Origin of the sequence: Streptosporangium sp. NPDC000239, assembly GCF_040300765.1 — a bacterium.
Classification (GTDB): Bacteria; Actinomycetota; Actinomycetes; order Streptosporangiales; family Streptosporangiaceae; genus Streptosporangium.
The window spans coordinates 1-55,666 of the sequence record NZ_JBEPEI010000019.1 but is presented as its reverse complement, the minus strand read 5'-3'; the positions used below and the strand labels follow the sequence as shown (position 1 = coordinate 55,666).

General features: G+C 69.1%; 55 protein-coding genes and 2 pseudogenes (1 of these 57 cut by a window edge). 32 read left to right on the top strand and 25 right to left on the bottom strand.

All coding sequences use genetic code 11. The features are described 5' to 3' along the window. The 7 genes from ABT340_RS33940 to ABT340_RS33910 all read left to right on the top strand — a co-directional run. Positions 1-188, top strand: partial view of an ABC transporter ATP-binding protein gene (locus tag ABT340_RS33940; RefSeq protein WP_352014979.1) — the end only. 577 nt of this gene lie to the left of the window's left edge; only the last 188 of its 765 coding nucleotides appear in the window; its start codon lies off the left edge, out of view; it ends in the stop codon at positions 186-188. A 9-nt stretch (positions 189-197) separates the two neighbouring features. After that, the gene (locus ABT340_RS33935) at positions 198-959 is read left to right on the top strand and encodes an ABC transporter permease (RefSeq protein ID WP_352014978.1); all 762 of its coding nucleotides are present in this window, start codon (positions 198-200) and stop codon (positions 957-959) included. Between the two features lie 366 nt (positions 960-1,325). Then, on the top strand, positions 1,326-2,531 hold the full coding sequence (locus ABT340_RS33930; protein WP_352014977.1) for a cytochrome P450: 1,206 nt from the start codon (positions 1,326-1,328) through the stop codon (positions 2,529-2,531). 62 nt (positions 2,532-2,593) lie between these two features. Further along, entirely contained in the window at positions 2,594-3,100 is a 507-nt protein-coding gene (locus ABT340_RS33925; protein ID WP_352014976.1) for a methylated-DNA--[protein]-cysteine S-methyltransferase, read from the top strand. Between the two features lie 10 nt (positions 3,101-3,110). After that, complete coding sequence (locus ABT340_RS33920; protein ID WP_352014975.1) at positions 3,111-3,602, top strand: RNA polymerase sigma factor; 492 nt, start codon at positions 3,111-3,113, stop codon at positions 3,600-3,602. After that, positions 3,599-4,198, top strand: a complete 600-nt coding sequence (locus ABT340_RS33915) for a methylated-DNA--[protein]-cysteine S-methyltransferase (protein WP_352014974.1) — start codon at positions 3,599-3,601, stop codon at positions 4,196-4,198. The genes ABT340_RS33920 and ABT340_RS33915 overlap by 4 nt, the downstream gene beginning before the upstream one ends. Next, the gene (locus ABT340_RS33910; RefSeq protein WP_352014973.1) at positions 4,195-4,917 is read left to right on the top strand and encodes a 2OG-Fe(II) oxygenase; all 723 of its coding nucleotides are present in this window, start codon (positions 4,195-4,197) and stop codon (positions 4,915-4,917) included. The genes ABT340_RS33915 and ABT340_RS33910 overlap by 4 nt, the downstream gene beginning before the upstream one ends. A 598-nt stretch (positions 4,918-5,515) precedes the next feature. Here the strand turns inward: ABT340_RS33910 and ABT340_RS33905 are convergent. After that, positions 5,516-5,845 carry a hypothetical protein gene (locus ABT340_RS33905; protein WP_352014972.1) on the bottom strand — a complete coding sequence of 110 codons (330 nt, stop codon included), beginning with the start codon at positions 5,843-5,845 and terminating at the stop codon, positions 5,516-5,518. A gap of 816 nt (positions 5,846-6,661) precedes the next feature. Here ABT340_RS33905 and ABT340_RS33900 point away from each other — a divergent pair. From ABT340_RS33900 to ABT340_RS33870, 7 genes are all read left to right on the top strand, one after another. After that, a complete protein-coding gene (locus ABT340_RS33900; protein ID WP_352014971.1) occupies positions 6,662-7,834 on the top strand; it encodes a diaminopimelate decarboxylase family protein in 1,173 nt (390 codons plus the stop codon). Beyond that, positions 7,831-8,754 carry a spermine/spermidine synthase domain-containing protein gene (locus ABT340_RS33895; protein ID WP_352014970.1) on the top strand — a complete coding sequence of 308 codons (924 nt, stop codon included), beginning with the start codon at positions 7,831-7,833 and terminating at the stop codon, positions 8,752-8,754. The genes ABT340_RS33900 and ABT340_RS33895 overlap by 4 nt, the downstream gene beginning before the upstream one ends. Next, a complete protein-coding gene (locus tag ABT340_RS33890; RefSeq protein ID WP_352014969.1) occupies positions 8,751-9,569 on the top strand; it encodes a methyltransferase domain-containing protein in 819 nt (272 codons plus the stop codon). Before ABT340_RS33895 ends, ABT340_RS33890 begins: the two co-directional genes overlap by 4 nt. A 36-nt stretch (positions 9,570-9,605) precedes the next feature. Then, a complete protein-coding gene (locus tag ABT340_RS33885) occupies positions 9,606-10,523 on the top strand; it encodes a spermine/spermidine synthase domain-containing protein (RefSeq protein ID WP_352014968.1) in 918 nt (305 codons plus the stop codon). Positions 10,524-10,571: 48 nt separating this feature from the next. Continuing rightward, positions 10,572-11,579, top strand: a complete 1,008-nt coding sequence (locus ABT340_RS33880) for a DMT family transporter (RefSeq protein ID WP_352014967.1) — start codon at positions 10,572-10,574, stop codon at positions 11,577-11,579. Next, a complete protein-coding gene (locus ABT340_RS33875) occupies positions 11,576-12,304 on the top strand; it encodes a YggS family pyridoxal phosphate-dependent enzyme (RefSeq protein ID WP_352014966.1) in 729 nt (242 codons plus the stop codon). The genes ABT340_RS33880 and ABT340_RS33875 overlap by 4 nt, the downstream gene beginning before the upstream one ends. Positions 12,305-12,967: 663 nt before the next feature. Next, positions 12,968-15,619 (top strand): type 1 periplasmic-binding domain-containing protein, encoded by a 2,652-nt coding sequence (locus ABT340_RS33870; protein WP_352014965.1) that lies wholly within the window; start codon positions 12,968-12,970, stop codon positions 15,617-15,619. A 201-nt stretch (positions 15,620-15,820) separates the two neighbouring features. Here the strand turns inward: ABT340_RS33870 and ABT340_RS33865 are convergent, their stop codons facing one another. Then, positions 15,821-17,002, bottom strand: coding sequence for a cytochrome P450 (locus ABT340_RS33865; RefSeq protein ID WP_352014964.1), 1,182 nt, complete (start codon positions 17,000-17,002; stop codon positions 15,821-15,823). 381 nt (positions 17,003-17,383) lie between these two features. Here ABT340_RS33865 and ABT340_RS33860 point away from each other — a divergent pair, with 381 nt between their 5' ends. Next, the gene (locus tag ABT340_RS33860) at positions 17,384-18,511 is read left to right on the top strand and encodes an SGNH/GDSL hydrolase family protein (RefSeq protein ID WP_352014963.1); all 1,128 of its coding nucleotides are present in this window, start codon (positions 17,384-17,386) and stop codon (positions 18,509-18,511) included. An 87-nt stretch (positions 18,512-18,598) separates the two neighbouring features. Here the strand turns inward: ABT340_RS33860 and ABT340_RS33855 are convergent, their stop codons facing one another. The 12 genes from ABT340_RS33855 to ABT340_RS33800 form a co-directional block, all read right to left on the bottom strand. Continuing rightward, complete coding sequence (locus ABT340_RS33855; RefSeq protein ID WP_352014962.1) at positions 18,599-19,072, bottom strand: lasso peptide biosynthesis B2 protein; 474 nt, start codon at positions 19,070-19,072, stop codon at positions 18,599-18,601. After that, positions 19,069-19,326 (bottom strand): lasso peptide biosynthesis PqqD family chaperone, encoded by a 258-nt coding sequence (locus ABT340_RS33850; protein ID WP_352014961.1) that lies wholly within the window; start codon positions 19,324-19,326, stop codon positions 19,069-19,071. The genes ABT340_RS33855 and ABT340_RS33850 overlap by 4 nt, the downstream gene beginning before the upstream one ends. After that, complete coding sequence (locus ABT340_RS33845) at positions 19,304-21,070, bottom strand: asparagine synthase-related protein (RefSeq protein WP_352014960.1); 1,767 nt, start codon at positions 21,068-21,070, stop codon at positions 19,304-19,306. Before ABT340_RS33845 ends, ABT340_RS33850 begins: the two co-directional genes overlap by 23 nt. A 134-nt stretch (positions 21,071-21,204) precedes the next feature. Next, positions 21,205-21,351 carry a lasso RiPP family leader peptide-containing protein gene (locus ABT340_RS33840; protein WP_352015074.1) on the bottom strand — a complete coding sequence of 49 codons (147 nt, stop codon included), beginning with the start codon at positions 21,349-21,351 and terminating at the stop codon, positions 21,205-21,207. Between the two features lie 537 nt (positions 21,352-21,888). After that, positions 21,889-22,176: a hypothetical protein gene (locus ABT340_RS33835; protein WP_352014959.1), complete on the bottom strand. Its 288-nt coding sequence runs from the start codon at positions 22,174-22,176 to the stop codon at positions 21,889-21,891. 427 nt (positions 22,177-22,603) lie between these two features. Next, positions 22,604-22,738, bottom strand: coding sequence for a hypothetical protein (locus ABT340_RS33830; RefSeq protein ID WP_352014958.1), 135 nt, complete (start codon positions 22,736-22,738; stop codon positions 22,604-22,606). A 206-nt stretch (positions 22,739-22,944) separates the two neighbouring features. Next, positions 22,945-23,208 (bottom strand): hypothetical protein, encoded by a 264-nt coding sequence (locus ABT340_RS33825; protein WP_352014957.1) that lies wholly within the window; start codon positions 23,206-23,208, stop codon positions 22,945-22,947. A gap of 576 nt (positions 23,209-23,784) precedes the next feature. After that, the gene (locus ABT340_RS33820; RefSeq protein WP_352014956.1) at positions 23,785-24,021 is read right to left on the bottom strand and encodes a hypothetical protein; all 237 of its coding nucleotides are present in this window, start codon (positions 24,019-24,021) and stop codon (positions 23,785-23,787) included. A gap of 663 nt (positions 24,022-24,684) precedes the next feature. Continuing rightward, complete coding sequence (locus ABT340_RS33815; protein ID WP_352014955.1) at positions 24,685-26,196, bottom strand: tetratricopeptide repeat protein; 1,512 nt, start codon at positions 26,194-26,196, stop codon at positions 24,685-24,687. 496 nt (positions 26,197-26,692) lie between these two features. Further along, positions 26,693-27,292: a choice-of-anchor P family protein gene (locus ABT340_RS33810; protein ID WP_352014954.1), complete on the bottom strand. Its 600-nt coding sequence runs from the start codon at positions 27,290-27,292 to the stop codon at positions 26,693-26,695. 218 nt (positions 27,293-27,510) lie between these two features. Next, complete coding sequence (locus ABT340_RS33805; RefSeq protein ID WP_352014953.1) at positions 27,511-28,767, bottom strand: glycoside hydrolase family 18 protein; 1,257 nt, start codon at positions 28,765-28,767, stop codon at positions 27,511-27,513. Between the two features lie 222 nt (positions 28,768-28,989). Continuing rightward, complete coding sequence (locus ABT340_RS33800) at positions 28,990-29,541, bottom strand: hypothetical protein (protein WP_352014952.1); 552 nt, start codon at positions 29,539-29,541, stop codon at positions 28,990-28,992. A 367-nt stretch (positions 29,542-29,908) separates the two neighbouring features. Here ABT340_RS33800 and ABT340_RS33795 point away from each other — a divergent pair, with 367 nt between their 5' ends. Together ABT340_RS33795 and ABT340_RS33790 are read left to right on the top strand one after the other, a co-directional pair. Beyond that, positions 29,909-30,253, top strand: a complete 345-nt coding sequence (locus ABT340_RS33795) for a hypothetical protein (protein WP_352014951.1) — start codon at positions 29,909-29,911, stop codon at positions 30,251-30,253. A 322-nt stretch (positions 30,254-30,575) separates the two neighbouring features. Continuing rightward, positions 30,576-31,121 carry a DUF4396 domain-containing protein gene (locus ABT340_RS33790; RefSeq protein ID WP_352014950.1) on the top strand — a complete coding sequence of 182 codons (546 nt, stop codon included), beginning with the start codon at positions 30,576-30,578 and terminating at the stop codon, positions 31,119-31,121. 71 nt (positions 31,122-31,192) lie between these two features. On the opposite strand, the gene ABT340_RS33785 is transcribed toward ABT340_RS33790, so the two are convergent. Both ABT340_RS33785 and ABT340_RS33780 read right to left on the bottom strand, forming a co-directional pair. Continuing rightward, complete coding sequence (locus ABT340_RS33785; protein WP_352014949.1) at positions 31,193-31,885, bottom strand: DUF4386 domain-containing protein; 693 nt, start codon at positions 31,883-31,885, stop codon at positions 31,193-31,195. A gap of 108 nt (positions 31,886-31,993) precedes the next feature. Continuing rightward, positions 31,994-32,368: a nitroreductase family deazaflavin-dependent oxidoreductase gene (locus ABT340_RS33780; RefSeq protein WP_352014948.1), complete on the bottom strand. Its 375-nt coding sequence runs from the start codon at positions 32,366-32,368 to the stop codon at positions 31,994-31,996. Between the two features lie 153 nt (positions 32,369-32,521). On the opposite strand from ABT340_RS33780, the gene ABT340_RS33775 reads away from it, so the two are divergent. Next, complete coding sequence (locus ABT340_RS33775) at positions 32,522-33,184, top strand: TetR/AcrR family transcriptional regulator (protein ID WP_352014947.1); 663 nt, start codon at positions 32,522-32,524, stop codon at positions 33,182-33,184. Between the two features lie 244 nt (positions 33,185-33,428). Here ABT340_RS33775 and ABT340_RS33770 read toward each other — a convergent pair. From ABT340_RS33770 to ABT340_RS33760, 3 genes and pseudogenes are all read right to left on the bottom strand, one after another. Next, positions 33,429-34,286 (bottom strand): annotated as a pseudogene (locus tag ABT340_RS33770) (asparagine synthetase B family protein); the annotation flags it as partial. Between the two features lie 174 nt (positions 34,287-34,460). Next, positions 34,461-35,759: an MFS transporter gene (locus ABT340_RS33765; RefSeq protein WP_352014945.1), complete on the bottom strand. Its 1,299-nt coding sequence runs from the start codon at positions 35,757-35,759 to the stop codon at positions 34,461-34,463. A 305-nt stretch (positions 35,760-36,064) separates the two neighbouring features. Continuing rightward, positions 36,065-36,343, bottom strand: a complete 279-nt coding sequence (locus tag ABT340_RS33760) for a ClpX C4-type zinc finger protein (RefSeq protein ID WP_352014944.1) — start codon at positions 36,341-36,343, stop codon at positions 36,065-36,067. A 443-nt stretch (positions 36,344-36,786) separates the two neighbouring features. On the opposite strand from ABT340_RS33760, the gene ABT340_RS33755 reads away from it, so the two are divergent. The 5 genes from ABT340_RS33755 (at position 36,787) to ABT340_RS33735 (ending at position 41,005) form a co-directional block, all read left to right on the top strand. Next, on the top strand, positions 36,787-37,392 hold the full coding sequence (locus tag ABT340_RS33755) for a hypothetical protein (protein ID WP_352014943.1): 606 nt from the start codon (positions 36,787-36,789) through the stop codon (positions 37,390-37,392). Between the two features lie 305 nt (positions 37,393-37,697). Then, entirely contained in the window at positions 37,698-38,981 is a 1,284-nt protein-coding gene (eno, locus tag ABT340_RS33750; RefSeq protein ID WP_352014942.1) for a phosphopyruvate hydratase, read from the top strand. Between the two features lie 72 nt (positions 38,982-39,053). Then, entirely contained in the window at positions 39,054-39,836 is a 783-nt protein-coding gene (locus ABT340_RS33745) for a nucleotidyltransferase domain-containing protein (RefSeq protein WP_352014941.1), read from the top strand. Positions 39,837-40,016: 180 nt separating this feature from the next. Continuing rightward, entirely contained in the window at positions 40,017-40,382 is a 366-nt protein-coding gene (locus ABT340_RS33740; protein WP_352014940.1) for a DUF2809 domain-containing protein, read from the top strand. Positions 40,383-40,633: 251 nt separating this feature from the next. After that, a complete protein-coding gene (locus ABT340_RS33735) occupies positions 40,634-41,005 on the top strand; it encodes an STAS domain-containing protein (protein ID WP_352014939.1) in 372 nt (123 codons plus the stop codon). A 121-nt stretch (positions 41,006-41,126) separates the two neighbouring features. Here the strand turns inward: ABT340_RS33735 and ABT340_RS33730 are convergent, their stop codons facing one another. Next, entirely contained in the window at positions 41,127-41,480 is a 354-nt protein-coding gene (locus ABT340_RS33730; protein ID WP_352014938.1) for a helix-turn-helix transcriptional regulator, read from the bottom strand. A 202-nt stretch (positions 41,481-41,682) separates the two neighbouring features. Here ABT340_RS33730 and ABT340_RS33725 point away from each other — a divergent pair, with 202 nt between their 5' ends. After that, on the top strand, positions 41,683-42,072 hold the full coding sequence (locus tag ABT340_RS33725; RefSeq protein ID WP_352014937.1) for an STAS domain-containing protein: 390 nt from the start codon (positions 41,683-41,685) through the stop codon (positions 42,070-42,072). Between the two features lie 249 nt (positions 42,073-42,321). On the opposite strand, the gene ABT340_RS33720 is transcribed toward ABT340_RS33725, so the two are convergent. Further along, a complete protein-coding gene (locus ABT340_RS33720) occupies positions 42,322-43,671 on the bottom strand; it encodes a carotenoid oxygenase family protein (RefSeq protein WP_352014936.1) in 1,350 nt (449 codons plus the stop codon). Between the two features lie 579 nt (positions 43,672-44,250). On the opposite strand from ABT340_RS33720, the gene ABT340_RS33715 reads away from it, so the two are divergent. The 3 genes from ABT340_RS33715 to arsB all read left to right on the top strand — a co-directional run bounded on the left by ABT340_RS33715 (position 44,251) and on the right by arsB (position 46,488). Further along, entirely contained in the window at positions 44,251-44,919 is a 669-nt protein-coding gene (locus tag ABT340_RS33715; RefSeq protein WP_352014935.1) for an arsenate reductase ArsC, read from the top strand. A 76-nt stretch (positions 44,920-44,995) separates the two neighbouring features. Next, positions 44,996-45,337, top strand: coding sequence for an ArsR/SmtB family transcription factor (locus ABT340_RS33710; protein ID WP_352014934.1), 342 nt, complete (start codon positions 44,996-44,998; stop codon positions 45,335-45,337). A 20-nt stretch (positions 45,338-45,357) separates the two neighbouring features. Beyond that, positions 45,358-46,488: an ACR3 family arsenite efflux transporter gene (arsB, locus tag ABT340_RS33705; RefSeq protein WP_502992565.1), complete on the top strand. Its 1,131-nt coding sequence runs from the start codon at positions 45,358-45,360 to the stop codon at positions 46,486-46,488. A 293-nt stretch (positions 46,489-46,781) separates the two neighbouring features. On the opposite strand, the gene ABT340_RS33700 is transcribed toward arsB, so the two are convergent. From ABT340_RS33700 to ABT340_RS33685, 4 genes are read right to left on the bottom strand one after another with little or no spacing between them, the layout of a single operon-like run. Beyond that, the gene (locus ABT340_RS33700) at positions 46,782-48,002 is read right to left on the bottom strand and encodes an MFS transporter (protein WP_352014932.1); all 1,221 of its coding nucleotides are present in this window, start codon (positions 48,000-48,002) and stop codon (positions 46,782-46,784) included. An 8-nt stretch (positions 48,003-48,010) separates the two neighbouring features. Beyond that, positions 48,011-48,853, bottom strand: coding sequence for an alpha/beta hydrolase (locus ABT340_RS33695; protein WP_352014931.1), 843 nt, complete (start codon positions 48,851-48,853; stop codon positions 48,011-48,013). Continuing rightward, positions 48,850-49,653 carry an alpha/beta fold hydrolase gene (locus ABT340_RS33690; RefSeq protein ID WP_352014930.1) on the bottom strand — a complete coding sequence of 268 codons (804 nt, stop codon included), beginning with the start codon at positions 49,651-49,653 and terminating at the stop codon, positions 48,850-48,852. Before ABT340_RS33690 ends, ABT340_RS33695 begins: the two co-directional genes overlap by 4 nt. 25 nt (positions 49,654-49,678) lie before the next feature. Then, the gene (locus ABT340_RS33685; RefSeq protein WP_352014929.1) at positions 49,679-50,833 is read right to left on the bottom strand and encodes an FAD-dependent oxidoreductase; all 1,155 of its coding nucleotides are present in this window, start codon (positions 50,831-50,833) and stop codon (positions 49,679-49,681) included. Between the two features lie 281 nt (positions 50,834-51,114). Here ABT340_RS33685 and ABT340_RS33680 point away from each other — a divergent pair, with 281 nt between their 5' ends. The 5 genes and pseudogenes from ABT340_RS33680 to ABT340_RS33660 form a co-directional block, all read left to right on the top strand. Continuing rightward, positions 51,115-52,326 (top strand): cytochrome P450, encoded by a 1,212-nt coding sequence (locus ABT340_RS33680; RefSeq protein ID WP_352014928.1) that lies wholly within the window; start codon positions 51,115-51,117, stop codon positions 52,324-52,326. Beyond that, on the top strand, positions 52,323-52,520 hold the full coding sequence (locus tag ABT340_RS33675; protein ID WP_352014927.1) for a ferredoxin: 198 nt from the start codon (positions 52,323-52,325) through the stop codon (positions 52,518-52,520). The genes ABT340_RS33680 and ABT340_RS33675 overlap by 4 nt, the downstream gene beginning before the upstream one ends. Further along, positions 52,517-53,674, top strand: coding sequence for an NAD(P)/FAD-dependent oxidoreductase (locus tag ABT340_RS33670; RefSeq protein ID WP_352014926.1), 1,158 nt, complete (start codon positions 52,517-52,519; stop codon positions 53,672-53,674). The genes ABT340_RS33675 and ABT340_RS33670 overlap by 4 nt, the downstream gene beginning before the upstream one ends. 3 nt (positions 53,675-53,677) lie before the next feature. After that, the gene (locus tag ABT340_RS33665; protein WP_352014925.1) at positions 53,678-55,132 is read left to right on the top strand and encodes an amidohydrolase family protein; all 1,455 of its coding nucleotides are present in this window, start codon (positions 53,678-53,680) and stop codon (positions 55,130-55,132) included. Positions 55,133-55,207: 75 nt separating this feature from the next. Continuing rightward, positions 55,208-55,666: pseudogene (locus ABT340_RS33660) on the top strand (alcohol dehydrogenase catalytic domain-containing protein); the annotation flags it as partial.

Below are 55,666 nucleotides of genomic sequence, written 5' to 3'. Positions count from 1 at the left end.
CCACCCAGTACCTCGACGAGGCCGAACACCTCGCCGACCGGATCGCGATCCTCCACCAGGGCCGCATCATCGTCGACGGCACCCTCGCCGACCTCAAGCGGCTGCTGCCGCCCGCCAAGGTCGAATACGTGGAGAAGCAGCCGTCCCTGGAGGAGATCTTCCTCACCCTCGTTGGCACGAACACCTAGGAACCCCCCATGACCAGGCACTTCCTCGGCGACACCGCCGTTCTGCTGGGACGATCCCTGCGCCACGTCACCCGAAGCGTGGACACCATCATCACCACCGCGATCATGCCGGTCGCCATGATGATCATGTTCGTCTACGTGTTCGGCGGCGCGATCAAGACCGGCACCGACTCCTACGTCAACTACCTGCTGCCCGGCATCCTGCTCATCACGGTAGCCTCGGGCATCGCCTACACCGCCTTCCGGATCTTCATGGACCTCAAGAGCGGCATCTTCGAACGCTTCCAGTCCATGCCCACCGCCCGCTCGGCCGTCCTGTGGGCGCACGTGCTGACCTCCCTGGCCGCCAACATCATCTCCCTGGCCATCGTCATACTCGTCGCCCTGGCCATGGGGTTCCGCTCCAGCGCACCCGTGACGGCCTGGCTCGCCGTCGCCGGGATCCTCATCCTGTTCACCCTGGCCCTGACCTGGATCGCCGTCATCCCCGGACTGTCCGCGAAGACCGTGGAGGGCGCCAGCGCCTTCTCCTACCCGCTGATCTTCCTGCCCTTCCTCAGCTCGGCCTTCGTCCCCACCGCCACCATGCCCGGCCCGCTGCGCTTCTTCGCCGAGCACCAGCCGGTGACCTCCATCGTCAACGCCATCCGCGCCCTGTTCACCGAGCAGCCGGTCGGCACGGACATCTGGACCGCCCTGGGCTGGTGCGTCGGCATCCTCGCCGTGGCCTACCTCTTCGCGATGAACACCTACCGCCGCAAGATCGCCTAGGCCGTGTCAACGACAGGAAGGAGGGTCGCGACGCGGTTCCCCTGAGCGGGAAACAGCACCTCCCCGGCGCGTCTCGCGTCGCCGGCCGGAGAACTTCAGAAGATTCACGCGAGACGAACACCAGGCTGTGAACAGGTCCCCCGGAGCAGGATCCCTGCCCGTGTGAGTGACGAACGGCCTCCCCGCAGAAGGCGTCGATGACTCCGCCGGATGCCGATGTCTCCCTCGATGTCGTTCGCGCACCAGGCCGCCACCGGCCGGGCAGAGCACGCCCTTTCCCGCACCGCGCCCCTGGAACCGCACCGCACCGCGCCCCTGGAACCGCACGCCACCCCTGAGCCGCACCGCACCCTGGAAGGAAAGACCATGTCCGAGTCCCCCCACACCGCCATGACGATGCCGACCGCGCGTCAGTCCGGCTGTCCCTTCGACCCGCCCAAGGAGCTGACCGAGGCCCGCGAGCAGAGCCCCATCAGCCGTCTGACCTTCGCCGACGGGCACCAGGGCTGGCTGGTCACCGGCTACGACCTGACCCGTTCCATCCTGGCCGACCCGCGCTTCAGCTCCCGCAAGGAGCTCATGGTCCACCACCCGATGATCGACTACGGCGACGTCGAGGTTCCCCCGGCGCCTCCCGGCGAGTTCCTCCTCATGGACGAACCGCGGCACGGCCGCTACCGCAAGCCGCTGGTGGGCAAGTTCACCGTACGGCGGATGCGCCAGCTCACCGAGCGCGTCGAGCAGATCACCGCCGACCACCTGGACGCCATGGAACGGGCCGGGACGACGGCCGACCTGGTGACCGCGTTCGCCAAGCCCGTCCCCGCCATGGTGATCTGCGAACTCCTCGGCGTGCCGTACGAGGACCGGGACTTCTTCCAGGAGCACATCGACAACTTCCTCGGCGGAGAGGTCAGTGACGAGGTACTGATCGCCTCCTACCTCGCGGTCCAGCGGTACCTCGCGGAGCTGGTGGCCGCCAAGCGCGCCAACCCCACCGACGACGTGCTCAGCGACCTCCTCGACAGCGACCTGACCGACGAGGAGCTGAAGGGGATGGCCCTGATCCTGCTGTCGGCAGGCTTCGACACCACCGCGAACATGCTGGCGCTCGGCACCTTCGCGCTGCTGCAGAATCCGGAGCAGCTGGCCGCGCTGCGCGCCGACCCCACGCTCGTCGACCAGGCCGTCGAGGAGCTGCTGCGCTACCTCAGCGTCGTCAAGCAGTTCTACCGGGTCGCCCTTGAGGACGTCGAGGTGGGCGGCCGCATCATCACGGCGGGCACCATGGTCATCCTGGGCCTCAACACCGCCAACCGCGACCCCGAGCGTTTCCCCGACCCCCACAGGCTGGACCTCCGGCGACAGGACGGCGGGCACCTGGCCTTCAGCCACGGCATCCACCAGTGCCTGGGACAGCAGCTCGCCCGCGTCGAGATGCGTGTCGCCTTCCCCGCCCTGCTCAACCGCTTCCCCACACTGCGCCTGGCCGTACCGGCCGAGGAGGTCGCCCTGCGCCCGGAGATCGCGGACGTCTACGGGGTGAAGAGCCTCCCGGTCACCTGGTCGTGAAACCGCCGTCTCACGTTCGGGGCGTCCCGTACGTCTGCAGGGTGAGAGCGAAAGGAGCCGGTATGAACACGCGACACACCGTGGTGGACACCACCCTGGGACCGGTCACGATCGTCGCCGAGGGTGACGCGGTCACCGGCCTGTACTTCCAGCACCACACCCGCCGTCCGGCGCAGGAGACGTTCGGCGCAGTGGCCGTCGGCGACGCCCTGCTCACCGAGGCCGCCACGCAGGTGAGGGACTACCTCGCCGGCCGCAGGCAGGCGTTCGCCCTGCCGCTGCGGGCGGCCGGGGACGCCTTCCAGCAGGCGGTGTGGAGCATCCTGAACGAGATCCCGTACGGCGAGACGACGACCTACGGCCGTGTCGCGGAGCGACTCGGCGACCGTGGCCTGGCGTACCGCGTCGGCCAGGCGGTCGGCGCGAACCCGCTGTGCGTTCTCGTGCCCTGCCACCGCGTGCTCGGCGCGAACGGGAACCTCACCGGGTACGCCGGGGGACTGGGACGCAAGCGGGCCCTGCTGGAACTGGAGGAGCCCGCCCAGGTCACAGCGGGACGCCTGTTCTGATGGGATCGAGATGAAGCAGCCGTTCGAGAAGGTGGTCGCGCGGCACGGGGTGACCGTGCTGCGCGTCTGCCGCGCCCTCCTGGGCGTGCACGACGCCGACGACGCGTGGTCGGAGACGTTCCTGTCGGCCCTGCGCGCCTATCCCGACCTGCCGGAGACGGCGAACGTGGAGGCCTGGCTCGTCACCATCGCGCGCCGCAAGGCGATCGACGTCCACCGGGCCACGAGGCGGAACGCGGTCGCCGTCGAAGACCTTCCCGAGACGCCGAGCGGTCTCGGTGTCCCCGGCGGTGACGACATGGACCTGTGGGACGCGGTGGTGAAGCTGCCGGACAAGCAGCGTCAGGCCATCACCTACCGGTACCTCGCCGGGATGTCGCACGCGGAGATCGCGGCGATCCTCGGCGGCACCGCCGAGGCGGCGCGCAGAGCCGCGGCCGACGGGCTGAACACCCTCAGGAAGAGCTACCCGGGCGCTCACGCGAAAGGAGCATCCTCATGAACGACATCCTCGGCGTGCTGTCGGCGCCCGTCGACCCCGAGACGATGGCACGGCTGCACGCCCGGCTCGCGCGTGAGGCGGAGGCCGAAGGACTCGTGGACGTCGCCTACACCGTCGTCGACTCCCCGGTCGGGAGGCTGCTGCTCGCGGCGACCCCGAAGGGTCTCGTCCGGGTGGCCTACCAGAACGAGGACCACGACCGGGTGCTGGAGACGCTGGCGAGCAGGCTCAGCCCCCGCGTCCTGCACGCCCCCCGGCGGCTTGAGGCCGCCGCGCGGGAGATCGAGGAGTACTTCGGCCGCCGCAGGAGGACGTTCGACCTGCCCCTGGACCTGTCGTTGTCACGGGGGTTCCGGCAGCTCGTGCAGGAACACCTGCCGGAGATCGGCTACGGGCGGACCCTCAGCTACCGGCAGGTCGCCGAACTCGTCGGCAGTCCCAAGGCCGTCCGCGCCGTCGGCACCGCCTGCGCGACCAACCCCCTCCCCGTCGTCGTTCCCTGCCACCGGGTGCTCCGCGCCGACGGCTCCCTCGGCGGCTACATCGGCGGTCTCGACGCCAAGACCACCCTGCTGAACCTGGAGGCCGCGGCATGACGACGAGGGTCGATCCGTGGCGCGAGCGCGTCGACGCCGCCGACTGGGCCGCCGTCACGGCCGAGATCGACGAGTACGGCGGAGCCCTGCTGCCACGACTCCTCACCCCGGAGGAGACCGCCGGGTTCTGCGCGATGTTCGACCGGGACGAACTGTTCCGCAGCACGATCGACATGGGCCGGTACCGCTTCGGCGAGGGGCGGTACCGGTACTTCGCGGCGCCGTACCCGGAACCGATCGAGCGGCTGAAGCAGGCGCTCTACCCGCGGCTGCTGCCCATCGCGCGTGACTGGTGGGCCAAACTCGGCCGCCCCGCGCCGTGGCCCGACACGCTCGACGAATGGCTCGCGATGTGTCACGAGGCCGGGCAGACCAAGTCGACGGCGATCCTGCTGCGATACCAGGAGAAGGACTGGAACGCCCTGCACCGCGACCTCTACGGCGACCTCGTCTTCCCCCTCCAGGTCGTGATCAACCTCAACCGGCCCGGTGTGGACCACACGGGAGGCGAGTTCCTGCTGATGGAACAGCGTCCCCGCGCGCAGTCACGGGGGACGGCGACACTCCTGCCGCACGGACACGGCTACCTTTTCACCACCCGGGACCGCCCCGTCCGGTCGAGCCGGGGATGGTCGGCGGCGCCGGTCCGTCACGGTGTGTCCGCCATCCGCTCCGGCCTGCGCCACACCCTGGCCCTCGTCTTCCACGACGCCGCGTGAGCGCCGTGAGCCCGCGCCCGGACCTCCACGGGGCGAAGAGCCTCCCGGCCACCGGGGACGCGACGCCGATGTACGGCGCGCCCGACGAAATTCCCGAAGGCGTTTTTCAGGGAACCGTCCCGGTGGACGCCCCTACGGTCTTATTCGGGGTGACCATCGGGAGAACACGGCCTGAACGCGTGTCGAATCGCCGGCCTACCCTTGGATTCGTGTCCGGATCATTGGGCCTGACACCCGCCGACATTAAGGGCACTCGATTTGACTGATTTCTGAAAACCGCTTCTGACCGGTGGGAAAAACACGGTCAATTGAAGGTCCCGACGGCCGGGATTCTGGTTATTCCTCGCGGGTCCGGCATGGCGTTGGCCCGTGAACGGGGAGACCGGCCGGTGGGTTCCGGGGCTCGGCGGGTCGCCGGGCCCCGGACCTCGACCCCGAGGCGTTACAGGGCCAAAACTCCACAGAAGGTGCGGGCAACGGGATCAGAACCAGTTCGAAGCCGCCGTCACCTGCTACGGCCGAGGTTCACAGGACCCGTCGCGGTCCTGGACGTCTGGCTTCGTCGCCGCACTCCTCGCTGCACGTCCGGACGGATTTGTCAGGCGAACCTGACCTGGATCGGGTCGAACGCTCCCCCGGAGAATCCTGACAACGTCGACCAGGCGCCACCACTCACCCAGACGCCGTTGTGCCACGAGCATGAGCCGGGGCGGCAGTACTGGGCCTCGACCCGATAGGACAGGCTCGTCCCGGTGCACGACACCTGGGCGTACGTGCTCACGTCGGTTTGCCGGGTGCACTCGGCGTTGAGCGGGGCGTTCACCATTTTGATGGCGGTTGTGTGAACGGGGGACGCGGAGGCGGGGGTGGCCAGCGACGAGGCGGCGATGAACGCGGCGATCCCCAGACCGATGAGGCGACTTGACATGATTCTTCTCCATTCGTAAAAGACTCTGTCAAACTCTGGGATCATAACCATGTAAAAGATGAGATGTACACTCTCGTCGACCTTTCAGGCTTGGGGATGCGGCCGCTTATGTCCCACTCCAGGACTTCGGATACGGCTTGAGCCGCAGGCCTCAGGGCATTTCGACGGCGGCCCGGCCTACCGGCCGTCGTCGACGCGGGACGCGTCCTCGCGAGTGCCGGGCCCCGCGGCCGGGGTTCTCCAGGGCGTGCGGAGGCGGTGCCGAACGGACCGGGCCCGGCGCGCGCAAGGGCTCCGCCCGTGACGGCCCTCGACGACCGGATCACCACGAGTGGGTACGGGTAGCCTCCCGGGAGCCGGGAGCCGGGAGGGGTCGTGTCCGAAAACAAATAAACTCCCCTGTCCTTTTTGAATTCCGGCGACGGGCACGCGGCGAGCATTTTCTTGTTTCCAAGTAGGGATTTATCCGGCCGTTGATCGGGGAGGACGTTCGCGCGTGCGGCCCCCATATGGAATGTGTGAACTTCACTCATTGGGTGTGAAAACTTCACGAGCGAGATAGGGGAACTTCGCCGAATGCCTGGTCGTGCCGGGGAACCCCACCCGGCGGTGCGTGACCTGCGCCGATACGGAGTTATGCGGAACCTGAAAGAGGGGCCTTGACTCCCCCTTCTTGCTCGATTAGTAATAGTTACGGTCAAGTTACGCGAGCCGCCAAATAGTCACGGCCGGGTCGCGCCGCCCCCGCTGCGGGCGGAAAGCAACGGCACTCCCCTTCGTCATCCCGGTATCCGTGTTCTAAGAGGGAGAATTCTCATGCGTGACCGCCTGACCTCCGTCGTCTCCGAATTCGGCACACCGTGCTATGTGTACGACGAGAACCTGATCGACAGGAACGTCAGCCGATTCACCGGCCTGGCATACCCGGAGAAGGCGGTTCACTTCGCCTCCATGGCCAACAACAACCCCCGCCTCCTCGAACTGGTCAGGCAGCGGGGCCTGGGCATCTTCGTCAACTCCCTGAAGCACATGAAGCTGGCTCTGAACTGCGGTTTCAGCCCCAGCGAGATCATCTACACCTCGACGGGGGTGCGGCGCGAGGACCTGGCGTTCATCGTCGAGCACGGGGTGGCCGTCAACCTGGACTCGATCGGCCAGCTGCGGCTTTTCGGCGAGGTGAACCCGGGCGGACGCTGCGGTATCCGGCTGAACATCGACGAGAACTCCCTCGACAACGTCTTTATCGGCGCCGAGAGCCGTATCGGCGTCCTCGAAAGTGAATTCGAGAAGGTCATGGCCACGGCCAAGGAGTACGACATCACCATTGTCGGAACGCACGTCTACCTTGGTACGAACATTGTCTCCCTGGCGACCATGATGCAGGGGGTCAAACGCACCCTCGAACTCTCGAACCACTTCGCCGACCTCGAATACGTGGACCTGGGCGGCGGCTTCCCGGTCAGGGGCGACGACGCCATCGATTTCGACTACGCCGAGTACGACAAGAGCATCAGCGAGGTTTTCAACGCCTACTCGAAGGAGCGCGGCCGCCCGATAAAGCTCATTCTTGAGCCCGGACGCTCCCTCTTCGGGGACACCGCTGTTTTCTGCACCTCCGTGCTCGACGTGAAGGAAAGGCCGGACCGATTCCTGGTCTGCTGCGACGCCAGCGCGACCCTGCTTCCGCGGTCGATGTTCTACAACGAGTTCCACAACGTGGACGTCCTGGGCAAGAGCGGAGCCGTGCTTGAGAAGCCGGTCGACGTCGTGGGATCGACGACGTACTCCCGCGACTTCCTGGCCAAGGGCATCCACCTGCCCGCGCTGGAGCCCGGGGACGTCCTGGTCTTCGACCAGGCGGGAAGCTACTGCTACTCGATGATCACGCAGTTCCTCGGCCAGACCGAGCCGTGTGAGGTGCTGCTCGACAAGAGCGGCGAGCCCACGCTCATCCGGTCCCGTGAGCAACTGACCGGGAGCGACCGTTGACCGACGGACGCTGGTCGTTCGAGGAGATCGCCCCGGGCGAGGCTCACCGCCACCGGATCGTCGCGGAGGTCCACTCCACCAGGAGCGCCTTCCAGCACATCCAGGTGCTTGAGACCGAGAGCTACGGCCGGGGCCTCTTCCTCGACGGACGGATCCAGCACGTCGCCGCGGACGAGTACATCTACAGCGAGAGCATGGTCCACCCGGCCATGTTCCTGCTGGGGGGTTCCTGCGAGCGGGCACTGTGCATCGGGGCGGGGCCCGGCGGTGTCGTGCGCGAGCTGTTGAGATACCCCGGGGTCGGCGAGGTGGTCCAGGTGGAGATCGACACCTCGGTCATCGACGTGGCCCGCGACCACCTGCCCCACGTCGGCACCGAGCACTGGTCCGACCCCCGGGTCCGGCTCCAGATCGCGGACGTGCTGGAGTACCTCGACGACGAGCCCGGCCGGTTCGACCTCATCGTCAACGACCTGAGCGAACCGCTGCCCGGCAGCCCTGCCTCCGAGGTGTTCTCGGCGCGGAGCGTCGGCCTGATGCGGTCCAGACTCAGCGAACGCGGCCTCTACGTCTCGTGGTGCGGCTCGGTCGGCCCCCGCTCGTCGGAGATGGCCGCACGGATCGGCGCCGTGGTCGAGCGGGTCTTCCCGCACGCCTACCGCTACGTCACACACCCGCAGTCGTACGGAACGGTCTGGATGACGGTCATCGGCTCCAACCTGCCGCTCGACCCGCTGGGCACCGGAGCCGCCGAGATCGACCGCCACCTCGCGGAGCGGATGACCGGCACCCTCCGCCTCTACGACGGGATCACCCACCACCACATGTTCCACGTGCCGAAGGACGTGCGCGAGGCCGTGGCCGGCGTCGACCTCGAACAGCCGATCCAGCTTCTCGTCGACGGGAGTGCCCGGACATGAAGACCGAGAACGAGAACTTCACCGCCGTCGCCCAGCTCTACGACGAGGAGATGCCGGGCAACAACCTCGTCCACGACCTCATCTACCCCGAGGTCTACGGACAGGGCGAGTACATCGGTCAGTTCAGCGACAACAGCGCCTCCGAACTCCGGCTGATGGGTTCGGCCATGAAGCTCCCGCCGGGCGCGGCGGTGCTCGACATCGGCTGCGGCACCGCCGCCGTCGCGAGCTTCCTCGCGGGGGAGTTCCGCTGGAGGATCACCGGCATCGACGTGGCGGGAAGCCCGCTGGAGAAGGCGAGAGACCGGATCACCGCGACGGGTCAGCGGGAGGAGATCCGGCTCGTGCACGGAAACGTCTACGAGCAGGAGTTCGACGGACCCTTCGACGGAGCCTACGGAACCGGCGCGTTCTGCCACTTCGACGCCGCCAGGCTCTTCGCCCGCTGCCGTGAGCTCCTGCGGCCCGGCGGCTCGCTCGCCTTCCTCGAACGGGTCCGCACGGGGGAGCTGGACGAACGGGAGTGGCACTCGCTGACCACGGAGTGGGCCTGCCCGAGCGTCTACTCGACCGGCGAGTACGCCGACCTCCTCACCGACGCGGGCTTCGCGGTGACGGAGTGCCTCGACCTGACCGAGACCTTCCGCGACTGGCAGGACAGGTCGGTCACCGTACGGCACCGCCTCCACGACCGGATCGTCGCCCTGACCTCGCAGGAGTACTTCGAGACGAGCACCCGGCTGGCCGACTACGAGAACGCCGTCACCAAGGCGGGAAAGCTCGGCTACGCCCTCGTCGTCGCCACCGCCCGCTGACCGTCCACACCTTCGCGAACACCACAGGGGAATCCCATGCCGGCCGGACAGGTTGTCGAACCCATCACCGCCTACGAGCGGCACGTCCACGACGTCGTGACCGTGCACCGCGCCGGCCGTACCCCGGTCCAGGAGTTCGCGATCGTCGAGCTCGGCACGTACGGCCCCGCCCTCCTGCTCGACGGGCGGGTCCAGTCGACCGCGGGGGACGAGGCCCACTACCACGAGGCGCTGCTGTACCCCGCCTACGCGATGAGTGACCGGGTCGAGCGCGTGCTGGTCCTCGGCGGAGCGAACGGCGGTGTCCTGCACCGGCTGTGCGCCCTGCCCGGCCTCCGGCGGGTGGTCCAGCTCGACGTCGACGGCGAGCTGTACGAGATCACCAGGTCGATGCTTCCCCACATGCACCGGGGGGCCGACCGCGACCCCCGGTGCCGCGTCGTGTTCGGGGACCCCCGGGCCCTCGTCCGCGAGGTCCGTGAGGCAGGTGACGACTTCGACCTGGTGGTCGCCGACCTTCCCGACGCCACGGAGGGGTCGGCGACCGAACGGCTCTTCACGGCGGAGTTCTACGCCGAGGTCAGAGGTGTCCTGCGGCCCGGAGGGCTCTTCGCGACGCAGGCGGGACCCGCGCACTTCCTCGCCGCGGACTTCTTCGCCGGCACCCTGCGGACCCTGGGATCGGTCTTCCGGTACGCGACGCCGTACGCCATCTCGGTGCCCTCCTACGGAGTGCCGTGGGGGTTCGTCGTCGCCGGGGACACCGTCGATCCCGCGGGTGTGACGGAGGAGCGGGTGGCGGCGGCCATGGCGAAGGTGGACCCGAAGGCGTCCACCGTCTACGACGCCGTCACCCACCGCCACATGTTCGCGCTGGAGCGGCGGCTGCGCGAGGCGCTGGCCGACTCCGGAACAGTGGCCACGGACCGGAAGCCGATCAATGTAGTTTCGTGATCACTTCCGGCTTTCCGCACAGACGACGCGATGGAGAGATGAGACCCGATGGCAGTTCCCGGTAGGTCCTCGCTCGCCGGCACCACGGCCGCTGTCGCGACGGGGATCACCGCCAACCTCATCTGGGGCCTCGCGTTCCTGGTCCCCGTCCTGCTCAGCGCCTTCGACCCGGTGGTCATCACGCTCGGCAGGTACGTCAGCTACGGCATCCTGTCGCTGCTGATCCTCGCGGTCACCAGGACCCGGCTCCGTGGCCTCGGAAGAGACGTCTGGCTCATGGCCGTCCTGTTCGCCTTCACCGGCAACGTCGGCTACTACTTCTTCGTCGTCCAGGGCGTCGCCCTGGTCGGAGCCCCCGTCGTCACCGTGATCATCGGTACCCTCCCGGTCACCGTCGCCCTCTACGGCAACTGGCGGCACAAGGAGTTCCCCTTCGGCCGCCTCGCCCTGCCCATCGCCCTCATCGCCGCCGGGCTCGTCCTCGTCAACCTCACCGAGGCCGGTTGGTCGGGCACCGGAGACCGGCCGCTCGCCGCCCAGCTCGCCGGCGCGGGCTGCGCCCTCCTCGCCCTGCTGATGTGGACCTGGTACGGCGTCGCCAACGCGGCCTTCCTCAAGACCCACCCGGAGATGTCCTCGGGGCGGTGGTCGACCCTCATCGGCGTGGTGACCCTCGTCATGGCACTGCTGGCCAGCCCACTGCTGCTGCTCGGCGCCTCCGCCTCCCCCGCCCCCGGCACCGGTGGGGCGAGGGACTCGGTGGCCTGGCTGATAGCGGGCAGCCTCATCCTGGGCGTCATGGTCTCCTGGGTCGGCACCCTGCTGTGGAACAGGGCCTCCCACCAGCTCCCGGTCTCGGTCTCCGGACAGCTCATCGTCTTCGAGACGATCTCCGGGCTCGCCTACGTCTTCCTCGCCGAACGCCGTCTGCCGCCTCCCGTCGAGATCGTGGGCATCGCCGTCGTCATCATCGGTGTCCTGATCGGCATCCGGCGGTCGATGCGTCAGGCCGTCCGCGAGCCCGTCGGCCACCTCAACGATGGGAAGGACCGATGAACTCCGAAGAACTGCTCGTCAGGCTGACCGCGATCCGGGACAGGGTGACCGTCGCGGCCGAGAAGTCCGGCCGGAACGGCGAGGAGGTGACCGTCATCGCGGTCACCAAGACCCATCCGGCCACGACCGTCGCCCACCTGTACGGCACCGGCGTGACCGATCTCGGGGAGAACCGGATCCAGGAGGCCTCCACCAAGATCGACGAACTGGGCCACGACCCCTGGCGCTGGCACCTCATCGGGTCCCTGCAGTCCAACAAGGCGGCCCAGGCGGTGCGGATGTTCGACGTCGTCCACTCCGTCGACACCCTGAAGCTCGCCCGGCGTCTCGACCGGGTCCTCGCCGACGATCCCGAGCGGGGCCCGATGCGGATCCTGCTCCAGGTCAACGTCGCCGACGAGGCGAGCAAGTCCGGTTTCGACCTCCGCGGCCCCGGTGACGGGGAGAGATGGGAACGGTTCCTCGGCGTCGTCCGTGAGATCGCGGCGCTGCCCAACCTGGTGCCGTGCGGCCTCATGACGGTCGCCCCCCTGGTGGACGACCCGGAACAGGTCCGTCCCTGCTTCCGGGCTCTCGCCCGCATCAGGGACGCGCTGCGCGAGCACGTGCCGGACCGCGACTGGCGTGAGCTGTCGATGGGCATGTCCAACGACTTCGAGATCGCCGTCGAGGAGGGTGCCACCCTGGTGCGGATCGGCAGGGCCATCCTGGGGGCCCGGAGCTGACGGGGGCACACCCGTGCGGCGGAATCGCTTCCCGTTGGCGTGAAAAAGCAGATGAACATTCCTACCCTATCGGACTTACCGTCAAATAACGCAGGGTATAGCGAAATTAACGCTTTGCATGTGATCCATGGTGGTTTGGTGTTAAATTCAGCCATGGCGAGGTGGTGACTCGCTCTCAGTGATTTCGTTACGCCTGAAGGGCTGAAACGATCATGAGTGATAATTCGGCTGATTTTTCGAGACAGGTTCCGACGGCGATCGGGAGTGAAGAGAAGGACTTCGGCGTCACGGCGGGGCGGGGGGCGCGCTGCCGCGGTGTGTCTCCGGAACGGCTCTGATCAGGCGCAATACATCTGAGGTGCCGTGATCGCGGTCGTCGGCCAGAACGGCACCGGTTCTCAGGCGGTGTTACGGGAGCGGACAGGCGAACTTCCGGGATCGATGCGGATCCGGCTGTACGGGGCGGCGCCCTGTCGGGGCAGGCGGGCGCCATTGGCAGGCGGACACCGAACGCCGGAGCCGTCACGCCTTTCCCCTGATATTTCGGGATGCGCCATGAATGTTCCTCACGATCCATCCGATATTCCGGTTTTCCCTGGCGCCGGATATCTCCTGCGATTGATCGCCAGGCTCGCTCGCCGGCCGAGACGTGGTGAATGTCCGGTGCCCGACAGTCACAGAGGGGTGAGGCAGGGCAGAGAAGGGCTTCCGATCGTCTACGTCGTCGGTGCCGAGAAGCACACGAAACTCTCCCACGGTCTCGCCCACTTCCTGCGTGAGGCCGATCCACGCCGGGTGCCGTACGGCCTGTGCGTCTTCTCCGACCGGGCGTTGGGCTCGGAACGTGAGTCCGTCGAGGTCACGCGCGCCGCGTTGGCGGAACTGGCGCAGGCGTTCGGCCGCGATGTCAACGGCCGTGACGGCAAGGTGCGGTTCCGCAGGTTCGGCCTGGTCAACTGGCTCCTGCAACAGAGCGACGCGGACGCCGTGGACGGCCACACACCGACGCTCCTGCGCAGGCTTCGGGAACGTGAGATCCGCCGCAGGGGGGTGTTCGGGTTCCTGCGCTCACCCCAGGCGGAATTCGCCGTGGGCGAGGTGCCCTGGTGGCTACGGCTGCTCTGCCTGTACGTCTTCCCCCTCGCCTGGTTCAGGATACGTCTCGGGCTCGGCGGAGAGTATCGATGGCTGCTTCGCCAGCCGTACCTCTCACCGGCCGATCCGGGCACGTTCATCGGTTTCGCGGAAAAGCTGACGGGCCCGAACAAGGACGTCGAGAACATCGAGCAGCTCCGCAAACTCATGGCGAACGCGTTCATGGAGGACCTGCGGGTCGCCTACCGCCGTCGGTTCTGGCGTCCCAGAGCCGCGCGGCGCATGGCGTACTGCGTGGCGATATTCGACGGGACGACTTCCGAGAACGGGGGCGACACGCTCCTGGAGACCGTCATCGACGTCCGCATCGACACAGGGGCCTTCGACCCCCTCCTCGTCATAGCGTGCGACACGGCGGTGCCGGAACCGGGGTCGCGCCTTTACGGCTACTGGGGCGACAACCGGCTCTGGACCCTCGACGACCGGCGTTATGACGGCTGGCGTGACGGCTTCCTGCGCCACGCCCGCGCCAGGACACACGATTCCTGGTACCTCCCGCTGCTCGTTCCCGACCCGATGTCGCCGACCGAAACGGGATACGACTTCATCCGCCAGAAAGAGGTCGCCCAGGACGCGCGGCTACGTGTTCCGGCGCCGCCTCTGTGGGCGCGCCGTTCGACCGGCAGGATGCTCGCCGCCGCCGTGGCCCTGGTGCTGGCCGGTGCCGGTGTCAGACAGTGGTACGCCATCCAGGACTACCAGAGCGCCCACTGCGGGCTGGACGTGTTCGCCGCCGACTCCGGCACGGTCCAGACCATGCCCACAGGTGAGTGCGTCGGCGTCTCGCGGTACGGATTCTCCTTCCAGACCTCGGACGGAAAGCTGAAGGCGACCCTCCAGACAGTCAACGAGCTGAACCGCGAGGCCGACGAGCTGCACAAGCAGGACCCGAAACGCCCCCTGATCACGCTCGTTCACCTGTCGGCGTTGTTCAGCACCACCGACAGATCCCCACGGGCACGGGCCTACGTGCGCGAGGCCCTGCAGGGGGCGGCCAGCGCGCAGTCACGTCAACTCCGCAGGTCCGGTCCCGTAGAGCCCATAGTCCGCATCTATCCGGCGAACGCGGGGTCGGGAATGAGGTACGGCCCCCAGGTCGCCGAGATCCTGGCGCGCCTCAAGGAGAAGGACCCCACGATTCTCGGCGTGACCGGCCTCGACCAGAGCAGGGACGCCACCAGCCGGACGATCCGCGCCCTGACCAAGGTCGGGCTCCCCGCGGTGGGCACGATCCTCTCTGCGGACACCCTCATCCGCCAGTCGCCCATGTACTTCCAGATCTCGCCGCAGAACAGGCGTGAGGCCGAGGTCGCCGCGGCGTACGCGGGCCGCCTTCGCTACAGAACAGGGGAGAAAATAGACCGCAAGGTTCGCATACTTTATTCCGACGATCCGATGGACATCTACAGCGACAACCTGAAGGACGACGTCGAGAAGAGCTTCAAGGAGATCGGTTTCGCCACCGAGGTCATTCCGTACTCCACTCCGAGCGTGGACTCCAGCAGGATCTCCGCCGGGCTGATCGACCTGGGAAGACAGGCGTGTCACTACTCAGGGCTGATCTTCTTCGCCGGACGCGCGGAGGACTTCGAGTCGATGCTGGGCGGCGTCAACGAGGCCTGCAACTCAGAACCGCCCACCATTCTCGGTGGCGACGACGTGGCTCGCCTGGCCGCCGACGCCGAACGCCGGAAGAACTTTCCCGGAATCTCCTACGACTTTCTCGACTTCGCGCTCGACGCCGCACGCTGCGACAGCACCAGCGAGCTCTACGCCGAGCTGGCGGAGCTGTTCCCCGACGAGTGCAGTCAGCTGGAGAGCTCCTCGCTGGACGGGCACGCCGCGATCGCTTTCGACGCCGTCAGGCTCTACGTCAACGCCGTCAGGCAGCTGAAGGAGGAGTTCCTGGACATGCCGCTGACGTCGGCGACGATCTGGCACGCCATCAGCGGCGTCTACGGAGACAAGGCGCTCGACGGAGAAAGCGGCATGATCGACTTCGGCGGTGACGTCGACCGTCAGGTCCCGCTGGACAAGCTCATCTCCGTTCAGCGCGTCGACGGCTTCGGCCGACCGGCGCAGGTGGGGTTCTGCGGCCGGGTCGGCGGCCTGAAACAGGCGTCGTGGTGCCCCGCCCTGGAGGTCGGCCCCGTCCGGTGACCCGACGTCAGGCGGCGGGCCGGGCCAGGCCTGCCCGGCGACTCCACCGGCGACGCGGTGCCGTACGGCCCGCCGGTCCGCACAGGGTGCGGACCCGGGCGCGACCGCCTCCGCGCCACCGAACGGTTCCAGGGCGGAGAGTGGCTTTTCACATACACAAAGTGATGTATGTGGGCAAGTTTTCGATAGATCGAAGCCCTGTCACCAGCTGACGGGCAGGGCGGTCAGGCTGCCGGTCACCACGTTCGCGTCGAAGGTCAGCTCCTCCGGCGCGCAGCCGAGCCTCATGGCGGGAAAGCGACCGGTCAACCGGGAGAAGACCGCCTGGAGTTCGATGCGGGCCAGCGGCGCGCCGATGCAGTAGCGGGCGCCGTGGCCGAAGGTCAGGTGCGGTACGGTCGCGCGACCGATGTCGAAGCGGTCGGGGTCGTCGAACACGGCGGCGTCGTAGTTGGCCGCGCCGGTGTCCAGCAGCACCAGGTCACCGGCGCGTATCCGCACGCCGGCGATCTCCAGGTCGGTGCGGGCGTAGCGCGCGATGCCGTCCCCGCCAAGGCTGAGCGCGCGCAGGATCTCCTCGACCGCCGTGCCGATCCGGGACGGGTCGGCCACCAGCGCCTGCCACTGGCCCGCCGTTGCCAGCAGCCACAGCACCCCCGCGTCGATCGCCGTGACCGTGGTCTCGTGCCCGGCGAACAGCAGGATCATGCTCATCGTGGCGGCCTCCTCGTCGCTGACCCCGTCGGTGGCGGCCAGCCGGGAGATCACATCGGCGTCGGTGTCACCCTCGGCCCGTTTACGGGCCACCAGGCGCCGGCCGTAACCGAACAGTTCCTCAAGGCCCTGCTCGGAACGGGCCCGGTCGGTGACGTCGCTCGCGGCCCGGCTCCAGGCGCCGAACTGCGCGCGGTCCTCGTAGGGCACGCCGAGCAGTTCGCAGATGACCGCGATGGGCAGCGGCAGCGCCAGCGCGGAGTGCAGGTCGGCGGGTGGCCCGGCGGCGGCCAGCTCGTCCAGCAGGGTGGCGGTGAGCGTTTCGACACGGGCGCGCAGGACGCGCATCCGTTTGGGCGAGAAGTGCGGCTGCAACAGCGAGCGCATCCGCCGGTGGTCGGCCTGCTCGGTCTCGAAGTCGCCCATCGGCCCGCCGAACATCACCGACTCCCCGGTGCGGGAGGCGTGTTCGGGATCGTGGTGGGACCGGCCGAGCCGGTCGTCGTTCAGCAACCGGCGCACCTCCGCGTATCCGGTGACCTGCCATCCGGGGGTGCCGAGGGCGGTGCGGACGGCATGGATGGGGCCACGGGCCTGCAGTTCGCGCAGCAGCGGCGCGGGCAGCATCGGGCCGGGCCGCTCGAACGGCAGCTGAACACGAGTGGTCACGATTCCTCCAGAAGGCAGACGCGGGTGTGGACACACGGAGGGGACGGACCTGGACGCGGCCATCCGCGCCTTCGCCCGCGCCGGATACGCCGCCGGCGTCATTCCGGCGGGCGGCGCAGGGGGGAACGCGGCACCGACGTGGACCTGGTGCCGCACGAGCCGGGCGGGTGTTTTGGCCCCTTAAGTCCTATACCCACTTCCCGTACGGCACCGTCGGGGCGTTCGCGCGGCCCGTGGACGATCGGGGCGCCGGGTCGCCGCCGCAGGTCAGATGAGGCCCTGTCCGGCCCCTGACGTCGCGAGCCAGGGATCTGGCACCGCCACAGCCCGCATGCTATAGGTAGTCAAACGACTACCAAGAGTGATCGACGTAGGAGAAGCATGCGCCCACCTTCCATCGCCCTGAGCGTCGCCCTCGCCGGTGGCATCGTCGCGAACCTGCTGAGCGGCTCCGCCGCCCACGCCACCCCGGTCACGACCCCGAACACGACGGCTCAGCAGCCGCTGAAGTGGACCGCGCTCGGCGACTCCTACAGCGCAAACGCCCTCGTGCCCCGCTGGGACCCCAGCGACGGCTGCGCCCGGTCCAGTCACAACTGGGAACAGCAGCTGGCCCAGCGGCTGAACGCCGAGACTCCCGGCTGGGTCCGGCTCACCGACGTCTCCTGCGGCGCCGCCGAGATCGACAAGGGAGTTCTGTCCGAGCAGCCCTGCGACCTGCTCCTTGGCCCGCCGTTCAACCGCGGTACCTGCGCGTGGCCGGCCAGGCCCGCGCAGATCGGCGCGCTCAACGGCGACGAGGACGTCGTCACCGTCGGAATCGGTGGCAACACCCTCGGGTTCGCCGACATCCTGGCCAAGTGCCTGGAGATGGGGGTGAAGCAGGGCGACCCGCCGACCCTGGGCCCGGGGTGCAGGGACTACTACGAGAACGGGGAGGGCCGTCAGTGGCTGGCGGACAGGTTCGCCACCCTGACCCGTGAGTACACCCTCATGATGCGGCGGATCCACGAGCGCGCCCCGCACGCGAAGGTGTTCCTGCTGGGCTACCCCACGGTCGTGTCCAGGCCGTTCAACCAGACCACCTGCTATTGGGGGAACTTCAAGCGGCTGGGGACCGTCCGCCTCGGCGTGGACGGCGACTTCCTCATCGCCCTGGAGCGGCGCCTCAACGAGGCGATCAGGCAGCAGGCGCGGGACAACCAGGGGTGGGCCACCTACGTCGACACCTACGAGTCCAGCCAGGGCAAGGGCGTGTGCGCCAGGGGCGCCGACCAGTGGATGTACGGAGTGTTCGACGACCTGGTGATCCCCGAAGGCGAGACCAAGCCGGCCGACCCGGCCGAATACCGGTGCGATCTCCTGGACGTGCTCCCGGCCGGCGTCCCCAGGGGTGAGGCCTGCACCCTCATCCACCCCAACGTCCGCGGCGCGGCGAACCAGGCCAACCAGATGTACGCGGCGTTCCGCAGCGCGGGCCTGACCCCGGGACCGAGGTCCAAGGGCTAGGCCGCGACCCCACCGGCCCGGCGCGGACGCCGGTGTGGTGAGCGGTGCGACGGCGGGCACCGGCCGGATCGTCGGCCGGTGCCCGTCTCATCGACCGGTGTCCACCGGGTGGTCAGGAACAGTGCCGGTCAGGCCGCCGGGACCCCGGTCGGGAGACGGCGGGACGCTGAGGATGATGCCGTAGCCGGTGATGTCGGAGGGCTCGCCGACGGGCCTGCCGTCGGCCTGGATCCAGGCGTGGGCGGCGAAGGGCGGGGTGCGTACGCCGGTGCACCAGGTGGGCCAGTGACCGCGCAGGCGGCACAGCAGGGTCGCGGCGAGAGAGCGCTGCAGGCAGTGGCGTCCGGCGCACATGGTGCTGGTGGCGGTGACGGCGGTGCGGGCGTCCAGCGCCTGGGCGTGTGTGGCGGGACGGGTGCCGTGGCGCAGCAGGGTCAGGACGGTGACGATGCGCCGTGGCGGCAGGTGGGCCAGCAGACGGGCGGCGGCGACGGCGGTGCGGGCGGCGACGCGGGTGCGCAGCGGGGGCCGGGTCTTCGGGGAACGGAGAGTCTGGCTCACGACCGGACCAGCCCGGTACGACGCAGGTCGTCGAGCAGGGCGGCGATGTCGTCGGCGGCCTGCCGGTGAGTGACCGGTTGACGGCGAACGAGCTGGTCGGCGAGCTGGTCGGCGGTGGTGCCGCCGAGCAGGGCGCGCAGCACCTCGGCCCCGGTGGCGTTGGTCTGCCAGTATCGGCCGCGGCGGGTGTCGAGCAGGATGAGCGCCTGCCCGGTGTCGTAGAGGGTGACATCAGGGCACAGGGTCAGGCTCATGACGGTGGACCTTCAGGTAGGCGGGTTCGGGGTGGGCGGCGATGTCGCGCAGCCAGGCCTCGGCGGCCAGGGTGTGTTCGAGCTCGGCGGCACCGCCGGTGAGCAGGGCGGGGCTGATCAGCGCGCGGCGCAGCGCGCCGGGGTCGGCCAGGCCGATGGCGGCCAGGTGAGAGTCGGTGGCGAAGGCGGCCAGGGTGTGGCGGTTGGCGACCAGGCCGGAGTGCCATTCGTCGCCGCAGTGGTCCTTGGTGGTTCGCTCCAGGATCGCGTCAGGGACCAGGCCGCGCATCGCCTCGGCCAGCAACGGCTTGTAGACCCAGGGGGAGGCGGCGTCCTCGGGCCGGACCGCGAGGCACGCCTCAAGCACCGCGTCGTCACAGAACGGCATGTGGATCGGCAGCCCGCCGTGGTCGGGTCCGTGGGCGGCGGTGATGCCGCAGGCGCCCCGACCGGCCTGTATCGCCTGCTCGACCCGTGCGTGGTGACCGCGTCCGGCGGCCAGGGGGCCGTCTCCGTTCTCGGCCGCGTCCCGCAACAGACCGGCGACCAGGTCACGGGCGTGGTCACCGGCCCAGACCGGCAGGGTGACCGGTGGCCCCCAGCCGACCGGCGGCCTGCCGAGCGCCGTCCTGGGGGAGCCGAGCAGCCGGGCCTGCGCGTTCAGCCAGGAGGGGTAGGAACCCATGTCGGTGAGCAGGCGGGCGGCCGACGCGAGCGGCCAGCGGGAGCGGGCCCGGTAGCCGGTGGTGTGACGCAACGCCAGCAGCGGGCGGCGGCGGGCCAGGCCGTGCACGTATCCGGGCGGCGGGATCACCGCGTGGTCGCCGCCGTGCCCGGAGAACCGGGCGACGGCGCCGTGCTCGCGCAGCAGTTCGGTCATGTGCTCCTGCTGGAGCCGGTCGCGGATCCCGAGTGAGGGGCCGTCCCCGGGTTCCAGGCGGAGGTGCAGGCCGTCGAAGTGCCCCGGCACCCGATCGGAGGGGAACGTCAGGTGCGGCACGCCGAGCGCGTCGACCGCCTGGCGTGCGTAGCGATGGTCCTGGTTGTTCGGATTGGCCCAGTGCAGGGTGGCGGCCACCAGCCGCGCTCCGGCCTCGGCGGCGAGGAACGCCACCGAGGTGGAGTCCGTCCCGCCCGACACGTCCGCTCCCCACACCTGCCCGGTCCGCACCCGCACCGCCACTGCCTCGCACAGGGCGTGCCGCAGGGCGGTCGCGCCCTGCTTCAGCGGTAGCACCGGCTCGGGCGCACGCCACCAGACGCGGGACCGGCCGACGCCGTCCGCGTCCACCAGCAGCGCCCGTCCCGGCCCGATCGACTCCACCCCCTGCCAGGCCACCGCCTCACCCAGCGGGTACGGCACGCCAGGCCCGGCCAGCAAGGCGGCCAGAACGGCCGGGTCCGCCGTCGCCCCCGTCAGATGAGCGAGCGTCCGCGCCCGGTCGGCCACCACGGTGACCCCGCCCATCCGGGCGTGGTAGAGCCGTCGTGCCCCGAACGCGCTTCCCCGCGCGTAGGTCTCTCCGTCGACGGAGGCCAGCACCGCGAACGAACCGGCGGCTCCGTCCAGCACCGCCTCCACCTCCTGTGGGCGGCTCACGGCGACCGATCGCCGTGCCAGTTCGTCCCCGCCGAGGGAACACAGGCCGAGGACCGCCAGCCGTACCCGGCCCGAACCCGCCAGGACCAGCTCGCCGCCGTCCCAGCACCCCACCAGCCAGGGACGGCCGGACGCGTGCGGCACCACGTGGCACCCACGCCCCAGAACCCGCCCGACGGCGTCACCCACCGCCGCGCAATCCGGCAGCGCCACCAGCCACGATCGGCCGCACCCGCGCATCCGGCCGCCCCCTTCCTGCTACGAACAGTCGGTCAGTGTCAGTCTTCGCCGTACGGACGGAAGAAGAAGGTGCCTTCCGGGCGCTCCGGGTCGAGGTTGCCGAGGGTCGTGGCGGCGAACGCGCCGACCTCCGCCACCAGTGGCGGCTCGTACACCTTCACCGGCTCCGGCATGTCCTGCTTCATCTGATCCACCTCCTTTCCTGAGCAGTCGATGACGCCATTACAGCTAAAAGTAAGTGCCTGATGACTATCTGTTACTACCTGGGACGGAGAGCTTCGCATCACGCGGCCACCAGCTGAGCGTCACCGGTTCCGCATGTCACACTGCGTTATCGGCCAAGTTGGCCTGATTCCTGTAGGCGGGGAGCCATGGGCCGCCGCGACGCCGTCCGGAGGTGTGGATCCCGGCGCCGGTCCGCTGTGCGGACGGTCCGGGCGGTCGTCCTGTGGGTGCGGCGCGGGCCTGCCGACGTCGGCCGAGGCTCTACGGCGCCGGGTGAGGTGGGGCCGAGCCCTTCCAGGCGGACCTCGCGCGGCTCGCCCCTGGGGCCCGGGTGTCGTCACGCCGCAGGCGGGCGAGCCGTGGATCACGGTTCCGGCGGCGGCCGTGGACGGTGCTACGCCGGGTTCTCTCCGTGCCCGGGGAGGGCGACGTCGCCGCCGGAGAGTGGTTGAGGCAGGGGCCCGGCCTGTCCGGCCGCGCCCCTGCCCGGTCGGTTGTCAGGCGACGAAGACGCTGCTGCCGAACTCCTGGGTGGTGCGTCCGCCGGGCTGGACGACGGCGACGATCTGGCCCGTGCAGTTGGGGCCGCTGTAGACGAGCGCGTACTCGTTGGTCTCGTTGCGCAGGATCAGCGGCCTCAGGCGCGCGTCGACGCAGCCGGACGGGTTCTCGACCACCTGGCCTCCGCCGAACACGAGCCGCCCGTGCGCGGCCATGGCGGTGGTGGGCAGCAGGGTCAGTGCCGCCGCACCGAGGGCGGCGAGAAGGTGGACGCTACGTCGCATGATGGGGCTCCCCTGTTCGGGCCGAGGCGGTGTTTCCGCCGTAGGACATTCCGATCATGCACTTCGCGTAATCGTACGACCACCATCCGTGTGGTCGTGTCGCCGCGGGTGGCGGAACGAGGTGACCGGCGAGCCGGGCCCAGGTGGCATGGGACAGGTCCTCGGTGTGCGACGGCACCACGACCGGGCCGCCGGGAGAACCGTGCGGCCCGGTGCGCTCATGGCGTTCCGGGGTCCGGCCGATCCAGCCGGTGCCGCCGGAGACTTCGGCGGAACACTCACGGACACGGTGATCGATGGAACGGGAGCGCCCCTGCTCAGTGGCGGCCGGCGTCGAAGAGAGCCAGGTAGGCGGTCATGTAGCGGTCACGGATTCCGTCGCCGGCGGGGGCGAGCAGGTCGGCGGTGCGCCCCCTGAGCCGGTCGGTCAGGCCACCCGGCCGTTCACCGTGGCCGTGACGTCGGCCTCGTCCTTGTAGGCCAGGGCGGCGGCGTGTGCGAGACATCGCGCGTGCGCGAGGTTGTAGGAGGTGTTCGTGTGGTCGAACGTGATCGCGGTCATGAGATGTCCTTCGTTACGTGATCGACAAGGTCGCGGGCCACCGGTGAAGGCCTCTCGCGGGTGCCGTACCGAGCCGTCGTCGCGGGCCTGGGAGCACTGGCCGAGGTGCCGCGACGGGCCGGTACGTCTCCATCACGGTGGACCGGATGCGGGGCGTCGAGACCTTCCCCGGCGGACATGGGGCTTGCGCCCTGTCCTGCCGCCTGTCAGGAGACGTGGACGCCGGTGCCGAACTCCCGGGCGGCGCGTCCGCCAGGTTGGACGACGGCGACGGCCTGGCCCGTGCGGTGGGGACCGCCGTGGACGAGCGCGTACTCGTTGGTCTCGTCGCGCGGGACCAGCGGCCTCGGGTATGCGTCAGCGCAGCCGGAGGGATTCTCGACCACCTGGCCTCCGCCGAAGGCGGTGGTGGCGGGAGGCGGGGTCGGCGCCGCGCCGAGGGCGGCGATCAGGTGGGCGCTACGTCGCATGACGGGCTCTTCTGCTAGGACCTGTTTTGTGGATCTTCGCCGTGGCGAGGATCGTCCAGGTGGATGCCCCGCAAGGCGGAGGAGGAGCTCATAACGGAGTTATGGGCGACGGATTCTCCCCGGGCCCCCACGGCAAACGCGGAGCCTGCGGAGCGTTTTCGTGGGGTGGGGCGACAATGCGGCGGGGGGCCGCCTGGACGACCGCAGTAGGCGGAAAGATCCACAAAACAGGTCCTAGGACCGAGACGGCGTTCTTCGCCGGTGGGATACCCCGATCACCCACTTTGGATAGTCGAATGACCACCGAAAGTGAAGGTGTGTCTTCGGTGGTGGGCGGATCCGGCGGGGTCGTCCGCCGATGCTGCCAGGGGTCCGGGTGCGCGGTGCGGCGGTTCCCGACAGGAGGCGGCTCGGTCGAAAGAGCCGCCGCCGAGCGGGACGGCCTCCTCCTGCTTGTCGAAGGACCGGCCCCAGCGGCGTCTCCACCCTTCTCTCCGGCCTCGAACTGACCGTGGGAGGATTCCGGGCGTTCGGGAGATGCCGCTGGAGCCGGGTGGGATCCGGGGAGTCAGGGGCTCATCCTCCCTGGATTCGCTGCCCGTCGTACCTGCCGCCTTCGCACCACCAGTACCCGTCCCTCCGAACCGGGTGCCCGCCACCCCTCCTGCACTGCTCGAAGCCGACGGTCAGCGAGGTCGAGGCGGCTGCCGGTGCCGCCGCGGTGGAGGTGGATGCGGATGATGCGGGGGCGATGGCGATGAGGGCGGCCGAGGCGGCCAGCAGGCCGCCGGTGATCGCTGCGGTGACGCGCATGACTTCTCCTGTCGAGTGGGTGGACTCTTCTGACGGACGTTGGTTCTTTGGTTTTGGTCGAACCGGCTGTCTGATTACACAGAGCAACCGCATTCACTTTAAGTGCCCAAGTCGTTACCTTCCGATGTCAGACGTGGTCGGCTGCCGTGACCTGTGGTGACTCCTGTTCCGTGATTGATCGCGCAGGGCCGGAGGGCGCTTCGAGGAGAGGCGGGGCACGGCGTCACCCGTCATCGGTCGTATCCGCGGTGGACCCGGAACGTACGGCCGGGCCTTTCGGCACGGCATGGGGCCGGCGCCCTGTGGCGGCCGCGTCTCCGGCGCCCGTCCGCGGGCCGCAGGAACAGGTGGACGCAGAAATTCAGCGGGATTTCCGTTAGGTATTTGCTGCTGTTCGCCTTTGATTTATCCGGAATTCACCGGAGACTTCTACGCCGCTTACCGGAAACGGGCGGCCCCACGGGAACGGGAGGTTTTGTTCCCTGGGAAAAGGCTGTGGGGCCGAAACACGCCACACGCGTGCCGGGGCGATCCGCCGTACCGCTCTTCGCCTCGAAGCCGTGGGAACGCACGAAGATGTGGTGGCCGGTTCGCTCCCGGCACGCGAACGGCTGAACGCCGTGAACCGTCGGCACAGACCGCTCGGGTGACGCGCCGCCGTACTCAGGGGGTACGGATCTTCCCGAGGCTCGCCCGTGCCACCCGGGTGATCCGATGCCTGGCCCCCAGAACCCGCTCGCAGTCCGCCAGGGTCCGTTCGTACAGCTCGACGGCCTGCCTGGTCCGCCCGGTCGTCTGGTAGGAGTTCGCGAGGTTCAGCCGGGAGATCAGGGTGTCGAGGTGGTCGGGGCCGAAGCCCTGTTCGCAGCCTGTCACCGCTCGTTCGTACAGTTCGACGGCCTCCGGCCGTTCGTTCGCCTGGTAGGCGTGCGCGAGGTTCTGGCGGGCGTTGTTGGTGGCGAGATGGTCGGTGCCGAGGGCACGTTCGCAGGCGATCAACGCCTGTTCGCACAGGCCGACGTCCCCTTCGATCTTTCCGGCCACCCGGTAGACGTTTATGAGGCTGTTGCGCACGGTCAGGGTGATGAGATGGTCGGAACCCAGCACGCGTTCACAGTCGGGCAGCAGGTTCTCGCCCACGCGCATGGCCGGTTTCACTTTCCTCATCAGGATGAAGGACCGCATGACGTCCGCACGGCCGGCCAGGGTGTCGGGATGGGTGGAGCCCAGAGCCGCCGCCTGCCGACGCTCCACATGTACGTAGTGGCTCAGGGCCGGTCTCATCCATCGCAACGCTTCGTAGGCGCTCGCGAGGCCGCGGCAGGTGGCCAGGGTGTCGGGGTGGTCGAAGCCCAGTGTCTTCCTGCGCCGGGCCAGCGTCCGCTTGTAGAGGGCGACGGCCTCTCTCATTCTCCCCGTCAGCTGGTAGGCCTGGGCGAGACCGTGGCGACTGGCCAGGGTGATGGGATGGTCGGGGCCGAAGGCCCGCTCGCAGCCGGCCATCATCTGTTCGCACAGGGCGACGGTCTTGTCCACCTCGCCTTTCGCCCAGTAGGCGTCCACGAGGTCACGACGGATGGCCAGGGTGGCGGGGTGGTCGTTGCCGAAGGCCTGCTCACAGCCGGCCAGCGCCTTTTCGTTCGTGGCAAGGGCCTTGTCCGGCTCACCTGTCGCCTGGTACGCCTCGGCGAGGTTCTTGAGGCTGGTCACGGTGGTGAAGTGGTCGGTGCCGAGGGCCCGTTCGCAGTCGGCCACCAGTCGTTCGTGCAGGGTGATGGCCTTGTGCGTCTCACCCGCCGTCCGGTACGACTCGGCGAGGTTGTGCCGACTGGCCAGGGTGTCGGGGTGATCGGCGCCGAGGACCCGCCTCCGGTCGGCCACCAGCTGTTCGGACAGAGCGATGCTCTTGACCGCCTCGCCTGCCGCCCAGTGGGCGCTCGCGAGGTTGTGGCGGCTGTCCAGGGTGTCGGGGTGATCGGCGCCGAGAACCCGCTCCCGGTCGGCCACCACCTGTTCGTAGAGGGTGATGGCCTTGTCCGCCTGCCCCGCCGTCCGGTGGGCCTCGGCGAGGTCGTGGCGGCAGGTCAGGGTGTCCGGATGGTCGGGGCCCAGGGTGCGTTCGAGGTCGGCCAGCGCTCGCCGACACAGTGCGACGGACGACCGTGCCCCGTTCATAACCACTCGACGGTCACGTCACGGGTGGCCCACGCCACCGCCGCCGACAAAGGCCCTTCGCGCCATGAACCATGCTGAATCGTCATGGCTCCATTTTGGAGGTGGAAATCGTTTGCCGTGGGCGGTGGGATCGGAAATCTCGTGAACGTTCGCACGCCCCCGCGTTTCGCCACATGAGTGAGGACGTCAAGAACGGAGGGCCGGAGGTTCCACCCGTTTGTCAATATCTCTATTTCATGCTTAATGTCGCCCGTATTACGCGCCGGGCCATTTCCCGATTTCCATGGAGAGACCGGGAGACGCTCCCGCGGACAGGCCGGGCCCTGTTCGCCGACGTCCGCTTCCACGCCACGCGGTGTGACCGGGAGTGCCGGCGCCGGACGGCCACCCGCTCTCGCCGACCTGAATCGTGTCGTCGCGTCGAGGGCGGATCGCCCGGTCGCGGATCGCGGAGCGTTCGCACGTCCGGGCGGGGCGCTGGAGTGCCGTGGCCGTTCTACGCCAGGCGGGTGCAGGTGACCGAGCCGAGAATGAAGCTGGGGCCGCTGTTCATGGTGATGTGCAGGGCGTTGACGGTGAGGGTGCCGTCCGAGGCCCTGACCTGCTGTTCGTTGACGACGGCGGAGCCCCCGTCGAAGGTTATGCGTTCGGGCGCCGGTATGACGCCTTCGCCCGCCACGCTGTTCCCGAAATGGTTTCTCCCCATGCGGACCTCGGACCTGATGCCGGTTCCGGTGGAGGCGCAGGAGGCGCTGAGGTTCTCGACCTCGATGGTTCTGCCGAACGCCAGGATGCCTTTGACCTGGGCGTCGGCCCACAGGGAAGTGCTCTGGCGCTGCGCGGCGACGTGGAACTCCTGGGCGCTGAGGATCTGCATGTAGGGCTTGCCGAGGACCCAGGGCCCGCCCCTGGCGGAGGTGGGCCCGGCGGCGGAGTCGGCGTGGGGCAGCGGGCCCGCGGAAAGCGCTCCCTGGGCCCAGACCCCGTAGGCCGTCGCCTTGATGACGGCGGCCGAGGACGGAGTGGCCGGGAGCACCGCCGTGAGCAGCCCCACGGCCAGCAGGCCGATCGCGCCGATGTGTCGTCGAGCAGGCACCTTGAGCTCCTTCGCGGCCGTACGTCGAGGGTTTTGCGGGCGACTCCCTACGAGGGTCACCCTCCCGGACCTTAACGTTACGTAGTCATTTATATCCATGGAGTTCGGAACCCTCGCCGTCGGCGACGCCGGACTCCCGGGACCGCCGCCTGACCTGAAGCCGGGGGCGGCCCCGGTGAGGATCGTCGGTGGTCAGGGCCGTGGTGCGTGGTTCCGGGTCACTGCAGGCCGGTGTGGAGGGCGGTGACCAGTTCGCCGTCGGAGGTGTCGCCGCTGGCCTCCCAGAAGAAGGCGCCACCGAGTGACTTCTGCTTGATGTAGACGGTTTTGCCGTCGATGCTCTCGGGGGCGTCGTAGCTCCACCAGTTGGGGCTGCAGTAGGCGTAGATGGTGCCCGCGATACTGCCGCCGCCGCTGTTCGGGTTACCGCTGACGAAGGGGCACGTGGTTTTGAGGACCTTGTAGTCCTCGACGCCCGTGTTGGTGTTCGTGTCCCAGGTGCCCCTGGCCGGGCCGGTGGCCGTACCGCCGGGGGCCTTCTGGGTGACGCCGGTCCAGCCGCGGCCGTAGAAGGGGATGCCCAGCAGGAGTTTTTCCGCGGGGACGTGGAGGGACAGCAGTTTGTCGATGGCCGCGCTGCCGTTGAAGTCCTTCCTGGGGATGCCGGGGTAGTTGAACAGCGGGGCGTGGGGAGCGGTGGGGCCGCGGCCTGACGTGCTGTCGAAGGGACCGAAGTAGTCGTAGGTCATGACGTTGTACCAGTCGACGTACTGCGCGGAGTCCGCGTAGCCCGCGGTCTCGATTTTTCCGCCGGAGGTTCCGTCGCCGCTGATGGCGGCGGTGACCAGACGGCTCTGGCCGAATTTGGCGCGTAGCGCCGACATCAGTTTCTTGTAGTCGGCGGGATTGTCGGGGTACTCCCAGTCGATGTCGATGCCGTCGAAGAGACCGGCCCAGCGGGAGTCCTGAAGGAGGTCGTAGCAGGATTCGGCGAAGGCCTGCGCGTTCTTCGCGGCGTCGGAGAAGCCGCCGGAGCCGGACCAGCCGCCGAAGGAGTAGAGGATCTTGAGGCCGGGATGCCTGGCCTTGAGCTTGCGCAGCTGGTTGAAGTTGCCGTACAGCGGCCCCGTGTCGGCCACGCCGTCGACGCTGTGCGCGGCGTCGTACTGCTTCTGGTAGGCGGCGTAATCATCGCCGACGGCGCACTTGCCGCCGGTCACCTCGCCGAAGGCGTAGTTGATGTGGGTCAGCTTGGCCGCCGTGCCACTCGTGTCGAGGTTCTTGGCGTGGTAGTCGCGGGCGTAGACACCCCACTCGATGAAGTAGCCGATGAGCTTCCTGCCGGCGGTCTTCGACTCGGTGTCGGCATGTGTGGATGAGGTCGTGGAGGAGGCGTTGACGGGCAGGGCGGGGGCGCTCAGGGCCAGGGCGAGGGCCGCGGCGGCGGCCAGGCGTATCGGGAAGGCAAAACGCACGGGATCTCTCCTTCGCATGACGTCTCCCCGGAAAAGGGAGAGTCCGGGTCAGGCTCAATGGACGGGAGGACGCCGACCAGAGACCTCTTCTCCGATGCCGTTCGAAGAACGTTCCTGGTGGGCTGCTCGCTGGGCGCGCTCACATCGCAAGGGCACGCGGAAGCGGAGGGCGTTCTTCCTCGCGGCCCGGCCGCGTGGCCGAGCCGCCTGGTGAGGCAGGGGTCAGCTGATGGTGAAGTAACCGGCGAAGGGGGCTTCGGTCAGCCCGTTGGGGGTGGGGCAGCCGACCACGCCTCTGGACAGGTCGGTGGCGAACCTGCCGCTGAAGTGCCGGCCGGCGAACTCGCCGTCGGTGACGGTTCCGGACACCGTCACGTTGTTCAGCACGCTGTTCTCGATGGTGATGACGGCGGTGCTCGTGAAGGTGCCGCCGTTGGTTCTCCAGGTGATCCGGGCGGGGCCCGAACCGTTGATCTTCTGGTTGATCACGCAGTTGAGCGTCACATGGGAGAAGTCGGCCACGAGGGTGGCCGCGGTGATTCCCCTACCGCTGTAGTCGGCGCAGGGGCGCTGGGTGCCACTGAAAGAGACGTCGTGAGGCTCGGGGAAGAGGTGGAGGCCGGGTTGGAAGGTGGTCGCTCCCGCGGTACCGCAGGACACCGCGACGGCTCGGGCGTCCGCGGGAGTGACCGTCAGGGCCAGGGCGGCGGCCAGGCCGCCGAGCGCGGTCACGGCGGCTGTCCGTCGCCGGGCGGAAAAGGTGGGGGCTGGCATCGGAGGTGCTCTCCTTTCCGAGGTGAGCGGCGACACGTCTCATGGCCGCTCACGGAGAAGTGATCGATGGTAACTCCAGGTATATGGTCGATTACTTTGGGTGCCTACGGGGGTTAGGGTTCCGTGACCGGCCCCGGCGGCCTCCGTGCCGGTCGCGTCATGGCGCGCCGCCCACCTCGGCGGGGCCCGCGCGGGAGCGCCGTACGGCCATGCGCCGCGTCGAACTCGGCGCCGAAGCCGTCGTCGAGGTCGCCGGAGTCCTGGGGCGGGGCCCCTCCATGCGGCCGGGCTCGTGTTCGACATGGAACACTCACCGTGACTTAATGATTGCGCTCAGTGTTTCCCCTGTTCCGTGAAGAGGAGATCCATGCGTCTGCACTCTGCCGTGGCTGCCGCCGCCGGCGCCCTCATGCTGGTTCTGGCGGTTCCCGGCTCCGCGTCGGCCGCCGTGGGCCAGTTCCGTTACTCCTACAAGACCGCCGACGGGTACGACGCCGTCGGCTTCGTCAACAACCCCGAGAGCGGGAAGTGCATCGACATCCGGGGGGCGGGCTCTGACGGCACGTCGGCCTCCTACGCGCCGAAGAACCTGACCGACTCGACGGCCACGGTCTTCCTTGAGGCCGGCTGTACGGGGGATGCCTTCTACAGCCTGCGCCCCGGCGCGGGCGCTTCGGAACGCCTGCTGGTGCGCTCCGTCGTCTTCTCCTGAAACGCGGCTTCGGGCGCCGTGCTCCGCGGCCTGCGGAGTACGGCGCCGCACCCACCACATGAGGGTGCTCGGCCGGGTGGGCGGCAGGAGGTCCACCGTCGTGGGCGCGGCCGCTCGACGAACCGGACCCCTGGCCCCGCCGGATCCTCACGCACCGACCGGCATGAGCCTGCGGCCCGCACCTCGTCTGTGACCTTCGGGCCGTCCCCGGGTTTTCAGGTGTGGCCGGGGCGTCTTGGGCGGTGGTGGAAGCGTTGCGATATACCCCTAGGGGGTATATCGTCTGTGACGGCAAAGGAAGTACGAAAGACCTGGAGTTCCCATGGCCGAGCAGCACCACGACCACAGCCGGCACGGCATGTCCGGGCAGGCGGGGCACGAGCACGCGGGCCACCACGACCACGACCAGCACGCGCACGCCGGCCACGGCAAGGTCACCTGGCGGATGGCGGCCTCGGCGACCCTGCACTGCCTGACCGGATGCGCCATCGGTGAGGTGCTCGGGCTGGTGATCGCCACCGCGTTGGGCTGGCACACGCTCCCGTCCATCGTGCTGGCCGTCGTGCTGGCCTTCTTCTTCGGCTACCTGCTCACCCTCATCCCGCTTCGCCGGGCCGGGGTGGGTTGGAAGGAGGCGATCACCCTGGCTCTGGCGGCCGACACGGTGTCGATCATCGTGATGGAGATCGTGGACAACGGCGTGATGCTCGTCATCCCCGGTGCCATGGACGCCGGGCTCACCACGGGGCTGTTCTGGGGCGCGCTGGCGGTCGCCCTGCTGGTGGCGTTCCTGGTGACCACACCGATCAACAAGTGGATCATCGGCAAGGGGCGGGGGCACGCGGTCGTCCACGCCTACCACCACTGACGGGCCCGCCTGCGGTCACGACCGCCGCAGGCCCGCCACGTCCGTCGCGACAGGGTGGGACGGCCCGCGCGTCAGCCGTACCGGTGGACCGTGGTCGGTGCGTTCGTGGCGAAACCCCTCGTCATCAACCACACGGCGAAGACGAGGCTCTGCAGGCCCAGCGGCGCGTTCATGGTCAGGTAGAGCGGCGTGGCCACGTCGGTCAGGCGAAGCAGTACCAGGAAGCTCGCCGACATGGCCGCTCCGATTCCCAGGAATCCCCATCCGGACAGCCACCGGGGGACGGATCTCGACCGCCACAGAACGCGGAACAGCAGGAGATCTCCGAGGCTCAACGCGATGATCAACGCGACGTGGTTGACCAGGTCGCGTGCCGTCCGCAGCAACTCGCCCAAGACCTCAAGGTGGGACGCGTCCGAAGCGCCGGCTTCGGCGAACTCATGGCCCAGGACGAGGAACAGGGGCAGGGTGATCACGCCGATGAAGTGGAATGTCGCCGCGATCAGCCTGAACCCGAGGAAACCCAGGCTGAGCGCCTCGTTCTCCGCCCGCAACGCCGGATAGACGCACAACGCGAACCCGACGTAGGCGGGGATCATGATGGACTGGGCGATCGCGCCAACGATGACCTGGCTCTCGTGCGCGGAAACGAGAGCGAGACGGCGTGGCTCATCAAGAGCGGGAACGATGCTCAGCACACCGGCGATCATGCTGACGACGACCAATGTGCCCGCGATCGCGGCTGCCCGCCTGTTCGTATGCATGATGGTCGTCCTGTGATCCCGATGGTGGCGGAGTGGTCGGCGCCGGATCGGCGGGGTTCGGGCTCTCTGAGGGCGCAAGACTGACGCGCAGGTCGAGGACCGCCGGGATCAGCCTGTGAGCAGGTCCATGCGGAGGAACTCGGTGATGCGGAGCGGCTTCGGTGGGCGTGCCACCTCATCGGGGAGGGCCTGGAACGCCTCGTCCTTCCCGACGAGGCGTGGGGCGGTGAGTTCCACCTCTCTCCCGTCGACCCGGAGCCGCGCGTTTCCGGCGGCCAGGACGTTCCGCACCCAGTCGGAGCGCGATCCGTACACCAGAACGAACAGATAACCGCCGTCGACGGGATGCGCGTCCATCGGCGTGCGGTACGTGGCACCGGAAACGCGGCCGACGTGGATCAGCACCGGCCATCTACCGCCGGCTATCGCGCGGGGGTTGAACACCTTCTTGTTCACGTGTCCCCACCACCTCGGCATCGGCATGGAGATCTCCTTCTCTCGCCCCGGCGGGCGCGTCACAGGTCCGAACCCTGGCCGACGCGAACCCGAAGAGCCTTACGGTGGTAAGGCTGCTTACAGGTGTAAGGTTGGCTTACGCTCGTAAGGCTGTCAACCCGTCCGGACTCCGGAGCCGTCGTGCCACCGTCGCAACCGCTCAACAGAGGCCTCGTGCTGGAGGCCGCGATCCGGGTCGCGGATCGCGGCGGCGTGGAGGCGATCACGATGCGCCGGGTGGCGCAGGAGCTGGGTGTGGAGGCGATGTCGCTCTACCACCACGTGCCGAACAAAGACGCGATCCTCGACGGCGTGGTCGACATGGTGTTCGCGGCGATCGAGCTACCCGGCGCCGAAGGCGGCGACTGGCGTGAGGCGATCCGTGCGCGTTCCTTCTCCGCACGGATGATCCTGTCCCGGCACAGCTGGGCTCTCGGCCTCATGGACTCCCGGCGCGATCCGGGACCGGCGACGCTGCGTCACCACGACGCCGTCCTGGGCGTCCTGCGGGAGGCGGGGTTCACGTTGCCGATGGCCGCGCACGCCGTCTCGCTCATCGACAGTTACGTCTCCGGATTCGTCCTGCAGGAGGCGAACCTGCCGGTGAGGACGCCGGACGACGTCGAGGAGGTGGCGGGCGGCATCCTCCGGCATCTGCCTGCGGAGGAGTTGCCGTATCTCACCGAGATGATCCGTGACCACGCCCTGCAGCCGGGCTACGACTACACCAGTGAGTTCGGCTACGGCCTGGACCTGATCCTGGACGCGCTCGAAGCTCGCCGCGGGGGTCCGCGCTCTCGGTGAGCGTTTCGCTCGCTGCCGGCGTGACGGTGCGGTCGGCGCCGCGCACGCGACGGAGACGACGGCAGGCCCGGCGCGTCGGTGGGCGGCGCCGGCGGACGGACCGTCGTCGCGACCGGTTCTCCGGCGGCGACGGGCGCGGTCTCGGCTGCTCGGGCGTCGGTGGGGGACCCGCAACGGAACCGGAAGGCGCGCTCGGCCGGTTCCCTCGTAGGTCTGCTGATCGATTGAGGCCAAGATGGCGCGGTCAGCAGGAGATGGTCACCGGATCGGAGACCGCCACGTTGTAGCCGCTGTTGCCGCTCCCCGAGACCGGTCCCAGACTCATGACCCTCCCGCTGACGCACTTCGCGACGACGGTCTGCGTGATGATCCGGCTCGACCCTTCGATGTTGGCGCAGTCGCGCACGGACTCCGCGAGCAGGTCGCGGTAGGCGGTGACGAACTCCTCGTCGGAGAGCGACGCCTGCCCGTCGAAGTCGGGCAGCTTCCAGTAGTCGTGCCGCGTGGTGGATCCCGACGTCAGGTCAATGGTGACGATCGCCCCCGCGGGCACCATCTCGACACCTCTGAACCAGGACGTCACAGGCTCCTGGGACAGGTACGGCGCGACGGTCAGCGTCTGTTCGCCGAGCGTGACGTCCCAGTCGACGGCTCTCGGGCACTCGGGGTGTTGGAAGAGCGCCTTGATCTCGGAGCCGAAGACCACCTGGTCGCCCACTCGCGCGTAGTAGAGGGGTTTGATGCCGAATCTGTCTCGCGCCAGCACGAGAGTCCGGCGCTTGCGGTCCCACAGCGCGATGGCGAACACACCCGCGACGTGATCCAGAAAGTGGCGTCCCTCCCGGGCGTAAAGGTGGGCCAGGACCCCGCAGTCGGATCTGGTCCGCAGCGCCACGTCGGGGATCCGGGATTTCTCCAGGTCGCGATGGTTGCACACCTCGCCGTTCGCGATCAGGGCGACGGAACCGTCGTCGCTGAGGAGCGGTTGCGTTCCGTTGTCCGGACCCACCAGCGCCAGGCGGCGGAAGGCCGGACCGACCGGCCCGTCCACCATGGTCTTCTCACCGTCGGGTCCCCGATGACCGACGGCGTGGGTCATGCCGAGAACGGCGCAGCGCTCGACCTTCGTGGTCGTCGCATGGTCCTGGAAAGGGTGACCCCGAACGGTTGCGCCCGGGGGGCCTGTGAATTCCGCACCGGCGGGCCAATTGGTTCCCCGGCCGGGTGAGTGAGGCGAGGTGAAGAATGACGCTCCTTCCGCGGCGACGCGTCGGAGTCAGTTCGGAGAGGCCGGCTTCCCTTCGTGGAGTTCGTCGAGGTCCGTGTCCGGTGAACTGCTTTTTGTGGACGCCCTGCGGGCGAAGGGGTAGAAGCCGCTGCCGGCCAGGAAGAAGACAAGGGCGAAGACCAGCCATCCGCCCAGGTGGAAGGGCAGAATGACAGAGGTCACCGCGAGGGGGCCGAGCAGCCCGCCCGCCGCGATTCCGCTGTTGAAGACGCCCTGGTAAGAACCCGGGGTCGAAGGGTCCGCGAGGTCATAACTCAGACTCCAGCCGCCCGCGGAGGACAGGATTTCGCCCAGCGTCAGTGTCGCCGTGCCGACCAGCACCAGCGCGGTGGCCATCAGCGGGCCGAAGAACGCCGCGGAACCGAGCGCGGCGCAGGAGACGGCGAAGGCCACCGCGGAACGAAAACAGGCGGTGGCGGCCCGGCGCGGATCGTCCAAACCTCGACTGAGGCGTACCTGGAGAAGAATGACCATAACGGTGTTGAGAATCAGACAACCCGAAATGATGACGGCAGGCGCGCTCGTGTTCGTCGTCACCCACAGGGGCAGACCGACTTCCAGGATGGCTATGTGCAGCGCGAGTATCGCGCTGAGTAACGTCATCCCGAGGAACGGCGTGTTTCTGAACGGGTTGGCGCCGGTGCGCCGGACACCCGTCGACGCCGGCTCGCGGTGGCCGGTGATCCGGCGGTGCCCGATCCTACGGATCAGCACGGCGGTGACGAGGAAGGTCACCGCGTTGACGATCACGATGAGGCGGTAGGCCGTCGGGGTGTCGGCCACCAGCGCGATGGCCGCCAGCGCGGCTCCCAAACCCGTCCCGGCATTGCCGACGGCGCGCACGTAGGCACGGCCACGCAGGCGTTCCTCCGGCGGAAAGGCCTCGAAGACGAGAGCGTTGCGCACCGAGATCGCGCCTCGGTCCAGGAAGGTCACGACGGCGACGGCCACGAGGAATGCGGGAAAGGTGTCCGCGAGCAGGTAGGCGAGCACACCGACGCTCTCCAGCACGAGCAGGGCGGTGAGGACCCTGACCAGGCCGAATCGATCGGCGAAGACTCCCATGGGGTAGCCGACGGCGATGCCGCAGAGGCCGCCGAGGGTGAGCCCGATACCGAGCTGCTGCGGAGAGATTCCCTGGACACGGGTGAAAAAGAGGACGCTGGTCGTGACAAAAAGGCCGTTGCCGACCGTATTTATGAAGGTGGCGGTTGAAAGCAGGATCAGGGGCCGGGATCTGAGATGCGCAAGGTTTCCTCGTGAGGTCTGACCTTTGCGTATACGCATGCCAAACATGCTCCTTCCCCGTGCCCGCCCCGCTACACCGCAAAATTTGACAACATGATGCTTCTGTTGTCAATCATTGGCCGATGTCAATGTGCCGCCTTGTTGACAGCGAATTGCGGATTCGGTTCCCGTCCTGCCCTGCAGGTGCACCGCCCCATTGGCCGGTTCGGAACATTGAGCGTACGCGCCGGGCTCTGCACCAGAAGCGTCTTGCCGGAGCCGGTCGGGCCCAGTGGAAGAATATTTGACTTCGTCGGCTCGGCATCGCTGGGACGCCGTGATGAGGCATTCACCCGGACCCGCTTTTAATGGCTGAAGACGGCGACGGAGAGTGCTCGTTTCGCCCGCTCCCGGCCCACCACGTAGGTGTCAAGAAACGCCTTGATGTCGTGTGGCCTCGGCGGCTCGCCCAAGGGTTGCGCGGAGGTCTCACCGCGCCGCTCGACGACCACCTCGTGACACAGCTCGGCACACCCGTGGCAGATCGTCGCCGTCGACGAGTCAATCATTCCGCCCACTTCACGGGCGCTCCTGCCACAGAACGAGCATCTTCGGGAAGAAGACTCCGCGGTGTCGTCAACCACTCAACGCACCCCCCGAGAAACGCTTGCCGCAAAGTCGCCGGATGTCTCAGCGTCAGTTTTACACAGATTCTCAGCAAGAGGTAGGCTGACAAACCTAACCGCGTGGTAATCCACTCCGGCCGGAGTTCACCGTGTGGCCCCCGGCGGTGAAGACCATTGGTGAAGGCGTTCCTCCACGAATGACGGCGGTGCGGTACGGTATAGTGACCGTGATCTCCGGGCCTGTCCGGCGAACAAGGCGCTTACCGGCATTACCGGGTTATGACCAGCATTACCGTGACGGCGGCTCCCCTGTCACCGGCCGTCATATTCGTAATCGTCACCGCTCGTGAGCATCGATCCCGGCACACCAGGCGAACCCACCATTCGGCGAGGCTGCGGAGATGCGGAGGGAACAATGTCGCTTGCCATTGACTCGTACGAGCGGCTGGAGACATTGACCGATGACCCCGACATCGTTCATGCTGCTGCGCAGCGACGGCGACCATCCGGTGCCGGCCACCGTCCGGCTCAGCGGCCTGAAAGGGTCGGCGACCCTCAGTGACCAGCGACCGGGCACACTGCGGCACCGGCTCGGCCAACCGAACCGGGTGCTCAGCTTCCTGCACGTCGCGGACGAACCGGCCGACCTCGTGCGCGAGCTGGGGTTGTTCTTCGAACATCCGGCACGCGTCGAGGTCATCACGGCCATGACCTACACCGAACCGTCGGAGGCGGACCGCACCGTGCTGGACGAGGCGGTGTGGAGCGACGCACGGCCTGCCCGGTCGCTGAACGCCCCCGAGGCCCTGGAACGGCTGCGGGCGGCGGTGCGCGACAGCGCCGACGAGGACCGGGAAACGGCCGAGGCCGTGCTGCGGCAGCTGGCGTCCCTCGACGCCGGCGAGTGGCTGGCATGGCGGGCGCTGCGGCGGCGTCCGAACCGCCTCGGCGTCAAGGTGGACCCGTGGGACCTCGCCCTGGTCGGCACCACCTACATCCGGTACGACGATCCGGACGCCGGCAAGCGCATCACCAATCCGCCGCCCGGGGCCTGGGATTCGCACTGACGCGCCGAACGAGCCGCTCGAAGGAGAACGCCTGCCATGCATCGAGTGCCTGCCCATCACGGGATGTCCACGCCCGGCACATGGGCCGGCCTCACCGTCTCCGCGCAGAGGCGGCAGCTTTTCGAGGAGGATCTGTACTTTCGTGAGGGCTGGGCCGACGTGGAACAGGTCATGGGCGGTGAGGCGGCGACCTGTTACCGGCCACCACGGCATCCGGCTGGGGCACGGTTTTGGCCTGACCTGTACGACAAAGTCCGGGTACGCGATCTCCCGCGATCCGGAGTCCCTGCTAACGAAGGAAGAGAATGACAGCAATCAGCCGTGTCACGGGCCGGCAGATCCTGGACAGCCGAGGCAACCCGACGGTTGAGGTCGACGTAGTGCTGTCCGACGGCTCCCTCGGCCGGGCCGCCGTCCCGTCCGGCGCCTCCACCGGTTCCAACGAGGCGGTGGAACTGCGTGACGGCGACAAGAGCCGGTTCCACGGTAAGGGCGTCCGCAAGGCCGTCGAGGCGGTCAACGGCCCCATCGCCGAGGCACTGATCGGGCTGGAGGCGGAAGACCAGGCCCGGGTCGACGAGACGTTGATCGAGCTCGACGGCACGCCGAACAAGGGCAGGCTCGGCGCCAACGCGATCCTGGGCGCCTCGCTGGCCACGGTGAAGGCGGCGGCCGCGGCCCACCGCCTTCCGCTCTACCGGTACGTGGGCGGCGTTTCCGCCCGCATTCTGCCGGTGCCGATGATGAACATCGTCAACGGTGGCGTGCACGCCGACAACCTGCTGGACTACCAGGAGTTCATGATCGCTCCGATCGGCGCCCCGTCCTTCGCCGAGGCGGTCCGCATGGGCTCTGAGGTCTTTCACACGCTCAAGAAGTCGCTGGCCGCCGCGGGTCACAACACCAACGTCGGCGACGAGGGAGGCTTCGCGCCCAACCTCGGTACCGCGGACGAAGCGCTGCAGTTCGTCGTCCGCGCCATCGAGGAGACCGGCTACGAGCCGGGCAACGACATCGTCATCACCCTCGACCCCGCCGCGTCGGAGTTCTTCCGCGACGGTGTCTACGACTACGCCGGCGAAGGTCGCAAGCGCTCGATCGACGAGCACCTGGAGTACGTCGCCGGGCTGATCGAGCGGTACCCGATCGCCTCCATCGAAGACCCGATGGGCGAGGACGACATCGAGGGCTGGAAGCGGCTGACCGCCGCCGTCGGCTCGCGGGCGCAGCTGGTCGGCGACGACGTGTTCTGCACCGACGTCAACCGGTTGCGCGACGGGATCCAGGGCGGCTACGCGAACTCGATCCTGATCAAGGTGAACCAGATCGGCACGCTGACCGAGACGCTCACCACCGTGGACACCGCGCACAAGGCCGGTTACACCGCCGTCATGTCGCACCGCTCCGGTGAGACCGAGGACACCACCATCGCCGACCTGGCGGTGGCCACCGGATGCGGGCAGATCAAGACCGGCTCGTTGTCCCGCTCCGACCGGACCTCCAAGTACAACCAGCTCATCCGTATCGAGGAGGAGCTCGGCGACAGGGCGATCTACGCCGGTCGCGGCTCGCTCCGCATTCGCTCCTGACCTGTCCGGGTGGTGGACGGCCGTGCAGTCCGTCCACCACCCGGGGGTCCGACCAGCGGCGACGGGGGGGACATGAATCCGGATCCGGTGCGGTGCCTGCACGCGTTACACGAGAGGCAGTTGCTGCCCGGACGGCGACTGGCGGTCCTCCTCGTCGGGTCGGTGGCGCTCGGCTGGGCGAACGAGAAAAGCGACTACGACTTCTACGTGGTCACCGAAACACCGTGGCGCCGGCCCAACGCGGCGCGCCGTACCATGCCGTTGCAGCCGTCGTATGTGCCGACGGACAGCATCGTGCTCGACGGCCGCCGCTGGGAACCGAAGTACTGGCTGGACAGCCAGGTCAACCAGATGCTGGACAAGGTCAGCTGGGAGCAGTTCGAGAGCGGTGCCGCCGTGGCCGATCCGCTGGCACCGGCCGAGGAGTCCTTCCTGGAACGGCTCATCAGCTGCGTTCCGCTGGAGGGCGAGCAGTGGGTCCGCCGACGCCGGGAGGCCCTTGCCGACACCGCCTTCCAGGCGTTCCTGGTCACCCGCTCGCTGGCCGCAGCGGACGGTTGCCTCGACGACGCCTTGGGCCAGCTCGCCACCGGCGATGTCACCGGCGCCGTGCTGTCGGCACGCCAGGCACTCGGCCATGCCGTCGACGCGCTCCTGGAGAGCCGTGGTGTCTACGGTTCCCAGCTGCCGAAGTGGCGGGCCCGGCGGCTGGCCGAGGCCCGCCTGCCGGACCTGCCGTTCGAGCGGTACCGGGCGCTGGAGACCATGGCGAGCTTCGACCAGGCACGGCCGGAAGCCTGGGTGGAGGAGGTCGTGGTTCTGTGCCGGGCACTGTCGCTCAGGGCCGAGATCTGAGCGCCGTGTCCCATTCATGGATCCGGGCGTGGCCGTCCCTTGGGATCAGCGGTACCAGAGGCCCTGTCCACCTCCCACCGCGCGGTCGCCGACCTGACGCGATCGGCGTGCCGCCATAGGGGACGAACTCTATGATCAGGTTCGTCCTGATCGTTGAGATTCGGAGAAGATGTCAGCCTCATGCGCCGCGCCATGGTCCTGCTGGGCGGCGTCGCTCTCGCCGTCGGCGCGTTCGTCCTTCTCTACCGGGGCCCGGGGCAGCCGTTCGTCCGCGGCTACGTGAGCGACGTCAGCGCCACCATGCTGGTCTACGCGTTCCTGGGGCTGCTGTGGCGCACCACCGCCGCACGCCGCGCCCTGGCCACGGCCGCGATCGCCGCCGTCGTCGAGTTCTACCAGGTAGTCGGCATGACCCCGCCGGGTGTCGGCGGTGTCCTGGTCGGCGCGTTCCCCGACCCATGGGACCTGGTCGCCTATGCCATCGGTGTGGTCGCGGCCCTGGCCTGGGAACGTGGATCGGTCCGACCCGGTGACCGGACCGGCTGACGCTCAGGCACCCCCACCGGCATTTCGGCACGTCACCCGCGAGGTCGGTCGCCACAAGCCCAGGACTCCCGTAGCCACGGTCAGGGGCCGAGCAGGTTCTGTCCGATGAGCCCGGTCACGTTGCAGGGACCGCGATCAGGGGCGACGACACGACTTTTGACGACGCTCTGAGGCGGACAGCAGGCATTGTCGCCCGAGGACGGGGTATCGCACACGGCTCACCGGCCAGGGCGACGAGAGGAAAGAACGAGGTGAGCTCCTCCAGGCAGGACCTGCGGGTTCAGGTGGTCCATCACGGGCACTGCAGCGTGCTGCGGGTCGGCGGCCACCTGGACTTCATCACCGCCCCCACGCTCGCCGGCCACGTCAAGGCGGCCTGGGAGCAGAGCTCGGGACCACGCCTGGTGCTGGAGCTGTCCCGGCTGACCTTCTACGACTCCACCGCGGTAGGTCTTCTGGCCTGGACGCGTCAGCGTGTCGAGGACACCGCCACCGGCCGGTTGCTGCTGGTGGGCATTCCCCACGGCCTGCGGCACCTGCTGGACCAGACCGGCCTGCTGCCGCGCTTCGAGCTGCGCGACAGCGTCGGTCAGGCCGTCGCCGAGTTGCTCGTCTCGGAGTGAGAGTCTCGGAGTGAGAGACGACTCCGGGTGCTCGGCGCCGGGCGTGCGCCGGTCTCACAAGAGATCGGCGCTGCGGGGTCGCGGAGTTGAGGTCGAGGACGACGGCCGACGTGCGCCGGTCTCATGAGGAGATCGGCGCGGGGGCCCTGTGGGAGTCGGCCTGCTTCGGCAGATTCGGGGCGTCGAAGGCGGCGAACAGCTCGACCAGGGCGCGGACCGGGGCGTGGGCCTCGGTGGGGTGACGGAAGCCGCGTTCGAGGTTGAGGTGGTAGCGGTTGCGCCGGCCGACGCGCTCGATGGTGAGATATCCGGCCTGGTGCAGGTCGGCCACGATTCCCTGGACCGCGCGCTCGGTGATCCCGATGCTCTGGGCGATGTCACGCAGCCGGCTTTCCGGGTGGCGTGCGATCTCCAGCAGCACGCGTGCGTGGTGGGTGAGGAAGGTCCAGGAGGAACGATCGGCAGGCCTGTCCATGGCAACCATTGTGCTTTCTGATCTCGGGGTGTGTCCGTCTCCCCGTGAGGGGATCTTCCGCCAGCGGACACCGAATGGTCTTTCCGGAAATATACTTCGGCATTATGGTGGGAGTCAGGTAGTTCTCCCGCGTTGTCTGGACGCTGGATCGATGTTGGAGCACGCCATGCCCGCCTCTCATTCCGGATGCCGTCCTGGTCTGATGACCACGAGCACATACCTGCTCGACGCCACATTGCTGTGCGTCGTCGGCGAGGTGGACGCGACCACCTCGGCCCAGTTGGAGGCGGCCCTGGTCCAGGCCCGGCGGCGGGGCAAGCCGGTGATCGTGGATATGAGCGGGGTGGGCTTCCTGGACAGCGGCGGCCTGACGGTACTGCTGGCCGCCCACATGGCCGCCGAGCGGGAGGGCAGCAGCCTCCACCTGGCCGAACTCCAGCCGATTCCGCTGCGCCTGCTGACGATCACCGGCGTCCTGTCCCTCCTGCACGTGCACACCGGCCTCCAGCACGCCGTCGCCACCGTCTCCGCGACGGTTCCGAAGGCCACGGCCCAGGCGCGACCGTCGGCCAGGGCCGTACCCCCCGCCTGAACGGGCGGTGTTCCGCGACTTTTGCACCACTTTGCGTGTAAATATGCAAAGTGGTCACCTTCTGGAGGTGATCTGTAACGCGACGTGGCCTTGACTGACGCCGGTCCTCTCGGCATGCCCGCATCGAAAACGCCTGGCGCGCCACCCCGGCTCTACATCGGAATCAGCTGACCACACGCTGCTGTCCGTGGGATCGGCAGGACCGTCTGCCAGGACGGGGACGAGCATCCGGTCTGCGCTCCTCGATGCTCAGACCGGGATCCAGTTTCCGTGGAAGCCCGCGGGGACGCGCACCGGGACGTGTACTTCGGCGAGCGGGGCCGCGGCCAGGTCGGCGGCGTCCAGGATGGCCAGGTAGCTCGTACCGGCGCCACGGTCGTGAGCGAACGTCATCAGGAAGCCCTCGTTCTCACCGGTCCCGGCCCGGGGCACGAAGACGGCCTCGCCGCAGGTGTGGCCTGGAGGGAGGCGGTGCACCGCCCGTTCGCCGCCGCCGGTGAGGTCGTAGGCGTAGATCTCCGACCGCTCAGGCTCGGCGTCCAGGGAGAAGCTCGTCGTGTAGCCGTAACGGTGGGGCAGTCCGAGCATCGAGTCGGCCACACGAGGGTATTCGCTGGGCGCGTCGTCGAGCGCCTCCTCGGTGACCGTGCCCGACCTCAGGTCCAGCGTCCAGCGGTACACGATCGGGAGCCCGCCCTCCAGGTCGTCGGCGCCGCCGTGCCACAGCGCGGGGACGCGGGTGCCGGTGACGGTGATCGTGTCGCCCCGCGGGTCCTCGAAGGCGTTCATGGTGTGCCACACGTAGCACGGGACGACGTCGAACCAGCGTACGGGCGCGTCGTCGCCGGCCGTACGCGCCAGCACGCCGAACCGGGCGCGGTGCGCGTCGTCCCAGCGCCACGGCGGCCCGCCCGCAGCCGCCTGGGCGGGGTCGAAGACGACCGGCAGGTCCGTGAAGATCACGTGGTTGCGGGTGATGGCGAAGTCGTGCGTCATTGTCGCCCGCGGCACGTCCACGACCCGCGTCTGCACCACTTCGCCGGCGGCCGTGGCGCGGTAGTAGGTCAGGTACGGCGGGCGCAGCTGGTAGCCGAAGAACAGCAGCTCACCGGTGATCGGGCAGGTCTTCGGGTGCGCGGTCATCGGGGTCCGCAGGGCCCCGTCGAAGGTGTACGCCCCGATCGTTGCGAGGTCCGGCGTCACCTCGTACGGGAAGCCGCCCTCCTCCAGGGCGAACAGCCGGCCCGCGTGCGTGATCAGGTGGGTGTTGGCGGTGGTGACGCGGTAGTCGATCCGGCCGGTCTCCTGGTCGAAGGCGAGGGCGAAGCGGGACCGGCCGGGGTTCCCGTAGAGCGGCGTGCGCACGTACCGGTTGCGGTACCAGCGCGCCCTGCCGCCCTCCAGCGCGATGGTGTGGATCATGCCGTCGCCCGCGAAGGAGTGCGGCGACCAGCCGGTGCGCGGGTTGGGCCCGTTGCGGAAGAACTGCCCGCCCAGCTCGGCCGGGATCTCGCCGACGACCTTGGACGGTTCCAGGGTCACCTCCTCGGCGACGGGGGCGTTGTTGCCCGCGAGATGCAGCGGCACCGTTTCGGACATGCGGGAACTCCTGCCGGCATGGGGTGGGGACGCCGACAACCGTGCACGAGAAAATGCGTGGACAACAGTCTTGTTCTTCCCGCCCGCCTCAGCCGCCCGACAGAGCCCCAGGTGAGAGCCGCCTCAGAAAATCCTGGGTGGAGCCGCCGCGAGAACATGGGAGGCCCTCAGACGGGGCGAGGATCGACGGCGGCCGGTTTCACCCTCGGCCCCGCGGACGGTGTGGCCGCCGAGGATTTCGCAGATCCCGGCCAAGCCGCGTTGCGGATCGCATCTGGAGGTGACCTGCCCCTGCCCGGCCTGGAGGGCGGCCGTCGTTCGCCCGCCCGCAAGCCCTGGCGCTTCGCCGTACGGGGCCGGAGTGCTGCGGGCGGGAGCTTCTCCCGAAGGCCCTGGGCGGAGGGGGAAGGGGACAGGCAGGGAGTTCGGCCAGGTGCGGGCTGCCCGCGTCGGGGAGCGCGAGGTGAGTCAGGGCTGTTCACGTGCCGCTCGCCCCGATTAGAATCGACGAGCATCAATATCGACAGAAGTCGAATTCGACAGCCGTCGATTCCATGAGGGCGTTCAGGGAGCGTTGCCGTGACCGGTACCTACAAGCGCGACGATCTGACCATCGACCAGCACCTGGCCCTGACCACCGCGGCCCGCCGGCTGAGCGAGGAGTTCACCGGCCTCTTCGGCGCCGAGACGATCGAGCGGTTCCTGCACACCGGCTACGACCGGTTCGCCGGCAAGGCCGCGGTGGCCGACTTCCTGCCGCTGCTGGCCGAGCGCTTCGCCCGTCAGCGCCTGTACGCCCTGGCCCGCATCGAGGGCCGCTCCGACGGGCGGCCGATCGTGCTGTTCCTGTGCGTGCACAACGCCGGTCGCAGCCAGATGGCACTGGGCTTCTTCGAGCACCTGGCCGGTGGGCGCGCCGTGGCCTGGTCGGGCGGCTCGGAGTTCGCCTCCGAGATCAACCCCACCGCGATCGCCGTCATGGCCGAGGTCGGCATCGACATCTCCAAGGGGTTCCCCAAGCCGTGGACCGAGGAGATCGTCCAGGCCGCAGACGTCGTGGTCACCATGGGCTGCGGGGACGCCTGCCCGATCTTCCCCGGCAAGCGTTATGAGGACTGGAAGGTCGACGACCCGATGGGCAAGGGGCCGGAGTGGGTGCGCCCCATCCGGGACGAGATCGAGCGTCGGGTGCGCGTCCTGCTGGCCGATCTCGGCGTGCCGGTATCCGCGCCTGGTCCGCACCGCTGACCCGGCCGCTCACACCGCTTATGTATAGACAGGTGTCAATATAGATAAACGGCCGGGGTGGTCGAAAGGGGAGACGATGGAGCCGCTGGAACTGTTGGAGTGCGGTTCGCCGCTGACGCGCGAGCCGTTGAACGCCGATCAGGCGGCCGCCGTGGCCCGGGTGTTCAAGGCGCTGGGGGATCCGGTGCGGCTGCGGATCCTGTCGATCGTGGCCAGCCACGCCGGTGGCGAGGCGTGTGTGTGCGACATCACCGGCGCCTTCGACGTCTCCCAGCCCACCATCAGCCACCACCTGAAAGTCCTCAAAGAAGTCGGCCTGCTGGTCTCGGAGCGGCGCGCCTCGTGGGTGTACTACCGCCTGGTGCCCGAGACGCTGGCCGAGCTGTCCGGCCTGATCACCGTCCCCGCTCCCGCCTGACCGGCTTCGAAGGAACCCTCATGCCCACCTCGCCCTCGTCGTCATCGTCTGCCGGTGTATCGGATTCCGCCACGGCGAAGCGGGCGGGGGTGATCGGCGCCCTGTCGACGCTGGACCGGTTCCTGCCGGTGTGGATCGGGGTCGCGATGGCGGCAGGGCTGCTGCTCGGGCGGGCGGTGCCCGGCCTGAACGCCGCTCTGGAGGCGGTCAAGGTCGCCGGGATCTCGTTGCCGATCGCCCTGGGACTGCTGCTGATGATGTACCCGGTGCTGGCCAAGGTCCGCTACGACCGGCTCGGCGCCGTCACCGGCGACCGCCGCCTGCTCCTGTCCTCCCTGCTGCTGAACTGGGTCGTCGGCCCGGCGCTGATGTTCGCCCTGGCCTGGACCCTGCTGCCCGACCTGCCCGCCTACCGCACCGGGCTGATCATCGTCGGGCTGGCCCGCTGCATCGCCATGGTGCTCATCTGGAACGACCTGGCCTGCGGCGACCGGGAGGCCGCCGCCGTCCTGGTCGCGATCAACTCCGTCTTCCAGGTGGTCGCCTTCGCCGCGCTGGGCTGGTTCTACCTGCAGATCCTGCCCGGCTGGCTCGGTCTCGGTGAAGGGGCCGCGCTGCAGATCTCCGCCTGGGACATCGCGCAAAGCGTGTTGATCTTCCTGGGCGTCCCGCTGGCCGCCGGATACGTCTCCCGCAAGCTCGGCGAGCGCTCGAAGGGCCGCCAGTGGTACGAGGAGCGGTTCCTGCCCAAGGTCGGACCCGTCGCCCTGTACGGCCTGCTGTTCACCATCGTCGTCCTGTTCGCCCTCCAAGGGCACACCATCGGCGAACGGCCCGGCGACGTGGCCCGGATCGCACTGCCACTGCTGGTCTACTTCGCCGTGATGTGGGGCGGTTCGTTCCTGTTCGGGCGGGCGATCGGCCTGCCGTACGACCGCACCGCGACGTTGGCGTTCACCGCGGCGGGCAACAACTTCGAGCTGGCCATCGCGGTGGCCATCGGGGTGTTCGGCGTCACCTCCGGTCAGGCCCTGGCCGGGGTGGTCGGTCCGCTCATCGAGGTGCCCGTCCTGGTGGCGCTGGTCTATGTGAGCCTGGCCGGCCGCCGCCTGTTCGGCGCCCCGCCCCTGGAAGGTACGGCTCACCGCTGAGGAGCCCGCCGCCTGGATGGCGAACGCCACCCCGACCTGACCGAACTGACGCCTTCCTGGGGCCGAGCAGAGGAGGTCGACACGGTGACGAACGCCCTTGGCGACATGTCCCGGATCCGCCAGGTCTCCTGGAACACCGGACGGCAGCCCCCTGAGCCTCAGCAGGACGGGATCAGGAACCGGAAGGCGGGGCGGCGGCCATCGAGGTCACGGCGCCTTCGGCGAAGCCGGTTCGAGCGCGGCGGCTCCGCGCCCACCGGCAGGAGGAGCAGCCGGTGCGGACAGGGCCAAGGTCAGGCGTCGGAGGCGGTGGGGAGCGGGGGATTCCGCCGTCCGGTGCGTCGGGTTTCACCGTTGAGCATGGCCAGGAACGCGCAACCGATGCTGAGCACGCCGAGCGCCGACCAGGCCAGCGGGTAGCCCGCCGTGGGGGCGAGCTCGCCGAACAGGTACGGCAGGGCGAACCCGCCCACCGCCGAGATCGTCAGCATCAGCCCGAAGGCGGTGCCGATGTTCTCCTGCGACAGCCCCGGCCGGTCACCGGGGATGGTCTGCCACACGGCCAGCGCGAAGTTGAACATGAAGCCGACACCCATGGCGGGCACCCAGAACCAGCCGGGTCCGCTCAGCGGCACGAGCAGGACGAACACCCCTTCGGTCACGGCCGCCGCGACGAAGACGTTACGTCGGCTGGACAGCCGGTCGCTGATCCAGCCGCCCGCCACACTGCCGGGCACACCGGCGATCCCGATGAGGAAGGCGGCCAGGGCCACCTCGCCGGCGCCGACGTGCCTCTGGTCGAGCCCGTAGCCGGCGATCAGCTGGGAGCCGGCGATGAAAGCGCCATAGGCACCGAGGAAGGCGGCGCCGTACAGCCAGATGCCACGGTTCATGAGGCTCTCGCGCAGGGCGGCACGGGTCAGCCGAATGCCACGCAGGTGGTCGCCGTCGGCGGGGACCCGGAAGGCGGCGGCGGTCACCACGCCGACGACGACGCACAGGGCACCCCCGGCGACCAGCGCCGTGCGCCAGCCGAACGCGTCGGTGAGGTCGCGCCAGGTGTACAGACCCGCGGCGGAACCGACGCTGAAGCAGGCGGAGGTGACGCCCAGGGCCAGCGCGTGGTGCCGATTCCGGAACCAGACGCTGACGGCCGCGACACCCACGGCCGCGAACACCGAGGCGCCGACACCGCACAGCACGCGGAAGACGAGCAGGGTGGCGAAGTCGTTCGCGGTGGCGGAGAGGATGACGGCGGCGCCCTCGACGGTGAGGCCGAGGGCGAGTACCCAGCGCATGCCCATGCGCGTCGCCAGCACCCCACCCGGGATGTGGAAGACGCCGTAGCCGATGACGAACACGGAGATCAGTAAGGCGACCTGGGGGATGTCCAACTGGAAGGTCTCGCTGATCTGGCCGAATCCGGCGGCGATGTTGAACCAGTTGGTCGTCATCGCGACGAATCCGGCGGAGACGATCGCCAGCATCCACCATTTGCGGGACGGGCGGTCCATGCAGCCTCCTAAAGGGGGGTGAAGAGGCCGAGCAGGGCACGACTGAGCGCGGAGTCCTGCCGGGTGAGTTCCAGCACGATGTCGTAGTGGTTGACCTCCGGCACGACCAGCAGCTCGGGGCCGGTGCCCCAGGCCTGGTGGAACCGGATGTTCTGGTCGACGAAGCCGGAGCCGTCGTGCTCGGCGACGGCGAAGACCGCAGGCGGGCGCCGGACCGGAAGGCGCAGCGCGGGGCTGAGCGCGGCGGCCCGAGCGTCGTCGAGCCCGAGCCACTCGTTGGCGAAGCTGTGGACCAGCGGCCTGATGTCGAACAGCCCGCTGATCGGCAGGGCCGCCTTGACCACGTCCCGGGGCAGGCCGAGCGGCTCCTGCCAGTCGTCGAGCATGAGCATCCCGGTCAGGTGCCCACCGGCCGAACTGCCGCCGACGACGATGCGGTCGGGGTCGAGCCCGTGGCGTGCGCCTTCGCGGTGGACGAAGGCCACGGCCGCGCGGACCTGGCGGACGATCTCCTCCAGCGTCGCCCGTGGCGCGAGCGTGTAGTCGACCACGACGGTGGCGATGCCCTGCTCGTCCAGCATGCGCGCCATGAAGGCGGAGTCGGCGCGGGACAGGGCCCGCCAGTAGCCGCCGTGCACGAAGACGAAGACGGGCCGGGGCCGGTCGCCGACGCCCCAGACGTCCAGCCGTTCGCCGCTGACGTGGTCGTAGACGAGGCCCGGGTGACCGCGCAGCCCGTCCACCGCCGACTCCGACCACGCCCGGTAGAGCCGCATGTTCTCGTCGAAGACCGGCACGGGCACGGTCGCCCGCACGTTGTAGGCGCGGTCGGTGTCCTGCCCGAGACTCACCGGCCGACCGAGGCGGCGAACTTCTCGACGAGTCCGGCGAGTACGGCGGGCGACTCCAGCGTCGGGAAGTGCGTCTGCCCAGGGATGCGGTGCGGCCGGAACCACGGGTTGGCCGAGGCGAACTCCCGCTGGACGGCCTCGTAGTCCGGCAGGCTCGGCTGCGAGAACAGGTGCGCGATCGGCCGCTGTACCTTCAACGCCGCCATCCTGCGCAGCGGGGAACCCCAGGTCGCGTAGGCGTTCTCGATGACCCGGCAGGAACGGGCCCACATGTCGAAGTCGAAGGAGGCCATCTCGTCGTCGAGGTGGCGGGCGACCGCCGGATGCGCGGTGCCGCCGAGCCAGAAGTCGAACAGCCGCTGCCGACCGGCGAGCCAGAGCTCGGGGTCCTGGATGTCGCGCAGGTCCTGGACGAACTCCGGCCAGGCCTCCACCATGATCCAGTCGATGACGACGGAACCGGGCACCCGCTCGGGGCTCAGCCGGTCCGTGATCTCCATGTTGGCCCAGCCACCGTGCGAGGTGGAGACCGGCACGAACCGGTCGACGCCGAGGGCGTCCATCAGCTTGATCACGTCGGCGGCCTGTTCGGCGGGCCCGAAGTCGGCCTCGACCGAGCGGACGGCGCCGTGCCCGCGCCAGTCGGCGCGGATCACCCGATGGTTTTCGGCCAGCAGGGGGAGCACGTGGTCGAACAACCGGTGGTCCTGGCACCACCCGCTGACGAGCACCAGCGTGGGACCGGTGGTCCCGGTGACGTCGTAGTCGATCGGGTTGCCGTCGAGGACCAGGGTTTCCATTGATCTTCCTTCCGCCGGCGTGCGGTCACGCCGGAAAACGGTTCATACCGGTGGGGATGGTGGTCGCGGCGCGCATGCGCATCCTGGCGAGCGAGCGTGAACAGTTCATCACGGCCAGGAGAGCCGCACGCGGGCGGTCGGGCAGGGGGTTGAGGTGGCCGAGCCGATAGGAGAAACGCTGGGTGTGCTGGATCACCGGCCGTTCGGCGGCCTCCCAGCGGCGCAGCCGCGTCTCCAGGTCGCCCTCGCCGAAGGCGACCGCCTCCGCGAGGCCGAGCGCGTTCATCATCGCGCAGCCGCCGCCCTGGCCCAGGTAGGGAGGCTGGGCGTGCGCGGCGTCGCCGAGCACCGAGACCACCCCGGCCGACCATCGCCTGAGCTCCAGGAACTCGAACCGGTCCCAGCGGCTTTCCGCGTCGAGACACCCGATGAGTTCCTCCAGCAGGGGGAACGACCGGAGCCAGGTGTCCTTGTCGAGCGGGACCCGCCGGGCGTGCTCGTCGCCGGTGGAGCAGACCAGCGCGACGTAGAGCCGGTCGGCGCTGGAGGGGGTGTAGAGGATCCGGCGGCTGCCGGAGAAGTACTCGATGTACTTCGCCTCGTCCGCCGGGGCGACGAAGCCGGGGCGGCGCGGGATGAGCATCCGTGCCGCGCCCTGCGGCATGCGTACCCGTCGGCGCAGCAGGCCGAGCGAGTCCCGCAGCCGCGAGTTCACCCCGTCGGCCGCGACGACCAGGTCGCTCCGCCGCCGGGTGCCGTCGGCGAACTCCACCTCGCCGCCCGGCGTCGCGGCGACCGCCGTGGAACCGGTGACGATCTCCACCCCGGCTCGGACCGCCGCGCCCGCGAGCGCGTCGATCAGCCTCCGGCGCAGGATCGTGTAGAGCTCAGGCCCGTGCTCGCCGTTGATCGGGATGCTCTCGACGACGTGGCCGTGCCGGTCACGGCTCTCCGCGACCGGGCCGAGGTGGGCGCCCTCGACCGCCTCGTCGAACACGCCCAGGGCGCGCAGGACCGACAACCCGTTGCCCCACAGGTAGATGCCGGCGCCGATCGCTCTGATCTCCGGATCGCGCTCGTGTAACCGGACGGTCCAGCCGCGCTGTGCCAGCGCCGCCGCCGCGGTCAGCCCGCCGAGACCCGCGCCGATGACCTGGGCATGTCGTGTTGCGCTGGACACCGCTCACCTTTCTCCCGTTCTGAGCCGTTCAGGTGATGCTGTCCCCGAAACCCCGTGTCCGGCCAATGCCTAATCACGCCCGAGCTATGTCGGGATTGACCTATGCCGAGACGGTCATAGGTCGGAGCGGAACCGACATTGGTCAGCGCTCGCCCGGCGAGAGACCATCGAGGGACCCCCATACCCCACGGTGGTGTTGCGGGAGTCCGCAGTCGGAACGGGCGTCATCGAACCGCCGCTGCCCCCAGTTCTCTGACCTTGGCCCGTGCGGCCGTCGAGCGATGTCAAAGCCGTCGAAGAGAGGGAGGTGCGCCATCGTCCCCGTATATGCCGAGGACCTGTACACGGAAGAGGCGATCCTCGATCCGTACCCGCACTACCGCGCGCTGCGCGACCTCGGCCCCGTGGTGTGGCTGGAACGGCACGAGGTCTACGCGCTGCCGCGCTACGCGCAGGTGCGGGCCGTACTCGGAGATGACGAGACCTTCCGCACCGGCGGCGGCGTCTCGCTCAACGAGCGCTACAACGAACTCCTGCGCGACTCCATGTTCGCCAGCGACGGTGAACGCCACACGTTCCTGCGTGGCCTCGTCGGGCACAAGCTGACGCCGAAGGCGCTGCGGCCGATGAGAGGCCGTGTCGAGGAGGCCGCCGTCGCCGCGGTGGAACGGGTGATCGCGCGAGGGTCCTTCGACTCGGTGGGCGACCTGGCCCGTGACATGGTCATGGCGATCGTGCCGGACTTCATCGGCATCCCCGAGGAGGGGCGCGAGCACCTCATCGACTGGGCCGCCGCGAACTTCAACTGCCACGGCCCGCTCAACGAGCGCGCCGAGGCCGCGTTGGCGGTCTCCGGCCGGATGGCCGAGTACGCCTCCCGGCTGGTGACCGAGCGCTCCCCGCGACCCGGTGGCCTGGCGCACTGCGTCCTGGACGCCATGGACGACGGGCGGGTCGACCGGGAACAGGCGATCTCCTTGATGATCGACTACCTTGTGCCCTCCCTGGACACCACGGTCACCGGGCTGAGCTCGGCGATCTGGCTCTTCTCCCGGCATCCCGACCAGTGGGACCTGGTCAGGAACGATCCGTCACTGGTGGCGACGGCGTTCAACGAGGTGATCCGCTTCGAGACCCCCGTCCGCCAGTTCGGCCGCCGGGTGGCGCGCGACACCGAGATCGCCGGTGTGCCGATTCCGGCCGGCGCCCAGGTGCTGGTGATGTTCGCCTCGGCCAACCGGGACGAACGGCAGTGGGAACGTCCGGAGGTTTTCGACGTGACCCGCAACCCCGTCGAGCACGTCGGCTTCGGGTACGGCGCGCACGGCTGCGCGGGGCAGGGGCTGGCCCGCCTGGAGGCGCAGGCCGTCCTGAAGGCCCTCGCCCAGCGGGTGACCAGGTTCGAGGTCTCCGGCGAGCGCAGGACCGTCAACAACCTGATGCGCGCTTTCGACACGCTGCCCACCCGGGTGATCCAAGGAGTACGTCCATGAAAGTGATCGTCGACTACGACCGGTGCGAGGGACACGGCATGTGCGAGGAGCGCGCCGGCGACATCTTCCGTCTCGACGACGCCGGTGACCTGCACTTCTCCTACGAAGGGGAGGAGATTCCCGCCAGGCGCGAGGCCGACGCGAAGGCGGCGGCCGGGGTCTGCCCGGTGGCGGCGCTGAAGATCGTGTCGTGACGGCGCTCCGACACGTCGCGATCGTCGGCGGCTCACAGGCCGGAGTGACGGCGGCCAACACGCTTCGCACCGCCGGATTCGACGGCCGCATCACCCTCTACTCCGCCGAGGAACGCCCGCCGTACAGCCGGCCGCCGCTGTCCAAGGACATCCTGCTCGGGAGAGGCGACGCCGCGTCGGCCGACCTCCACGTGGAGGAGGGCGTCGAACTGCGGCTCGGGGTTCGGGCGACCGGGCTCGACGCGCGTGCGCGGCGGCTGCGACTGTCCACCGGGGAGGAGGCCGGATACGACGGCCTGGTGATCGCCACCGGTGCACGGGCGCGCTCCCTCGCCAGGACGCCCGAGGACGCGACAGACGAGCTGCGGCTGCGGACCATGGACGACGCCCTCGACCTGCGCGAGCGGCTGAAGGGCTCCGGATCGGTCGCGGTGGCGGGAGGCGGCCCGCTCGGCATGGAGATCGCCTCCGTCTGCCGGGACCTGGGCCGCGACGTGACCGTGGTCGACTTTCTCCCGCCGATGCGCCGGCAGGTCGGCGGCTACCTGGCCGAGCTGATCACGGAGGCGGCGCGCGACACGGGCGTCCGCTTCGTCCAGACGGCCGGACCCGCGCACGTCGCCGGCCACGCGGTGGTGTCCGGCGGGCACCGGGTCGCGGCCGACGTGGTGGTCACGGCGGCGGGCGAACTCCCGAACGTCGAATGGCTGGCCGGCTCCGGTCTGATCCACGCGGACGGTCTGTTCGTCGACCACCGGCTGTGGGCGGCTCCAGGCGTCGTCGCCGCCGGAGACGTGGTGCTCCTGCCGACCCCGGCGGGGCCCGTGCGAACCCCGCTGTGGACCAACGCCCTCGACCAGGGCAAGGCCGCGGCGACGACACTGCTGACCTCGAAGTCCGCGCCCGCCTACCAGGCGCGGCCGTACTTCTGGACCGAGCAGTTCGGACTGTCCATCAAGGTGTGCGGAACCATCCCGGGCGACGCGCCACCGGTGGTCGTCACCGGTGACCGGGCCGAACGCGCACTCGTCCTACAGTGGCTGTCGGGCGGAGTGCCCGTCGCGGCGGCCACCGTCAACCACCGCATGCCCGTGGCCGGACTGCGGCGGCTGGCCACCGCGGACTCCACGCTCTCCCCCCAGCAGACGAGGTAACCAATGAGTGCGAAGCGCACCATCATCTCCGGCGGCCTGATCATCAGCATGGACCCCGAACTCGGGGACATCACCGGCGGCGCCGTACTGATCGAGAACGACCGGATCGTCCAGGTGGCCAGGTCGGCGGACGAACTGGCAGGCGTGGACGCCGAGCGGATCGACGCCACCGACGGCTACGTCCTGCCCGGCATGATCGACAGCCACCGGCACACCTGGCTGGCGCTGCTACGCGGCATCTCCGGCGACCAGGCCCTGCTGGAGTTCATCGCGAACACCTTCTACACCACCGGCGCCATCATGCGGGCCGAGGACATGGGGGTCGCCACGCTGGTCGGCTCCCTGGAGGCCCTGGACACGGGTGTCACGTCGATCTTCGACTGCTCCGACTGCGTCAACAGCCCCGACCACGCCGACGCCAACGTGGAGGGACTGCGCGCCGCCGGACTCCGCTCGGTCTACGCGTACGGCATGCAGCGCTACGACTTCCAGCCGCCCGCCTTCCACAGCCACGCCGAGCGGCTGGCCGACGCCGCCCGCCTGCGCGCCGAGTACTTCTCCGGCGACGACGACATGTACCAGATGGGCATGCTCTACAGCGACTTCGGCACCATCCCGTTCAACGACACCGCCGCCGAGGTCCGCCAGGCCCGCGAACTGGCCGTGCACGGTGCCTCGCACACCGGCGCGGCGGCCGGCTCGTCCCTGCTGCGCGGTCTGCGCGAGCTCGACGACCACAACCTGCTCCTCCCCGGCCACCTGCACGTGCACTGCAACGGTCTGGACGAGCAGGAGTGGAAGCTGCTCGGCGACAGCGGCGCCCACGTGGTCACCTCGCCGGAGACCGAGCTCCAGATGGGCATGGGCCTGCTGCCGATCCGCCAGGCCATGCGCCACGGCATCGCGCCCGGCGTCGGCACCGACAGCGTCATCTGCGGCTCCGGCGACCTGTTCGGCCAGATGAGGCTGGCCCTGCAGCACCAGCGCGCCATGGACGCCCTGCCGGTGCACGCCGAGGGGCGTTCGCCGCTCCAGGTCGACCTCAAGATCCGCGACGCGCTCACCTGGGCCACCACCAACGGCGCCAGGATCATGGGCCTGGAGTCCAAGATCGGCTCGCTGACGCCCGGCAAGCTGGCCGACGTCATCGTGGTCAAGCCGCGCTGGAACGTCGTGCGTTCCAGCCACCCCACCGCCACCGTGGTCCTTCAGTCGGCCGCGGCGGACGTCGACACCGTGCTGGTCAACGGCGAGGTGCGAAAGCGCGACGGCAAGCTCGTCGGCCACGACCTGGCGGCGCTGCGGGCCAGGGCCAACGCGGCCCTGGACGACATCGAGCGGGCCGTGGCCGGCCGGCACCGGTTCGGCCCCGAAGAACTGGCCGAGTTCGTGGGGCAGGCCGAGCGCGGCGCCGGGGTCAACTACGCGCAGGCGTACGAACACCTCACGGCTCGCTGAGGCGCGACACCCAAGGGGAAGCGGCCGGCCCGGCCGCTTCCCCTTCCGTTTGTTCTCGAAGAAAGGCAAAGCCCGATGGCTTACGAAGTCCGCGGAGTGATCGCGCGGGGCAAGGGCGCCCCCGTGACGCTGGAGACCGTCCTGGTCCCCGACCCCGGTCCGGGTGAGGCGGTGGTGAACGTCCAGGCGTGCGGGGTGTGCCACACCGACCTGCACTACCGCGAGGGCGGGATCAACGACGAGTTCCCGTTCCTGCTCGGCCACGAGGGCCGCCGGGGTGGTCGAGGCGGTCGGGGAGGGTGTCACCGACGTCGTGCCCGGCGACTACGTGATCCTGAACTGGCGGGCGGTCTGCGGGCAGTGCCGCGCCTGTCGCCGGGGCCGTCCGTGGTACTGCTTCAGTACCCACAACGCCACCCAGCCGATGACCCTTGAGGATGGCACGCCGCTCAGCCCGGCCCTGGGCATCGGCGCCTTCGCCGAGAAGACCCTGGTCGCCGCCGGGCAGTGCACCAAGGTCGACCCGGCGGCCCC

What these genes read in the sequence shown, in the direction of transcription:
- ABT340_RS33935 (WP_352014978.1), top strand. Translation starts at nt 198, where the DNA reads ATGACCAGGCACTTCCTCGGCGACACCGCCGTTCTGCTGGGACGATCC.
- ABT340_RS33930 (WP_352014977.1), top strand. Translation starts at nt 1,326, where the DNA reads ATGTCCGAGTCCCCCCACACCGCCATGACGATGCCGACCGCGCGTCAG.
- ABT340_RS33925 (WP_352014976.1), top strand. Translation starts at nt 2,594, where the DNA reads ATGAACACGCGACACACCGTGGTGGACACCACCCTGGGACCGGTCACG.
- ABT340_RS33920 (WP_352014975.1), top strand. Translation starts at nt 3,111, where the DNA reads ATGAAGCAGCCGTTCGAGAAGGTGGTCGCGCGGCACGGGGTGACCGTG.
- ABT340_RS33915 (WP_352014974.1), top strand. Translation starts at nt 3,599, where the DNA reads ATGAACGACATCCTCGGCGTGCTGTCGGCGCCCGTCGACCCCGAGACG.
- ABT340_RS33910 (WP_352014973.1), top strand. Translation starts at nt 4,195, where the DNA reads ATGACGACGAGGGTCGATCCGTGGCGCGAGCGCGTCGACGCCGCCGAC.
- ABT340_RS33905 (WP_352014972.1), bottom strand. Translation starts at nt 5,845, where the DNA reads ATGTCAAGTCGCCTCATCGGTCTGGGGATCGCCGCGTTCATCGCCGCC.
- ABT340_RS33900 (WP_352014971.1), top strand. Translation starts at nt 6,662, where the DNA reads ATGCGTGACCGCCTGACCTCCGTCGTCTCCGAATTCGGCACACCGTGC.
- ABT340_RS33890 (WP_352014969.1), top strand. Translation starts at nt 8,751, where the DNA reads ATGAAGACCGAGAACGAGAACTTCACCGCCGTCGCCCAGCTCTACGAC.
- ABT340_RS33885 (WP_352014968.1), top strand. Translation starts at nt 9,606, where the DNA reads ATGCCGGCCGGACAGGTTGTCGAACCCATCACCGCCTACGAGCGGCAC.
- ABT340_RS33880 (WP_352014967.1), top strand. Translation starts at nt 10,572, where the DNA reads ATGGCAGTTCCCGGTAGGTCCTCGCTCGCCGGCACCACGGCCGCTGTC.
- ABT340_RS33875 (WP_352014966.1), top strand. Translation starts at nt 11,576, where the DNA reads ATGAACTCCGAAGAACTGCTCGTCAGGCTGACCGCGATCCGGGACAGG.
- ABT340_RS33860 (WP_352014963.1), top strand. Translation starts at nt 17,384, where the DNA reads ATGCGCCCACCTTCCATCGCCCTGAGCGTCGCCCTCGCCGGTGGCATC.
- ABT340_RS33850 (WP_352014961.1), bottom strand. Translation starts at nt 19,326, where the DNA reads ATGAGCCTGACCCTGTGCCCTGATGTCACCCTCTACGACACCGGGCAG.
- ABT340_RS33840 (WP_352015074.1), bottom strand. Translation starts at nt 21,351, where the DNA reads ATGAAGCAGGACATGCCGGAGCCGGTGAAGGTGTACGAGCCGCCACTG.
- ABT340_RS33835 (WP_352014959.1), bottom strand. Translation starts at nt 22,176, where the DNA reads ATGCGACGTAGCGTCCACCTTCTCGCCGCCCTCGGTGCGGCGGCACTG.
- ABT340_RS33830 (WP_352014958.1), bottom strand. Translation starts at nt 22,738, where the DNA reads ATGACCGCGATCACGTTCGACCACACGAACACCTCCTACAACCTCGCG.
- ABT340_RS33825 (WP_352014957.1), bottom strand. Translation starts at nt 23,208, where the DNA reads ATGCGACGTAGCGCCCACCTGATCGCCGCCCTCGGCGCGGCGCCGACC.
- ABT340_RS33820 (WP_352014956.1), bottom strand. Translation starts at nt 24,021, where the DNA reads ATGCGCGTCACCGCAGCGATCACCGGCGGCCTGCTGGCCGCCTCGGCC.
- ABT340_RS33815 (WP_352014955.1), bottom strand. Translation starts at nt 26,196, where the DNA reads ATGAACGGGGCACGGTCGTCCGTCGCACTGTGTCGGCGAGCGCTGGCC.
- ABT340_RS33800 (WP_352014952.1), bottom strand. Translation starts at nt 29,541, where the DNA reads ATGCCAGCCCCCACCTTTTCCGCCCGGCGACGGACAGCCGCCGTGACC.
- ABT340_RS33795 (WP_352014951.1), top strand. Translation starts at nt 29,909, where the DNA reads ATGCGTCTGCACTCTGCCGTGGCTGCCGCCGCCGGCGCCCTCATGCTG.
- ABT340_RS33790 (WP_352014950.1), top strand. Translation starts at nt 30,576, where the DNA reads ATGGCCGAGCAGCACCACGACCACAGCCGGCACGGCATGTCCGGGCAG.
- ABT340_RS33785 (WP_352014949.1), bottom strand. Translation starts at nt 31,885, where the DNA reads ATGCATACGAACAGGCGGGCAGCCGCGATCGCGGGCACATTGGTCGTC.
- ABT340_RS33780 (WP_352014948.1), bottom strand. Translation starts at nt 32,368, where the DNA reads ATGCCGATGCCGAGGTGGTGGGGACACGTGAACAAGAAGGTGTTCAAC.
- ABT340_RS33765 (WP_352014945.1), bottom strand. Translation starts at nt 35,759, where the DNA reads ATGCGTATACGCAAAGGTCAGACCTCACGAGGAAACCTTGCGCATCTC.
- ABT340_RS33755 (WP_352014943.1), top strand. Translation starts at nt 36,787, where the DNA reads ATGACCCCGACATCGTTCATGCTGCTGCGCAGCGACGGCGACCATCCG.
- eno (WP_352014942.1), top strand. Translation starts at nt 37,698, where the DNA reads ATGACAGCAATCAGCCGTGTCACGGGCCGGCAGATCCTGGACAGCCGA.
- ABT340_RS33745 (WP_352014941.1), top strand. Translation starts at nt 39,054, where the DNA reads ATGAATCCGGATCCGGTGCGGTGCCTGCACGCGTTACACGAGAGGCAG.
- ABT340_RS33740 (WP_352014940.1), top strand. Translation starts at nt 40,017, where the DNA reads ATGCGCCGCGCCATGGTCCTGCTGGGCGGCGTCGCTCTCGCCGTCGGC.
- ABT340_RS33730 (WP_352014938.1), bottom strand. Translation starts at nt 41,480, where the DNA reads ATGGACAGGCCTGCCGATCGTTCCTCCTGGACCTTCCTCACCCACCAC.
- ABT340_RS33725 (WP_352014937.1), top strand. Translation starts at nt 41,683, where the DNA reads ATGACCACGAGCACATACCTGCTCGACGCCACATTGCTGTGCGTCGTC.
- ABT340_RS33720 (WP_352014936.1), bottom strand. Translation starts at nt 43,671, where the DNA reads ATGTCCGAAACGGTGCCGCTGCATCTCGCGGGCAACAACGCCCCCGTC.
- ABT340_RS33710 (WP_352014934.1), top strand. Translation starts at nt 44,996, where the DNA reads ATGGAGCCGCTGGAACTGTTGGAGTGCGGTTCGCCGCTGACGCGCGAG.
- arsB (WP_502992565.1), top strand. Translation starts at nt 45,358, where the DNA reads ATGCCCACCTCGCCCTCGTCGTCATCGTCTGCCGGTGTATCGGATTCC.
- ABT340_RS33700 (WP_352014932.1), bottom strand. Translation starts at nt 48,002, where the DNA reads ATGGACCGCCCGTCCCGCAAATGGTGGATGCTGGCGATCGTCTCCGCC.
- ABT340_RS33690 (WP_352014930.1), bottom strand. Translation starts at nt 49,653, where the DNA reads ATGGAAACCCTGGTCCTCGACGGCAACCCGATCGACTACGACGTCACC.
- ABT340_RS33680 (WP_352014928.1), top strand. Translation starts at nt 51,115, where the DNA reads ATGTCAAAGCCGTCGAAGAGAGGGAGGTGCGCCATCGTCCCCGTATAT.
- ABT340_RS33675 (WP_352014927.1), top strand. Translation starts at nt 52,323, where the DNA reads ATGAAAGTGATCGTCGACTACGACCGGTGCGAGGGACACGGCATGTGC.
- ABT340_RS33665 (WP_352014925.1), top strand. Translation starts at nt 53,678, where the DNA reads ATGAGTGCGAAGCGCACCATCATCTCCGGCGGCCTGATCATCAGCATG.